This is a genomic window from Hymenobacter telluris (genome assembly GCF_017313265.1).
GTDB classification, from domain to species: Bacteria; Bacteroidota; Bacteroidia; order Cytophagales; family Hymenobacteraceae; genus Hymenobacter; species Hymenobacter telluris.
Genome location: NZ_JAFLQZ010000005.1, coordinates 115,343 through 173,013, shown reverse-complemented (window position 1 = coordinate 173,013; position 57,671 = coordinate 115,343). Strand labels below are relative to the sequence as shown.

The following is a 57,671-nucleotide window of genomic DNA, read 5'->3' as shown; positions in this document are numbered from 1 at the left end:
GCGTCGGCCAGGCGCTTTTTCACGGCCGGGTCTACGGTTTCGAGCAGGCGCAGCGGGTCCACTTCCACGCCATTGCCGAAACCCGGAATACTGGGTAGTAACAGAGCCCCCGAAGCCAGGCCGGTCAGCCCCACAAAATCACGTCTTTTCATATATGTCAGGAAGGAAGCGGCAGAACTGTCATTCCGACGCAGGAGGAATCTGGGTGAAACCGTTGAAAAGCTTGACTCAGATTCCTCCTGCGCTGGAACAACAAAAACGGTATATTTCTATTCAAATCAGGAAGCCATGCGTCAGCATCACTATTGCGTTTATCTCATTACCAATCCCAAGCGTACTGTGCTATACATCGGTGTTACCAATGATTTAGCACGGCGGTTGGAGCAGCACATCGAAAACGAAGGTCGTCAGCGGACATTTGCCGGTCGATACTTTTGCAATCTTCTCATGCACTGGGAAGCTTTCAGTGATATCAAGCAAGCCATTGCCCGGGAGAAAGAAATCAAAGGGTGGCGCCGCGAGAAAAAGGATGCGCTGATAGCCTTAAACAATCCGGAATGGCGGGACTTGCATCCCGATATTTTAGGATAATTGTCATTCCGGCCAGAGGGAGGAATCTGAGTGAAACTGTTCAACGATGATACCCAGATTCCTCCCTGCGGTCGGAATGACAATTCGTTTACACGGCGTCGGAGAGGCTGGTGAAGGTGAAATCCCGAATCTTGAGCGGCGGCACGAGGTTGCCGTTCACGCGTACCGGCTTGCCAATGGCTTCCAGGTTGTTGAGCATGATAATCGGCGACTCGTTGAAGCGGAAATTCTTCACCGGGTGCTTGATTTTGCCGTTCTCGATGTAGAAGGTTCCGTCGCGGGTGAGGCCGGTGTACAGCAGCGTTTGGGGGTCTACGGGGCGGATATACCACAGGCGCGTCACCAGGATGCCTTTGGCCGTGCCCTTAATCATGTCCTGCACACTCTGGGTGCCGCCTTCCATAATCCAGCCGCCGGGCCGCGGAATGTCCGGGATGCCCGCTTTCTGCGCCCAGAAGCGCGAGGTGTACAGGTTCTTCACCACGCCTTTTTCAATCCAGGTCATCTTCTTTTGCGGCCGACCGTCGCCGGCGAAGGTGAGGCTGGCAATTTCGGCGTTGGTGGGGTCGGAGTAGATGGTTACCCGCTCGTCGAACAGCTTTTCGCCTTTGCGGTTGCCACCGCCCTTTTTGCTCAGGAAGCTGCGGCCTTCGTCGGCGTTGCGCGCATCCAGGGCACCCATTAGCGCGGCCATCAATGAGGCATCGGAGTTGGCTACCAAGGCGGCCGGCTCCAGAATAACGGTGTACTTACCGGGCTCGATGGCCTTGGCATTACGCGAGTTAGCGGCTTTTTCGGCGGCGGTTAAGGTCAGCTTGCCCGCGTCGAAGGCCGAGGCATCAATGAAGTCGGCGGTGGCGTAGCCCGAGCCCGTACCATCAGGCGTGCGCACCGTAATGCTGAACTCTACGTTGGAATACTGCTGGTAAGCTTCCAGGCCCTTGTTGTTGCGCTTGGCCACAAAACCGGCTTCGTCGTTGAGAAACGCCGCCGACGTCACCTTTTTCTCGTCGCAGATTTTCATGGTTTTGCCAATCTGGGTGGCCCGAAAATCGGGGGTAATGCCCGCCGTAGCAGCGGCAAACGACTTAGGGGCGGCTACGTAGGTTTGCGGGCCCAGCAGCGGCATGTACTCGGGGCTTTCAGGCGCGAGCCGGGCAATTTCTTCGGCTCGTTGCACACAACGGCGCAACGTGGCATCGTCGAACTCGTTGCAGGTGGCCACGCCCGAGCGTTTGCCGAAGCGGGCTTCCACGCCCAAACTCACGTTATCCACGGCGCCGCTGGTGCTGATGGCGTTGCGGGCCGAGCGCACGTTGCCGCCGTTGCTGCCACTCAGCGTGGCTTCGCACTCATCGGCAGTGCTGAAACTAAGAACTTTCTTAAGAATGGCTTGGGACTCGTCTTTGGAAAGGATGGCCATGGGGTGATGTGCTGATTTTCGATGAGTTAATTTGTTGATTGAGAAGGTGGTTTTTGATGTGCCTATCAGGCCAGCACATCAGAAATCATCACATCAGCCATCAACCTATTTTACGAGCGGTATTGATGACGTTGACGCCGTTGAAGCGGGTGGTGGCCGAGCCGTGGCTCACGGCCGATACCTGGCTGGGCTGGCCCTTGCCGTCGAAGAAAGAGCCGAACAAGCGGTAGTCGGACTGGTCACAGATGGCCGAGCACGAATTCCAGAACTCCTGGGTGTTGGCCTGATAGGCCACGTCTTCGAGCATGCCGGTAATCTTGCCTTTCTCGATGGCGTAGAACACCTGCCCGCCGAACTGGAAGTTGTAGCGCTGCTGGTCAATCGAGAACGAGCCGCGGCCGGCAATATAAATGCCCTTGTCCACCTTGCTCACCATTTCATCCACGCTCATTTTCTCCTTACCCGGCTGCAAGCTCACGTTGGGCATGCGCTGAAACTGCACGGTATTCCAGGAGTCGGCGTAGCAGCAGCCATCCGATTCTTTCTGCCCCACAATAGCCGCCTGGTCCCGAATCTTCTGGTAATCGATGAGTTTACCGTCCTTAATCAGGTCCCACTGGCGGGTTTTCACGCCTTCATCGTCGTAGCCCACCGCACCCAAGGAGCCAGGTTGCAGCTTGTCGGCCACGATGTTGACCAGCTTGGAGCCGTAGGGAATGTTCTTGGCTTTCCACTCCAGCGTCGCGAAGCTGGTACCGGCGTAGTTGGCTTCGTAGCCCAGCACCCGGTCTAGCTCCGTGGCGTGGCCTACGCTTTCGTGTATGGTCAGGCCCAGGTGGTTGGGGTCAAGCACCAAATCATACTTGCCGGGCACTACACTTTTGGCCGTGAGTTTGGAGCGGGCCTGCTTGGCTGCGGTTGCCGCGTCTTCCAGAATATCGAAGCTGTTTTTGTAGCCGATAATGTCGGAGCCCGCCGGACCCGGAATCTTGTCGGCGGCTTTCGGCGTGAGGTACTCGTAGCCTAGCCCCATGGGCGCACTCATGGCGTCGCGGGAGCGGAACTTGCCAGTGGCTTTATCAATGGCCGTAACGGTGAATGTAGGCCAGATGCGGTGCACGTCCTGGTCGATGTAGGAGCCGTCGGTGCTGGCAAAGTATTTCTGCTCGTTTATTTGAAACAGTGAGGAATTCACGAACGAGGCACCGTTTTCCAAGGCCTTGGCATTAGCCGCCAACAGCAGGTCGGCTTTTTGCTTCACTGGCACCTCGAAGGCGTTTTGCTGAATGGGCGTTTTCCAACTGACCTCGCCGTAGCCGTTTTGCGGAGCCAGCTGCACGGGCTGTTTCTGCACTTTGGCATTGGCTTTGGCAATCTGCACGGCCAGTTGGGCGGCTTTGGCCAAGCCGGCCTCAGTTACGGTATTGGTGGCCGCAAAGCCCCAGGTACCATTGGCAATAACCCGCACGCCCGCGCCGTAACTCTCACCGCTCACAATGTTCTGCACCTGCTTTTCACGGGTGAAAATACTCTGGTTGAGGTAGCGCCCAATGCGCACATCGGCGTAGGAGGCCCCGGCGCCTTTGGCCGCATTTAGGGCGGCGTCGGCCAAGCGTTTCTTCACGGCTGGGTCCACCGTTTCCAGCAGCCGGGCTGGGTCTACAAGGTCGCCGCCCAAGCTGGGGAAAGAGGGCAAAAACAGCGCCCCGCTCGCCAAGCCCGTCAGGCCTACAAAGTCACGTCTTTTCAAAGAGAAGAAAGGTTTGGTTGGAAAGGAAGGAGAAGAACGGGCAGTTTAGGCAGAGTATTCGCAATCTGCAACCCAAGGACGCAAGCCGCAGAAAGGGGCTGCATAATGGAAGAGTGTTGGTAGGGAGAGTATAGCTCCCGCTGCTTAGGCTTCATTCAGTAAGTCTGCGATAGTAGTAAAAGAGGCTTCCTATTTGTATAGGAAGCCTCTTTCGTGTCAGATTAACAAGGTGCTAATAACCGTCATTTTGTGTTATCAGCCCGTTGGTTTGAAGCTCCGCATTTGGAATGGGCCACACATAGCGGGGGTCAGAAGTAGGAATGGCCGGAACCGAGCTTTTGCCCGGAATGGTCTGGTTAAGCCGCATAATGTCGATGTTGCGGATACCTTCTCCAATAAACTCAATCCGGCGCTCCAGTAAAATAGCATTGATTAAGTCCTGCTGAGAGATGGTAGCCGGGTAGAGGCTGCCGTTGGAGCGGCCCCGTACGGCATTCAGCAAATCCAGGGCGCGTGGAATATTCGTCGCACTGGTCCGTGCCAGCCCTTCGGCCAGGTTGAGCAGTACTTCGGCGTAGCGAATTACCGGTGATTTATCCAGATAGGGGGTGCCGCTGGCATATTTGCGCAGGTAAGAAGCGCCACCCGAAACAAACACGAAGCTTGTTCTGCGAGCATCGGTGGCCGACCAGGCCGAATTGCCTAGAATGCCGCTGGTATTCAGGAAAAACTCGCCGTTGCCCACGGGGGTTGGCGTGAAATACCCCGCCAGTTGGTTTTGAGTGCCGGGCGCGTTCTGCGCCGTAAAGGGGAAGCTGAATATGCTTTCCGACGTTTCCTGTGGCGAAGCAAATACGGCGGCTATAGACGAATTCAGGGCATGTGGCACCCCAGTGGTGGCCGTAAACGGAGCCGACGTGGAAACTATCTTGTTGGCTTCCGTTATCACGTCAGCGTAGCGCTGCATGCTAAGCAACACCCGCGTTTTGAGAGCAATGGCAGTGTTCCGATGGGCCCGCGTGATGTTGGGTGCGGCGGCGGCGTTTCCAGTATACGTGAGTGGCAGGTTGTTCTCGGCAAATTGCAGATCCGCCAGAATCTGGGTGTATACGTCGGCTACCGTGCTGCGGGCCAAGTCGTTGCCTGCCAGCGTGTTTTCGGCCTGCAAGCGGAGCGGCACCCCTGGCTTGGTGCCCGCACCGTCGGCATAAGGCCGGGCGTAGAGCTGCAGCAACGAGTAGTAGCTCAGGGCGCGCAACAGCCGCGCCTCCGCCTTGTACTGCTCGGCAGTGGTAGCGAAGGTGGCCGGGAATGTAGGCGCCACAAACTTGGCCGCGTTGGCATCCATACCGGCCAGAAATACATTGGCCTGGTTGATGGCTTGGTAAGCTGCCGCCCACAGGTTCACTACATCGTTTTGCGATGTTGGCGTTAAAGCGTGGGCCCACACGCCAAAGGCTGTTACGCTGTTAGTGGTCCGGTTAATGAAGTCATCGGCCCGCACATCACCGTACACAGTGTAGCGTCCGCCATAGAAAGCCCCAGTTTTAACATAAGCGTACAGGTTGTTTACCTGAAGTTCAATGCGGGTAGGAGTGTCAAATACAACCTGATCGGAGATAAGAGTTTCGGGAATGGGGTTCAGGTTGTCATCATTGCAGGCCCCTGTTCCGAGGCCCAGCAGTGCTGTGCAAAAAGCAACCGCCAACTTGTTTCTGAGTGTGCTATTCATCGAAGATTACGCTTTTTAGAAACCAATATTGAGCCCTACGGTGTAGGTGCGGGCCTGCCCTACGGAGTTGCGGTCAACGCCGGCTCCGCTGTTGCTGCCACCATTGGTGGAGATTTCCGGGTCGATGCCCGAGTAGTTGGTAATCAAAGCAGCGTTTTGCACCTGTACGTAGAACCGGGCGCTGCTCATGCTGAAGCGCGTAATGAGGTCCTTGTTCAGCGTATAGCCCAGCGACACATTACGTAGCCGCACAAAGTCTCCCTTCTCCACGTTCGACGACATGATCAGGGCTGAGCCGTTCGATACGTTGTCGTTGAAAACCACACGGGGCCATTTGCCGTTGGGGTTGTCGGGTGTCCAGCGGTCCAGAATGTCCACGTCGTTGTTCCAGAAGCGCTGGTCGTGCAACCCGGCTTTAGTGCCGTTGTAGATGTAGTTGCCGCCTGAGTATTGCAAGAAAACACCCAAGTCGAAGTTTTTGAATCGGAAGCTGTTGTCTAAACCACCGTACCATTTAGGTATTGTTGGACCGTAGTACTCACCATCAACCTGCTGATTGGGAGCAGCGTAAGGACTGCCCTCCAGCGTAGTCCAGCCTGTGCCCGCCCCTTGGTGATTGTACTGCACGGTAATAGTTACGGGTCTACCATTGGCATCTAATGCTTGTCTGCCGGTAGCTGGATCTATTACTTTCTTGGTGAACATCCGCTGGCCGTTTTCCGGATTGATGCCTATCGTCGGTACTGCTAGTATGCGCCCGATAGAACCACCTACTTCAGTGAAGTTTACTGTTTCGAGCCCCGACGTAGCCGTGCCGATACGTTGCCCTTGCGTTACCAGAGTGAGTACCTCGTTTTTCTGAGTGGTGAGATTGCCGCTTACCGTCCAGGAGAAATTGGTGGTTTGAATGGGGCTATACCGCAGGTTGAGCTCAATGCCGGTATTGCGCATCGAGCCGATGTTGGCGGCAATGGAATTGATGGATGTCAGGTCACCGGGACCCGTTGAGCCGGCCGGAATACCACGCGAAGGTGCGGTGGGAGCATCCAGAATCAGGCCGTCAACCAGGTTGCGGTAGTAGGAGAAATCGCCCGTAATTTTATCCTCCAGTAAGCCAAAGGTCATGCCTACGTCGGTTTTCTTGCTAGTTTCCCACGTCAGGTTACGGTTGCCGGGCCGCGAGAAATACAGCGTAGGGGAGGCCGCATACAGACCCGAGCCATAGGTAGCCAACGATACGAAGTCAGAAATGCCTTGCGCGTTACCTACTTCGCCGTAGCTACCCGTGAACTTCAGAAAACTAACAACGGCAGAGAACGGCGCATTCTTCCAGAAATCCTCTTCCGAGATAATGTAGCCAGCTGAGGCGCCATAGAAAGTGCCTCGCTTTTTGGCCCAGGCAGAATATTCGTCGCTACGTACGTTAAGCGAAACCAGGTATTTTTTCGAGAAGTCGTACGTGAAACGTCCGAAGTAAGAATTCAAAAAGTTCTCACCCTGAAAGTTGCCCGAAGCCGTAATGTTGGTGTAGTTGCCTTGGAACGTGTTGAAGAATATGTCGGCTACCTGGGTTCGGTTAGCGCCCCAGCGCTGAATATCCGTTTTCTGCTGTTCCGAACCGATAAGCAGGCCAAAGTTGTGTTTCTCACCCAGGGTCCGGTCGTATTGTAGCGTATTCTGCCAGTTCCAGCGCTTGTTGGTGCGGAAGAAGTTGGAGGCCGAGCCGCCGGTAGAGAAACCGTCGCCGGCCAGAGGCGTGTTAAACGACTTGTCTTCGAAAGCCAGATTGTTGATACCGTAGTTGGTCCGCAGGTTCAACCCACTAAGGATTTCCCAGTTGGCATACACACTGCCCTGGATTTCGTTGCCCTCGGAAGTGAAATAGTTGTTTTCTATGTCTACAATGGGGTTGTAGTAGCCAGGAATCAGTGGGGAATAGGCTAGGGGGCTGGTGCTGGATGGCAATGGGTTCAGGTTGGCTCCTGCCCCTACGTTAGCGGTTTGCGGCGTCAGGTTGGGCGTACCATCCGGGTTGCGGGCCGGAATGTTGGGCGGCAAAACGAGTGGCGCGCGGCCTAGGCCCGCTACGCTAAAAGCAGCGTCACCGATTGAGCCCGAGTTAGGCGAAGCATTCCGGGTATTGGAATAGCTGACGCGCGAACCTATCGTAAAATTCTTATATACACGATGGTCGATATTCAAACGAGCCGAAATACGCTTGAACTCGTTTTTCTCCAGCATTCCCTGCTGCCCGGTATAGCCAACCGAAGAGTAGAAAGTGGTTTTTTCGGTGCCGCCAGAAAAGCCAACGTTGTTGGAATGCGAGAAGCCGGTCCGATATACCTCATCGTACCAGCGGGTGTCTATAACGTTGCCATTGGCATCCAACGAGGGCCGGAAGGCGCCTTCCAGGTTGTTGGCAACGCCACCGGCTGCCCGTCGGTTTTCGTTCAGGTTGCGGACGGCCTCGTTCTTGATTTCAATGTACTGCTCGGCGTTCATCAGGTCGTAGAGCCGTACCGGGTTTGATACACCCACCCACGAATCGAGCGTTACTTTGCTTTGGCCGCGCCGACCCTTCTTGGTGGTTATCTGGATAACGCCGCCCGCTGCTCGTGAGCCGTAAATGGCACTGGCTGCGGCATCTTTCAGTACCTCTACACTCTCAATGTCATTGGGATTGAGGTTGCTAAGTGGGTTGTTGGCCACGTTAGCTACTGCTGATTGGTTGCCACTGTATGCCGGAATGCCGTCAATTACATAAAGTGGGTCTGAACTCAAGTTGATGGAGTTCACCCCACGGATGCGCACTACCGGTGGGTTGTTCAGTACTCCGTTCGGTGTAGTAATATTGAGGCCTGGTGCTTGGCCCTGCAAAGCTTGCTCAAAGCTCTGTACTGGCTTTTGAGCTATTACTCCGCCTTTGATAGAAGAAATAGAACCAGTTAGCTCACGCCGATTTTGGCCGCTTCCGTAGCCTACTACTACCACTTCATCAAGGCCAGTAGTGGTGGTAGCTAAAGTGACGTTGATGGCCGATTGAGAACCAATAGCCACTTCCTTGGAGTCAAATCCAACGGATGAGAACACTAGGGTAGAAGCGCCAGCCGGAACCGATAAGCTGTAACGGCCTTCGCCGTCGGTGGCGGTTCCTTGGGAGGTGCCTTTGGCTACAACCGTAACACCCGGCAGGCCGGCGCCGTCGGTGCCAAGCACCCGGCCGGTAACGGTCCGTGCCTGAGCCAGCACATCATGGCTGGCTAGGGCAAGAACGGCAATAGGTAATGAGAGTAAGGTTCTTCTCATGTGGTGAGTGATGGATTAAAAGAGTTTTAATATTTTTTCAAAAAAGCCACTGCACTGGCAACCTCAGCAAGTATATGTTATTGTTCTGTTAATAAAAAGTATGAATGGCGAATAAAATTATCAATCACTATAAATAGTGCCTGTGAGTAATTAAATACTTACTATATAAATAATCATAAATTCTAAGTGACAATGTAACGGTCTGGCACTATGGAATATGGCTGCCAATGCAAGTGGTTTTACTTGCTGACAGCCCATTACCTATGTATTCTTTAGAACGACTTCAGGGGCAGGGTACAGGTTGAACGAGGAAGGGGCGGGGCTTACCCCCGCCCCTGCGCCATTTCACCAATTCCGTTCGACGACGGGCGGGGGCAAGCCCCGCCCCTACCGCCAAAACTGCTCTGATAGCTCAACAGGAGGCTAAGTGAAGAGTATGTATCTTGAAATCAGCCTATCAGCCCCAATAAATCAGCCATGATATCTTGCCAAGGCTGGGCTAAATTGATGGTGACGATGCGCACGGGGTGGCCGCCGAGGGTGTAGCGTACGTCGAGGGTTTGAGTGGCGGCGGGGTAAAGTAGGATGCCTTCCAGGTGTTGGCCGGGCGCGGCGGGCTGGTTCTGGAGGTAGGCGTACAGCTGGTAGAGGTGGGGCGAAATCAGCTTTTGCTGGTCGTAGCGCGGGCGCAGGGCCGCAGCGTAATACTTGGTATCAAGGATGATTTTGCGGTCTGGGGCCTCCAGCGTGGTGTCGGTAATCATGGCCGGGAGCAGGTCGAAGGCTTCCGGAGATTCGGCCTCGGCTTGCCAACGGATGGTTTCCGACAATACCCGGAAATGGCGCTGCTCTAACTTGTAGAAGTTGCGCACGAACTGCTCGAAGAGGCGCGCCATTAGGGGCTCGTCGCGGCGGAAGTCGCGGAAGCGGGGGCGCCCGGCGGCAGTGGGGGCGGGCAGGGCGCTGTGGTACACCAACTCGCACACGTTCAGCAAAAACCCTGGTAGCCCGGTGGGCCGTAACCGGTGCACTAAGCGGAGGGAAGTAGCGGAAAGGGCCAAGGGTTCCATTCCTGCCGGAAACCGGCGTTGCGTTAGTTTCAGCTCGTGGCGTAGGGCAGCGGGTAGTGCGCGGGTATGAGCAAGCTGCTGCAACGTACCAAGTAAGAGTTGATTGAGCGGAGTGTTGGCGCTTAGCTCATCGTAGCTGCAAATGGCCCGGCCCTGCCCAAGCAGGTTACGAGCGACGCTGGGAGCCAGCAAGATACGGCCGCGCAGCTCTGGCAATTCCTCTTCCCGCTCGGCATAGGCCACTGGCAACCCCTGGCGCAGCAACCGGCGCGTGCCGGTCAGGAGTACGTGGGCCAGCAGCTCCTGCGGCCGGTGAAACGTATCCGCCTGCACCGCCAACAGCTCCGCCTGTTCCGGTAGCCGGTTCCAGGCGTAGCACAGCAGGTAGTACAGGTTTTGAATCGGAATCATGAGTGAATGGATGATTGGATGAATGGATATGTGGTGTAGTGTATCCAGTCACCCACTCATCCGCTCATCCATTCATTGGAAGCTCCTTAGCGCAGCAGCCGTTTCTTTTGGGCGGCGGCTTTGGCGGGCTGGTCCAGCCAATAGTCGTCGAGCAGGGGCGCTATTTCCTGCTCCAGGATCAGGCGTAGCCACTCTGGGGCGGCGGCGGGGTTGGTGGGCGGCTGGCAGAAGTAGCTATGGCCGATGCGGTAGTCGGGGCCAAGCTCCGGGTCGTCGGCAATAACCTGGTTCAACTCAATGAGGCGCGCCGTCAGGAGTTCAATAACCGAGGCGGGTACATTTTGCGCCCTGAGAAATTCCTGTAATGGCACCCCAAACTCCGGGGCCAGCTCCACAAAGGCAAAGCGGCGGCGCAACGCATAGTCCAGCGGGGCCAAGCTTCGGTCGGCCAGGTTCATAGTGCCGATGATAAACACGTTGGCCGGCACGAAAAACCTTGGCGCCTCGGTGGGGGCGTAGGGCAGGCGCACGGCGTGGGCGGGGCCGCGCTTGTCGGCTTCCAGCAGCAGCAGCAGCTCCCCGAAGATGCGGCTTAGGTTGCCCCGGTTTAGCTCGTCAATCAGCAGGAAGTACGGCCGCTCTGGGTCCTGCGCGGCCCGTTGGCAAAACGCCAGTAGCACCCCATCCTGCAACTGAAATACGCCTTTGGCATCAGGCCGAAAACCCTGCACAAAATCCTCATAGCTGTAGCTCGGGTGAAACTGCACCAGCTCCACGCGGGCGGCATCGGTGGCGCCCAGCTCCAGCCAGGCCAGCCGCCGCGCCAGAAACGTTTTGCCGGTGCCGGGCGGGCCTTGCAGAATCAGGTTGCGGCGGCGGTGCAGGGCGGCCAGGGTGGCATCCAGCTGCGCTTCCGAAACAAACAGCTCTTCCAGCGCCACGGCCCGATTGTAGGGCTGGGCCGGCGGCGCGTTGTACGAAGCAGTGGGTTCCTGCACGGTGGTTGCCTCGGGCGTAGCCGGTTCCGGCGGAGTAGGGTCGGGCGTATGAGGGCGCCTGGCTTTGGCGCGGGTGATGCCGGTGTGCAGCTCCTGCATGGCGTCCTGGGCCGCCACGTCGCCATCCATAGTGGAGTTTTCGAGGGTGGGGCGCTTGGTGGCAATGGTGAAATCGAGCTGCTCCAGCACCCGGTTGGTAGGGGCTCCGGCGGGCAAAGGCCAGGTGGCTTTGGGCTGCTTGGTGGCCAACCGATACGCCAGCTGCGCCACCGCCCGCGGGGCATAGCGCCGGCCCTGATACACCAGGTCGTACACGGTGCTCAGCGGCATGCGGGGGCCTTCGTGGTCCAGCTGTTGCAGCGCCCGCAGCACCTGCTCGCGGGTCAGTAAACTTGGGTCGGGTTCAGGTTTGGGCATCCGTTTAAAAGTACGAGCAAAACCTATTCAAGGCGTAATTAGGTCCCGAAACCGTCAATTTCAAGCGCTAAAAAAGCCCGGCTGCGGGTGGCAACCGGGCTTTTTCCAGGGCAGGCAGGCTACGAGCCTTTCTGGGTGGTTTTCTTTTTGCCGTCGGGCTTGTCGGCTTTGGTTTCTTCGTTCTTTTTCTCGTCGCGCTTGGTAGCCGGATCGGTATGCTGGGGCGTGGTGGTGGGCTGGGCCATGATAGTCTGGTTAAGAGGATGGATACTATCCGCAGCTATACGAGTGCCAGCCAATTACCGCCGGGCTTTGCTGAAATCCTGTTAGTCGGCCACACCCACCGTGCGCTGAATACCCAGCTTTTTCATGCGGGCTTCCAGGGTTTTGGGGTTGATATCGAGCAGCACGGCCGCGCCGTTGGGGCCGCTTACCCGGCCGCCGGTGCGGTGCAGCGCCGCCAGAATATGGTCGCGCTCCTGCTCTTTCAGGGTTTTGAGGGGGCCGCCGGTTTCAGTGGGAGCCACAGTAGGCCGGGTGGCCGAAAAGCCCGCGAATTCCAGGAATGGCCCCTCGCTCACAATTACGGCCTGCTCCAGCACGTGCTCCAACTCGCGCACGTTGCCGGGCCAGCCGTATTGGCGCAAGCCCCGTAAGTCCCGCTCCCGCAGGCCGCGCACCGGCTTGCCCATCTGCTTGGTGAAACGCTCCAAAAAGTGGCGCATCAGCGGCTCAATGTCGTCGGGACGCTCGCGCAGGGCGGGCAGCCGGATGGGAAACACGTTGAGGCGGTAGTACAAGTCGGCGCGGAAACGGCCGGCGGCTACCTCGTCTTCGAGGATGCGGTTGGTGGCCGCAATTACCCGGGCGTCGCTCTTGATGACGCGCCGCCCGCCAATCCGCTCGAACTCTTTTTCCTGTAACACCCGCAGCAGCTTGGCCTGCAAGTCCAGCGGCAGCTCGCCTACTTCGTCCAGGAAAATAGTGCCCCCATCGGCCATTTCAAACTTGCCGATGCGCCGGTCGTGGGCGCCCGTAAACGCGCCTTTCTCGTGCCCGAATAGCTCACTCTCTATCAGCTGAGCAGGCAGAGCGGCGCAGTTCAGCTTGATAAGGGCCCGTTCCCGGCGCGGCGACAAATTGTGCAGCGCCCGCGCCGCCAGCTCCTTGCCGGTGCCGGTTTCGCCCTGAATCAGCACGGTGGTATCGGTGGGGGCTACCTGCCGGATGCGGGTCTGTACTTGCTGCATCACGCCGCTGGGCCCCACAAAATCCTCGAACTTGGCCGTGGTGTTGATTTCGTCGATGAGGTAGGTTTTCTCCTGCTCTAGCTGGGCACGCAAGGCCTCAATCTGCTCGAAAGCAAAGAGGTTTTGCATGGCCAGCGTGAACTGGGGCGCTAGGCTTTTCACTAGTTCCAGGTCGGCGGGCGTGAAGTTGTGGGGGTTGCGGCTGGCTAGCACCAGCACGGCCATGTGGTCTTGCTTCACCCACAGCGGTACCCCCAGCATCGAGCGGGTGCCGTGCTGCTCGGCGGCGTGGCGCAACATCCGGTAGCGGGCCGTGAGGGCAATGAAATCCTCGCCGGTATGAATGCCCGGCTCGGCAAACAGCCCGAACGTTTCCACCTGCATGGCTTCCCGGCCTTGCAGCCCTTCCCACCGGTCCTCGCTCAAGGCCTGAAAGGTGGTGCCCCCGAGCTTAGCGAATTCGGCGAAGCTCTCGGTGGCAGCGCCCCGCCGCTGAATGCGCAGCCCAAAATAGTCGCAGGGCACGAGGCGGTCCAGTTCGGTAGCCACGGTATGGAACAGCTGCTCCCGGTTTTTGCTGCTGAGCAGGGCATTGTTGATGGACAACTGCACCGATTTCTCCTGCTCCCGGCGGGCCACTTCCTCGAAAGCCAGCGCATTGCTGACGGCTACGGCAATCACACTACCAATCTTTTCCAGCAGCGTCAGGTCGTCGGGCGCGAAAGTGGGGCGGCGGCGGGCTGCCATAACCAGCAGGCCCACTAGCTGGCCGCTGGTGCGGAGCGGCGAAATAGTGAGGTTAGGCATTTCCCGTTTGTACATGCGCTTGAACGGCAGGTAGTCTGGGTATTGGATCAGCAGATCGGCAATATCAACCTGCTGCACGCGCGGTTCGCGCAGGAACAGCTCGATGGGCGAGCCGGCTATGGGCGTAGCATCGGGCTGGTCGGACATTATGGGCGGCGCCCCGTCGAGCAGGTCGCGCAGGAAAATGCGCTTCTGTTGGAGGGTACTGTCGAAGGTGATAATGGCAATGCTGTCGAAGGGGAAAATCAGCCGCAGCTTCTCGGTCACTATTTTAAACAGCTTCTCCTTGGTGCGGGTGGTAGCAATAGCTTCGTTGAGATAAAGCAGCAACGATTCGTCCTGATTATTCATGGTTGAGCTATATGATTTAGGGAGTAAAATTCCTTAAATATCAGGATTATTATTGAGTAATTTCTGATATGTGAGGAAATAAAAACTGCTTGAATTGGGTGGGATAAGTCTGTGATAAAAAAATAAAGTGCGTTTAAATGCAATGAAGCCAGGTTTTGCTGTGGATTAAATAGTTTTTAATGCTTTGGCACATGATTGGGTAAGAGGCTGGCACCAACAAGTGGAATTTATGATGCTTTCCCGATCAACCTTAGCTGCTCCAATACTTACAACCCTCGGGTTGCTGGTAGGCACCGCGGCTTATGCCCAAGTACCTATTGCCACGGCTACCGCCGGCGACTCCCTGACGCTGGAAACCACCGTGCGCACGGTGCTGGATGCCAACCCTGCTATCAATGCCTTGCAAGAGGAAGTAAATCAGGCGCAAAGCCGCCTCAACGAAACCCGCACCTACCTGAAGCCAGTAGTAGATGGTACTGCCAGCTACACCCGCATCGACCCGGTAGTGAAAATTCCGCTGGGGGATGCTACGTTTCAGCTGGCGCCGGCCAACAACTACGACACCCACGTAACGGCCCGGTATACGCTGCTGGACTTCGGGCGGGCCAACGCGGCTATTGACGTTGCCAAAAACCGCGCCCTCACCGCTACCGACCAAATCAACGTAACCCGCCGCGACCTGGCGTATGCTGCCGCGCAGAGCTACTACAGCATTCTGTTTGCCCGCGAAGCCATCCGGGTGCAGGACGCTCAGATTGCCTCGCTCCGCCAGCACCAGCGCGAAATGGAAAAGCGGGTGCAAGGCGGTGTCAGTACCAACTTCGACGTGACGACCACCCAGGTACGCATTGCCCAGGCCCAGGACCGCAAGATTGACTTGCAGAACCAGCTCCGCAACCAGGAAATTCAGCTGGCCCGCTTGCTGCACCGCCCCGAAAACGAGGTAACGCCGGTGCGCGGTCGGTTCGAGTACAACCCACAAGCGGTAGACGTAAACGCGGCCCTGGCGAAAGGCTCGGAAAACCGGCCCGAAGTGAAGCTGGCTAAAGATGCCGAGCAGGCCGCCGCTGCGCAGCTGCGGGTGGCCGAAACCAACAACAAGCCCACGCTGAACGTGCTGGCCCAAGCGGGTGGCAAAAACGGTTACATCGTGCCTAATCTGGAGCGGTTCCGCTTCAACACGGTAGCCGGCGCCCAGCTGTCCATCCCGATTTACGATGGCAACAAAAACAAGTACCAGCGTATCACGGCGCAGTCGGCTATTAAAGGCGCGCAGGCCCGCACCCAGGACACCCAGGAGCAAGTACGCGCCGACGTGTTGCAGGCCGTGAACAACATGCAAACCAGCACCGCCCGCTACGACAACTCCGAGGTGCAGATTGGGCAAGCCACCGACGCCCTCACCCGTGCCAAGTCGCGCTACCGCTACGGCGTGGGCAACAACCTCGACGTGCTCGACGCCGAAACCCAGCTGGCCCAGTCGCGCCTCTCGCGCCTCCAGGCCATCTACAACTACACCCTCGGCCAGTACCAGCTCCGCCGCGCCACGGGTGAGCAGATATGGTGAGATGGTGAAGTGGTGAACTAGTGAGTTTGATGTTCTGACCGTGCAATCTGCGCGAGAGGTACCGATAGAACGCCAAACTCCTTACCCACCACCACCTCAACTCACCATTTCACCACTTCACCATTTCACCTTCCATGACCCTTACATCCATTCTTTGTCCGATTGATTTTTCGGAGGCGACGGGGCCATTGGTGGCGTACGCGGCGGCTTTGGCGGCCGGCACCGGCGCCAGGCTGCTGCTGCTGCACGTGCTGGAGCAACAGCCCATGCTGGCCGGCCCTACCGACCTGAACCTGGCCCAGCAGCTAGCCGGCTACCACGCCAGCGCCGAGAAAACCGGCGCCCAGGTGAGCACCGCCATTGTGCCCGGTACCGATGCCGCTACGGAAATAGTAGCTGCCGCCCAGCGCCACGCCGCCGACATGATTGTGATTGGGGCGCACGGCCGCACCGGCCTCACGCGCTTCCTGATGGGCAGCACCGCCGAAGGAGTGGTCCGCACGGCGGCGTGCGTCACGCTGCTGGTGAAGTCGCCTACCGAATCGGGGGCGTACCGCAAATCGGCTTAAGCGTTTAGCAGGCTTCGGGGTTGATAACCAAGCAGCCAGCCGCCGAAAAACGACAGTAAATACCTCTTCGTCTTCGTAGAAGAAAAAGTAACCAACAACCAGAAACCAGCAATTCTTACCATATGGCAACCTCCGTTCAACAAAATCCAGCTGTAGCTCCCAACCCTTACGCGGAGCCCGTGGAAGAGCAACCAGAGGGCCGCTCGAAGCGCCCGATTATCTTTATTGTCCTGGCGCTGGTGCTACTGGTGGGCGGCTATTTCGGGTGGCAGCGCTACCAGTTCAGCCAGGCCCACGAGGAAACCGACGATGCCCAGGTGGAAGGCGACGTGTACCCCATCATCCCCCGCGTAGGCGGACCCGTGCTGGAAGTGAAAGTGCAGGACAACCAGCAGGTGAAAAAAGGCGACGTACTGGTGATTCTGGATGCCGCCGACTACCAGCAGCGCGTAAATGCCGCTGAAGCCGGCCTGGCCGCTGCCAAAGCCAACGTAGTAGCTGCCCAGGCCGCCGTGGGTACGGCCCAGGCCAACGTGCGCACCGCCCAGGCTACCATCGGGGTGAGTGCCGCCACCCGCTCCCGCCTCCAGAAAGATTTGAAGCGCAGCGAGTTTCTGCGCAAAGAAGACATCATCCCGCAGAGCGACCTGGACGCGGTGCAGGCCAACCTGCAATCCACTTCGGCGCAGGCTACCACCGCGCAGCAGCAGGTGGCCGTGGCCCGGCAGCAGGTAGCTGCCGCGCAGCAGCAAGTAGCCGTGGCGCAGGCCGTAGTGAAGCAGCGCCAGTCGGACCTCGACAACGCCAAGCTGCAACTCAGCTACACCACCATTGTAGCGCCCGGCAACGGCATTGTGAGCAAGAAAAACGTGCAGCCCGGCCAGGTAGTAGGCCCCGGCCAGCAACTGATGGGCCTGGTAGCCAGCGGCCAGACCTGGGTTATTGCCAACTTCAAGGAAACCCAGCTTGGTGAGATGCGCGAAGGCCAGCCCGTGAAAGTAGAAGTGGATGCCTACCCCGGCCGCGAGTTTGAAGGTAAGATTCAGTCGTTGTCGGCGGCTACCGGTGCCCGTTTCGCTTTGCTCCCCCCCGATAACGCCAGCGGTAACTTCGTGAAAGTAACCCAGCGCGTACCCGTCAAAATCGTGCTCGACAAAGTAGACCCCGAGCACCCCCTGCGCGCCGGCATGAGCGTGGTGGCTACGGTGAAGGTGAAATAGTGAGATAGTGAGATGGTGAACTGGTGAGTTTGATGTTCTAACCGCGCAATCTGCGCAAGCGGCGCAAACCGAACATCAAACTCACCAGTTCACCATCTCACTATCTCACCATCTCATTACCGCGGCTTGGCTTTCTTGCGAGCAGTAGCTAATACAGATAGAATTTCTGTGTATTCCTTCTCCAAGCCGAGTAGTCGGTCTTTGGGCAAGATACCAGCGTCGCCGATGAGTTCGAGCCAAAACAGTGTTTCATCAGCTTCTTCTACGCAGATGCACAGCTTGGCATACCATTCGGCGGCCGAACGGCCCCGGCAAGCAGCTCGAAAATTAGCAGCTACTGAGGTAGCAGATCGTAATAATTGTTTGCCCAATATGTTCGCCTCGCCAGTGCGGGGCAGGTGCTGAAACAATCGGATTACTCGCAACGAGGCTTCTTTAGTTCTCTTTCGGTAAGTATCGTTGAATGGCACATTGGGTATAACTACCTCTTCCATAAAGTGAATAAGTAAGGATGATGTATTGCAAGTAAGAACATCAGACTCACCATCTCACTATCTCACCATCTCACCATTCATGGAAACCGGATTTACCAAGTGGATCATCGTCGTTACGGTGGTGATGTGCTGCTTGCTGGAGCTTATTGATACCAGCATTGTAAACGTGGCCCTGACCCAGATGATGGGTAACCTCTCGGCCACGCAACAGGAGGTAACCTGGGTAATTGCCTCGTATGGCATTGCCAACGTAATCGTCATTCCGATGACGGGCTTCCTGGCCGAGCAGTTCGGCCGCAAAAACTACTACCTCGTCTCGGTTATCATCTTCACGCTGGCCTCCATTGCCTGTGGCCAAAGCACCAACATCTGGGAGCTGGTAGCCTTCCGCTTCATCCAGGGCATTGGCGGCGGCGCCCTTATGGCTACTTCGCAGGCTATCCTCGTGGATACCTTCCCGCCCAAGCAGCTGCCTTTGGGGCAGGCCTTGTTTGGCATGGGTGTCATCATCGGCCCCACCATCGGCCCGACGTTGGGTGGCTACATTGTGGATAACTACGACTGGCCCTGGATTTTCTACGTGAACGTGCCCGTTGGTATTCTGGCGTCCATCTTCACCATGCTGTTTATCCGGGACCCTGAGCGTATCAAGAATGCCATTCCGCGGCCCCTGCGCGAAATCGACTGGGCCGGGGTGTTTCTGCTGATTCTGGGTGTCGGCTCGTTGCAGCTGGTGCTGGAGCAGGGCGAAACCGAGGACTGGTTTGAAAGCCTGTACATCAACAGCTTTGCGCTGCTGGCTGCCATTGGCCTGATTGGCTTTGTATGGCGCGAGCTTACGGCCCGGCAGCCCATTGTGGATTTGCGCATTCTGGGCCGCAGCCGCAACCTGGCGGTGGGCGCGGTGCTGTCGTTTGTGCTGGGTTTTGGCATGTTTGCGTCGGTGTTCATCTTCCCCATCTTCACTCAGCGTATCCTGGGCTTCACGGCGGCCCAAACCGGCCTGATACTGCTGCCGGGCGCATTGGCCTCGGGCTTTATGATGCCGGTAATTGGGAAGATGCTGCAAGCCGGCGTACCGCAGAAATACATGATTCCGACCGGCTTCCTCATCTTCTTCGTCTTCACGTTCTGGATGGCCCGCATCATTTCGCCAACGGCTGGTGAGGAAGACTTCTTCTGGCCCCTGATGGTGCGCGGTTTGGGCATGGGCCTGATTTTCCTGCCCATCACCACGATGAGCCTGGCCGGCCTGAGCGGCAAAGACGCCGGGCAGGCGGCCGGCCTCACCGGCATGATTCGGCAGCTGGGCGGCTCGTTCGGGGTGGCCATCGTGGGCACGTATCTGGAGCGCAGTATTGCCCAAAACCGCATCGGTCCGCTGGCTAACATCTCGCTCTACGACACCAACACCGTGGAGCGGATTCAGGCTTTCACCCAAAACTTTGTGTCGCGCGGTTTCCCCCTGGAGCAAGCCCGGCAGCAAGCCTACGCCGCCCTCGAAGGCATCCTGATGAAGCAGGTGTCCATCATCACCTATTCCCAGGTGTTCACCATGATTGGCCTCTTCTTCGTCGTCTGCCTGCCGCTGGTGCTGCTCATCAAGCGCGCCCGCCGCGGTGAAGCCATCGACCTGAACGCCGCGCACTAGGCGGTGAAATGGTGAACTAGTGAGATGGTGAGTTTGATATTCTCACTACCACCCTTCACTTCTGTGTGATGACAGGTGTAGTAAAGCAAAACGCCCCGGTAGCATACTGCCGGGGCGTTTTGCTTTATACTCTGGTTGGTCTGGTGCTGACTCCAGAACGTCAACTCACCATCTCACTAGTTCACCATTTCACCACTATTGATACTGAATGTACAGCGGCTTGGGGTTGAGCTCGGCTAGCACTTCTTTGGGGGTCATGATGTGGTGCGGAGCGGGGCGGGCGTCGTACTCGTAGAACAGCTTGAAGCCGGTGTACTGCACGGGCTGCTTCTCGATGTAGGCTTTGTAGGAATCCTTTTTCAGGATGGGGTTGCCCCAGCCGTCCATGTGCATTACCACCTGCACGCGCGGGTCGAGCTTGATGTTTTTATAGTTGGTAATCATGCCCTGCGTGAAGCGGTGCACCGTCAGCACTTTCGGCGGGAGCTTGTTTTCGGCTACAATACGGGCCAGGAAGTTGATGGTGTAGTTCACGTCCTTGGCATCGTAGGTCCCGATTTTCTTGCCGGGGCGCACGCCCTTGGTAGCCATGGCAAACTCCGGGTCGATGCCGAGGTGAATGATGGGGTCTTTCAGGTATTTTTCCAGCTTCGGCAACTCGTGCTCCAGGTCGCTGAGGCCCACCTGCACGTCCAGGAACAGGATGCAGTTGTGCTCCTTGGCCCAGGCTATTACCTCTTCAATGGTGGCGCTGGAGTTCATGAGGCGGTACTTGCCATCCTTGCCGGCCGCGCCCTGCGCCGTAATGGTTACGTTGTGCAAGGCCGGCTGAATCGGTAGCGACGGGTCGGCTTCCTGCCATTCCTTCTGCACTTTCTCGAACTTGCGGAACATCTGGTCTTTCGGCTCGCGGCCCAGAATACCCATGCCTTTCGCCCGAATGTTGCCGTAGAACGCCACAATGCGGTGGCCCGGCAGAATGGCGCCCGGCAGTTGCCCGCTTTTTTTCACAATAGAATCGGCCTTGAGCGAGTCGCGGCGCATGGCCGCCCGTTTCAGGGCCAGGGTATCTACCACCGCGGGCTTGGTGGTGTCGGCAGTGGTGGCAGAATCGGCAGATTCGGTGCCGGAGCGGGAGCCGCAGCCTGATAAAGTGGTCAGGGATAAGGCAATGCCCAAGCTGGACAGTGCAAGGCTAAGCGAAGAGATATACCGCACTACAGGGAGCTGAAAGTAGGAAGGGAAAGTGCTGGAAAGTTACACTTTTATTCCCTAGGCAGTAACTGGATGATTGGGGGAACGGATGATGGGATGTGTTGTTTGCGTGTGGTACGCCGCCAGCACATCCCATCATCCGTTCCCCCAATCATCCAGTTACTGATACTGAATGTAGAGCGGCGAAGGCGTAAGGGCGGCCACTTCTTCGGAAGTCATCAGGCGGGAATTGGCGCGCAAGTCGTTTTTCAGGAAGATTTTGAAGCCGGTATACTCTACGGGCTCCTGCCTGATAAACTTACGGTAGGAGCTGCGCTTCACCTTGGGCGTACCCCAGCCGTCCATGTGCATCACAATCTGCACGCGCGGGTCGAGCCGGATATTCTGGTAGTTGGTCACCATATCCTGCCGGAAACGGTGCACCACCAGCACCTTGGGCGGCAGCTGGTTTTCGCTCACGATGCGCGCCAGAAACTGCCGGGCGTAGTTGATGTCGGCGGCGTCGAACTCGCCCACCTCGGTGCCCGGCCGCCGCCCCGATTTCATCGAGAATTCCGGGTCGATGCCCAGGTGCACGAAGGGCAGTTGCAGATACTTTTTCAGCTGCGGTAGCTCGTGCTGCAAGTCGCTCAGGCCCACCTGCACGTCCAGAAACACCAGCATGTTGCGCTCCTGTGCCACGGCCACCATCCGCCGAATGGTGCTGTCGGGAAGGGCCAGGCGGTACTTACCATCGGCTCCGGAGTCGCGCTGGGCAATAACGGCCGTCATGTGCAAGGCGGGCCGCACCGGCAGCGAGTCGGTTTGCTGCCATACGGCCACCCGCCTATCCAGGCGGCGCAGCATTTCGTCTTTGGGGTACTGCCCCAGAATGCCCATGGCCTTGTGCAGCGGGTTGCCATAAAACGCCACAATACGGGCATCGGGCAGAATAGCACCCGGCAGCTGCCCACCCGCCCGCGCCACGGAGTCGGCCCGCAATGAGTCGTAGCGCACGACTTCCCGCTTGCGTTTGGCCAGGGCCGCTGCGCTGATTTTGGTAGGAGCAGATTCGCAGCCTACGAGGCCAAGCGAAAGAACGGCGCAACCCGCTACGGCAAGTAGCAGGCTGGCAAAGCGGTAAACAAAGGGAAATACTGACACCAGAGCAAGCGGATTGGAAGACGAACTACAGCAACAACCAGTGGGCTTTTTAGGGTCGGAAGCGCGCGGGATAAAATTCGGGCTTGGCATCTAAGGTACAATCCAACCAACGAAAAAGCCAGTCCCAGGCCTTACGGCGCAGGTACTGGCTACGGTTTCGGAAAATGATAAGAAGTAGCTTATTGCTGTTGCGCCGGGTAGGTAACCGACACTATTTTCTGGTTTGGCAGTTTCACCTGTGCTTGGTTTAAGGTGAAGGCAATAGGTACGGTGTACGAAACGGCCACCTGTTTACCGTCCTGGCTGCCCGGCGTCCAGGTGCCCGGTAGGTTGCGCACAGCATCCAGGGCGGCTTCGTTCATGGCCTGGGCCGCCGGCGCCATATTGGCTGGGGCGCTTATTCCCTTTTTGAGGCTAACTGCCTGCATACTTCCATCCGAGGCTATAATAAAGTCAACGAATACTTTGCCCTCCAATTCGGCCTTCAGCGCCGCCGCGGGGTAGCGTAGCTGCTGCGTTATATCGGTTAGTAGTTTAGTCATACCACCTGCATACTCGGGCATATGCTCTGCGAAGGCATAAACGGCCGGCGGGGGCGGCGGTGGAGGCATTGAGTGGCTGTCTGAGGAGGTTGCAGTGGGCGCAGTGGGTTCAGCGGCCTTCTCGCAGGAAATGGTAACGAGCAGCACCGCGCTAACGGGCAGGATAAGCCACTGTTTCCAGCGGCGCACACGGGGGGATGATTGAAGCATGGCAATACGGGTTAGAATGGGAGAATGGGTGAAAGAATGCGGTAGAGGTAGGTTCGGGTATAGCCGCCGAAGCGCCAGGCGGGCCAGCAGCGCCACGTAAGTAGCCGGGGTAGTAGAAGGAGCAGCAGCAGCAAGCACGGCGGCATCGGCGAGGTACTCGTGGGTGAGGGCCAGGGCACGCGGATAGCCATGCACAAAGGGGTTGAACCAGAGCACCACTTGCAGTACTCGCAGGTGGAGCTGCTCCCAGGTATGGCCCTGCTGCACGTGCACTAGTTCATGGCAGAGCACCTGCTGCGCTTCGGTGGGCGCCAGGTCGGCGGTTTCATCCCAGAACACAAAGCGGCCGAATGAGCTGATAGGCAGCTGCCCGCTGGTTGACACCAGGGTGTACCCGGCGCGTGGTTGGCGCGGTAGCCGCCGGGTGGTTTGCCACAGGCGGAATACCTGCCAGCCTAAGCGGGCCACCCCCAGCCCGACACCGGCCACATACACCAGCGGCAACCACCCCCAGTAAGTAGGAGAAATGCCAGTGGTACTGACCACTGCGGTGGGCAACACAAAGGCCGGAGCAAGCAACGCGGAGGGAGCCGCCTGACTTGGTAGCCAGCTACCCAACTTGGGCGCAAGCACAGTCAGGATTGGAGGCAGTAGCAAAGCCAACCACGGCGTGTAGCGCAGAAACTGCCGGTTATAGTGAAAGTGGGTTTCCCGGCGCAAAGCCAGCCAGTAAAGCAGCCAGCAGGCCCCCAGGCACAGCGTACTTTGCCACATCCAGTTGAGTAGGGCGGGAGTTGTCATCGGGAAAGGATAACGGTGGTGAGGAATGTGGCTGAGTGAGCCGGACCACTCAAGAACTGCTGTGAGTTGGTAGAGGTACTACACGCTCTATCTTAGTTGAGCTGGATACTTACAGCTGGAAGGTGATGGGCACGGTATACGACACGGCCACTTCTTTCCCGCGCTGCATGCCGGGTTTCCAGGAGCGGGGCAGGTTGTAAAGAGTGGCCACAGCAGCTTGGTCCATTTCTTTGGCTACTGCCTCCAGGCCTTTTGGCGCAAGCACACCCTTTTGCAGCCCAATGTTCTGCATGCTACCATCGGCAGCCACCACAAACTTGACGAAGGCCACGCCATCAAGCTTAGCGGCCTTGGCGGCTGCCGGATACCGCAGCCGCCGGAGTAATTCGGCTAGTAGCTGGCCCTGACCGCCGGGGTATTCGGGCATTTCCTCTACCTGCGCGTACACATTATGGCTATCGGGGGCAGGACGGGGCGGATTACGGAAGACATCTTTGTCATTAAAAGCGTACCTAGCCCCACCAGCAGCAGTTGAATCAGGAGCCATGATGTTGTAGCCAGGCGCGGCAACTGTTCCTTTTGCCAGGTAAAACGCAATGGGTACTGTATAGCTGACGGCTACCGGAGTACCGTCCTGAGTGCCGGGAGTCCAGCGGCCCGGCAGGTCTTGCACAACCTTGACGGCTAGTTGCTCTAAGCCCCGCGCAGCGGCTTGCTGCTGGAGTGAATTTGTTGGGATTCCCTTCTGTACCTGCACCGCTTGCACTGTACCATCGGTAGCCACCGTGAATTTCACAAACACTTGGCCTTCCACTTTTTCCTGAATAGCCATTTTGGCTATAGCGGGATACTCGTAGTGCATATTAAAAGAAATATCCTTCACCAGCCGCGACATACCGCCTTGGTAGACAGGTATCTGCTCGGCGCGGGTGTAAGTTGAATCTACAGTGGTAATGGGCGGTGCTAGCTCCGTTCTTTTCTCGCAGGCAACCGTAACGAGCAGCCCAAAACTAACCGGCAACAACAGCCACTGCTTCCAGCGGCGGGCATAACGAGGAGTGTGTAGCATGGCAATGCGGGCTAATAGTTGAGACTGACTAAACGAATGCATGGGCGGCAACTGGAAGCGCAGCCGCTGCAACGCAAGGCGCGCGAGTAGCGCCGCGTATTTAGTGGGCGCAGCTGGGGCAGGTAGGGTTTCAAGCACCGCCGCGTCGGCAATGTATTCGTGGGTTAAATCGAGGGAGCGGGAATAGCAGTGCACGAAGGGGTTGAACCAGAGCACTGCCCGCGCCAGCTCTAACAGCAGCCGTTCTTGGGTGTGGCCTTGCTGCACGTGTATTAGTTCGTGTGCTAATATCTGGTTGGCTTCGGTGGGCGTGATTTCCGCGGCTTCGTCCCAGAAAATCAGACGTCCGAAAGAGCTAATGGGTAGCTGGCCGCTGGTTAAGACTAATGTAAAGTCCTCGTGCTTTTCGCGGGGCAACTGACGCACTTGTCGCCATAGTGCTAGTAGCTGCCAGCCCAGTTGCATTAACCACGCTAGCACGCCGGCCGCATACAGTAGGGGCAGCCACGTCCACCAAGAGAATGGCGCCGAAGCAACTTCCGTAACCGGCCCGCTGACTACTATAGCCGGAACCACTGCAATTGCTGGAACTGCTAGCACCACAGGGGCCGACTTCGAAGGCAGCCAGTCGCGCAGCCAAGGTGTTGCCGCGGTTAGTAGGAGTGGCAGTAGCAACGCCAGCCAGGGAGTGAGCAGCAGATATCGGCGGTTGTAGTGGAAGTAGGGCTCTTGGCGCAGGAATTGGTACAGCAGCCAACACACGCCTAGGCACAGCGTGCTTTGCCACATCCAGCTAAGCAGGGCGGCTGTCGTTGGCAGGAGCATCATCGTCGGGGCTAAGGTCTTGCTGCGCGTGGCGGAGCAGTTCTTCCAGCTGCTTGGCGTCGAGGTCTTCTTCTTTGGCGAAGAAGGAAAGCAACCGGCTGAACGACCCCCCAAAGTGTCCGCCGAGCAGCTTGCGCAGCGAGAAACGCCGGTAGTCGTCTTGGGCTACCAGAGCGTGGTAGCGGTGAGTGCGCCCGAAAGCCTCATGGCCCACAAATCCCTTCTGTTCCAGAATCCGGATGATGGTGGACACGGTGTTGTAGGCGGGCGGCGGGGCGGGCATATCGGCCAGCACGTCCTTCACGAAAGAAGGGCCGCGCTGCCAGAGCACCTGCATCACCTGTTCTTCGGCGCGGGTGAGTTCGGGGAAGGTTTGCATAGACAATCAGGGGTTGAATCGAATGTATAACTAAATTTTTAGTTATACAACTATTTATTTAGGTGATGGCAGGAAAGTCGATTCTTTGGATTGCACTGGCCGCTTGTTGGAATAGTTCTTTATTAAGCAGATTCGCAGGAAATCTTTTCGCGCAGGCGGTGTTATTACCTTGATAATCACTCACGTTCTTGCCTGTGTTCTTCCGAAAATTTGATATCCGTCGGCTGCGTCTCACCTTCTTGCTATGGGCCGGCTTGGGCGTAGCAGCAGGCAGCGGCTGCTCCAAAGACAACACCTTACCTGCGGAAGCCCCGGCTGCCGCCGAAACGCACCTCGTCAACAGCACCCTAATCGGTGAGTACAGCACCACGGCGCTGGCTGGCCGGGTCTCTAACATTCCGATAGCTGGTGCGCTGGTACGCTACCCCATCCGGGTGTACAAGCTGACCTACACCACCCGCAACACCGATGGCCAGCCGGTGACGGCCTCGGGGGCGCTGCTGGTGCCGGTAACCACTACGGCGCTGCCGCTGCTCAGCTACCAGCACGGCACCATCCGGCCCGATGACGAAGACCGCGCCCCCTCGTACTACAGTGCCAGCAGTGAGGTGTACTCGGCGGTATTAGTGCTGGCCTCCACCGGTTACATCGTGTCGGCGCCCGACTATATTGGGTATGGGGCCAGCAAGGCGCTGCCGCACCCGTATGAGCACGGCGAGTCGTTGGCCTCGGCGTCGTTGGACATGCTGCGGGCCACTAAGGAGTTCTGCGAGAAAGAAAAGGTGACGCTCAACAAAAAGAACTTCCTGCTGGGCTACTCTGAAGGCGGTTACGCCACCATGGCGCTGCACAAGCTGATAGAGGAGAAGTACCCCACCGAATTCATGGTTACGGCCAGCGCGCCGGGGGCCGGGGCCTACCACAAATCGGCCTTTGCTGATTACATCCTGGCTTCCACGCAGCCGCTGAATTTCCTGAGCACCTACGTGTGGGTACTCGACACCTACAACCGGGTGTACGGCATCAACCGGCCCCTGACCTATTATTACAACCCGCCCTACGCCGCGCAGCTGCAAGCCAACCCGTTCAGTGCCGTGCCCGACCGCGCCAACGAGCTGTTCACGACTGGTTTCCGCACCGGCATCCTCAATAAGACCGATGCCGCCATGGCCGCCGCTTTCCGCGCCAACGACCTCCACGACTGGCAGCCCAAAGCGCCCCTGGCCCTTTTCCACGGCACCGCCGACGACTACGTGCCCTACTTCAACTCCGAGGATGCCTACCGCGCCATGCGCGCCCGCGGGGCCACGCAGGTATCGTTGCACCCTATTCAGGGCGGCAACCACTTCACTTCGGTAGCGCAATACACGCTGGAGGCGCTGGGCTTCATTACCCAGTACTACTAAGGTGAGGTGTCGGGCAGTTATTGCAATGCTCTGCCCTGTACCAAGCAAGAAGCCGGATTCCGCAAGCAAACGTTGCGAAATCCGGCTTCTTGCTTTCCGGTAACTAGTCAGTTGAAATCTTACCGCTCCAGCAGCATAGCCCCGTAAGAGTAGCCGCCACCAAACACGGTAATAACCACTCGGTTGCCCTCCACCAGCTGGTTCCAGGTGTCGCCGAGGCCGATGGCGGCGCCGGCGCAACCGGTGTTGCCGAGCTGCTCGATGTTGGATACGGCCCGCTCAGGAGCCATGCCCAGCTGCTTCACCACGTTTTTGGTGATGCGTAGGTTGGCCTGGTGCGGAATCAGGTAGGTTACGTCAGCTACGGCCAGGTGCTGGCGCTCCAGCAATTGCTCGGTTACGCGGGCCATGTAGGTGCAGGCATGCGTGAATACGTCGCGGCCGTGGGGCATCACAATGCCTTTTTCCACGGGCTTCAGCGTTACGGCTTCGTCGGCTTTGCCTACCACGGCGGCGCCGCCGGTTATCACCTCCACAATGCGCAGGTCACTAGGCGAAATTCGCTCTTTGCTGATGAGTAGGGTGGAAGCGCCGTCGCCCCAGAGGTGGCCGGCCATGGTGTCCTGCTCGTTGTTGTAGGCGGTGTTGTGCTCACTCACTACCACCACCGCCCGCGAGGCTTTGCCGGTAGCAAAATAGCCTTCCACAATTTCCACCGCGTTCAGCAGCGACGAGCAGGCCGAAGAAATACTCACCACCGGAATTTCATTGACCCCCAGCTCGCGCTGCACGGCGTGGGCCAGCGTGTAAATGGTGTCGTGGGGGGTGTAAGTGGCACCAACAATCAGGTCCACGGAGCTGGCGGGGAAGGTGGGAGCCTGCGCCAACGCGCGCCGGGTGGCCTCAATGGCCATGGTGTTGGTGTTTTCGCCGGGGCCGGCTTTGCGCCGCTCCCGAATGCCGGTGCGCTCAATTATCCAGTCGGAAGCTAGGCCGTTGAGGCGCGTGAAATGCTCGTTGGTTACTACGTAATCGGGCAGATAAGCTGCCACCTGGTGAATATACACGGAGAAGAAACGGTCGGGTTGGAGCGAAAACAGCTGTAAAGGTACGAGGCTGTAACCGGACCGTAAGGACTGATTAGCAGCGGGGCTCGTACTTTGCAAGGCGCTTTTGCGTTCAAACGCCGAAATAGGAGCCTAGTTCCCTTCCGTTGGTTACAAGATTATGATGTTTCACCGTTCTGTTTTCTTCCGCTTCTCGTTGCTGCTTGTGGTAGTGCTGCTGCTGAGTGCCACCCTGCCGGCGCAGGCTCAGAAATACCGCACCGCCGCCGGGCTCCGGCTCAGCTCCGGCATGTACGGCCTCACGGTGCAGCAAAAAATCCTGCCCAAAACCACGCTGGAAGGCCTGGCCCTGGCTGGTTCGCGCGAAGTAACCGCCACGGTACTGGCCGAGCAGCACTTCGGCTTGCTCGGGCCCAGCCTGAATTATTACCTCGGGGCCGGCGGGCACGTGGGCAACCACAAAGACACGGGGGCTTTCGGCGGGGTTGACTTCATTGTGGGGGCCGAATACAAGATTGCGCTCAGCCGCTTCGTTATTGCCGCCGACTTCAAGCCCAGCATCGAGTTCAACTCCAACGATTGGGCCCGGTTCCCCACCGCCTTTTCGGTGCGCTACATCCTCATCAAGGAAAAGAAGAGCGGTTTCCTCAACGACATTTTTGGCGGCGACAAAGACAGCAAAAACAACAAAAAAAAGGCCCCAAGCCAGCGCCGGGGCCTCTTTGATTGGTGAGGTGGTGAGATAGTGAAATGGTGAGTTTGCTGTTCCGATGGCGCAAGTGGCGCAGGTAGAACAGCAAACTCACCATCTCACCACCTCACCACCTCACCATCTCACCTATTCCTGCCGAACCCGGCCGCTGCCGGCGGTGGAGCTGCTGACTTTGGCGCCGCCCGTCACGTACACGTTGCCCGAGCCGGAAATGCTGGCCTCTAGGGTTTCGGTGGCGTTTATGCGGCAGTTGCCGGAGCCACTGATGCGCACTTCGCACTTTTGCGTCCGGAGCTTAGAGGCCTGCACGTTGCCGGAACCACTGATGCGGGTAGCTTGCCGGGAAGCCGACCCGCCGCTGATACTAATGTCGCCGGAACCCGACACGGTAGTTTTCAGGTCGTCGGCCTGCACTGGGCCAAGCTCCATCGTACCCGAGCCGCTGACGTTGAGGTCCAGTTCTTTGGCTTTCACGCCGTCGGCAGCCTTCATTCTGCCCGAGCCGCTTACGGTGAGGGCGTTGATGCTGGGTACGGTTACGTACACCGTCACGGGGCCTTTGAACTTGTAGTTCGACCAGCTCATGCCTTTCTCCTGCTTGGTGCCGATGCGCAGCCGGCTGCTGCTGACAGTGGTTTCGATGTGAGTAAGATCTTCGTCATTTGCATCGACCACCACTTTCTGAGGGCTGCCCTGCACCAGGATTACCGTGGCCGAACCCGCCAGCGTAACTTGGCTGAAGGCCGCAACTTCGCGGGTTTCGCGGCCGGCCGTAGCGGCAAAGCCCGACAGCAGTATGGCGCCGGTAAGAAGCGAGGAAAAGAGGCTGCGCAACGTTTTCATGGCAAATGGTTGGTTGAAGTGAGGAATCGTACTGGAAGATGCAGCCTTCTGCTCAACCGTTGCCCGGCTTCCTGCGCCCAAAGAAGTAAACCTCACGCACCGGCTGGCACGTGTCCTGCCTCTGGTTGGGAAAACACACCCTGAAGAAATCCGCGCTGAAAAGTAAAGCCATTGGGCGCGGTTTTTTGTGCAGCTTTAGGTTTCTGATTGGGCCGTGCTTCGGCCGCTTTAAAGTAGCCTTGCCATGCACCCCCACGACCAGCTTCTGCACCGTTTCTACCAGGCTTTCCAGCGCCGCGACCATGCCGGTATGGCGGCTTGCTACCATCCCGAAGCTACGTTTGAAGATGCCATTTTCCGGTTGCAGGGCCCGGCTATTGGCAAGATGTGGCGCATGCTTTGTGAGCGGGGGCAGGATATGCGCTTAGCCTACAACGACATCCGGGCCGATGCGCAGCAAGGCAGTGCCACCTGGGACGCGCACTACACGTTTTCGCAAACCCGCCGCCCGGTGCACAACCACGTGCAAGCCCGCTTCACGTTTCAGGATGGCCTGATTCGTACTCACCACGACGAGTTCAGCTTTTGGCGTTGGTCGCGGCAGGCGCTGGGGCCTACCGGCTGGCTGCTGGGCTGGTCGGGCTGGCTGCAAAACAAGGTGCGCAAGTCGGCCGCCGAAGGACTGGCAAACTACCGGGCCTCTTCCGACAAAGCCGCCGCCGGTTCCGGGAGTGCCAGGCGGCTGCCTGTAGATAGGGCTTAGTAGTGCGTGTGGTTGACGACGGTGCTTTTCAGGTAGTCGCGGTTTTTCTTGAGGTCGGGGCGGCGGGCTTGGGCGGTGCGGCTACCGTACACCGCAAGCCGGCCGCGGGCCAGCGTAATCACCTGCTCGGCCCCGGTGCCCATAAAATCGAACATGTGAAACACCGGGTCGGGAAAGTACAGCTCGCCCGTACCGGCATCGTTGAGGCGGAACTTAAACCAGAACAGCGCCGTGGAACCGTCGCCGAGCCAGTTGCCGCGCACGAAGTCGGGGTTGCCGTTGAGGGGGTTGCCGGGCCACTTTTTCAGCAGCGTACCCTGGTTGTCGAACCAGTAAAGCTGGCTGGACAGGTACGGCTCCCCAATGGCGCGGTTGCCGTAGGTGCGCCCGCCAATCACCACCTGCGGGCCCGGCACACCCCGCAGAAAGTCACCTACGGCCAGCTGTTGGCTGTGCTCGGCGGTGTTCTGCCAAATGATTTTGCCGGTCAGGGCTTCGTACACAAACACGCCGGTTTCACTGTTGGCCGTCACGATGTCGAGCTTGCCGTCGTGGTTTACGTCCGCAAATTTGTAGCTGTCGGCGTGGTCGTGGTTGTCGGGCAGCAAATCAAACCGGTTCCAGATTTCCTGGCCGTTGTGGTCGAGCAGCAGCGTGCCCACCAGCACCTCATCCAGGCCGTCGTGGTTGAGGTCAACGGGGTAGATATAGTGGCCGAGGTTGTCTTTCTTGCGGGTTTCGGTGTGTTGCCAGAGCTGTTTGAGGGCCGGTGAATAGGCGGTGATGGTGATGGTGCCGCCCATATCCGTAAACACCACCACATCGTTGGGGCCATCAGCATGCAGCTTGGCCACGGCCAGCCGAAAGTTGTTGTAGGCGTGGGGCAGCGGCCGGGTCGGCCACGGCGTTTTGCGCTTTATTTTGCCGGTCCGGCCATCGGCTACCACCAAGTACTCCTGGCCTTCCAGCTGCCGCCAATGCACCACCTCGGCTTTCCCGTCTTGGTCGAAGTCCCAGACCACGCCGGGCGCTTCAAACTCCGAGCGTTCCTTGGTGTATTCGGTGGGGGCCTGGTAGCTCCACAGCTGGCGGCCGTCGTGGTCGAAAACGTGGGCCGAAAAGTCGGGCTCCAGCACCAGAAAGTCGGTTTTGCCGTCGCCGGTTACGTCGCCGAACTTCACGGCGTTGGAGGCCGGAATCGAGTAGCTTTTCAGGAGCTGCACATCTTCGAGCAGTTGGTACGGGCGCACGTCGTCTTCGCGCAGGGCGGGGTTCTTACTGAGCGCCAGCACATCAAACGCCGGCCCACTGTCAATGCGGGTTATCTTGATGCTGACGGTACCCGCCGGCAATTCAAACGTGCCCCCGGCCTGCCAGCTCAGCGGTGCCTGTCCAAACGTGGCGGTAGTTACCTTGTCGTTGAGAGCTACTTTGAAGCCGGTCTTCCGCTCGCCCTGGCTGCGCACGTACAGGTGGTACGTACCGGCCTCGGGCACCGTCACTTTGGTCATGAGGTTGGTTTCCGACTTCAGCACCAAGGCCGTGTTGTTGAACACCCAGGGCGCTTTCAGGGCGTCGGCATCGGCAATGAGGTTGCCCTTGGGAATCTCCTGCAAGAAGTCGGATGCGGGAATGAGCACGGTAGCCGGCAGCGGGGCCGGGCGGCTGGTAGCGGCAGGTGTTTGCTGAGCCCAGGCGGATAGCCCATGGGCAAGCGCCAGCAGGCAAATAAGGAAGCGGGTGGTCATGGTGGCAGGGGCAGGAGTAGAGTGGTAAACCAATACTATCGGTTTGCGCAGGGCAAAGTGTCCTGTACTTGCCTGTCAGGGCTGGCGAATAGCAATACCATCTGCCACGCTGGTTACGGTGTCACCAAAAAGCCCTTGTGCCGGCCGGCACAAGGGCTTTTCTGTTCTCCACAAAAACTAGCTTACTAGCTCTCGTTGCCCGACCTACCAAATCGTTACGCGGGCTGAGTCGGGGCGGTAGAGCTTGTCGGTGGGCTTTACGTTGAAGGCTTCGTAGAACGCGGGCACGTCGGCGAAGGGGCCGTTTACGCGGTAGCTGGCGGGGGAATGTACGTCGGTGAGGATGCGCTGGGCCAGGGTTTCATCACGCTGGTGGCTTTGCCAGCCGAGGGCGTACCCCAGAAAGTAGCGCTGCGTGGGCGTGATGCCGCCTATTTTCTCACCCTTCTTGTACTGCTCGGTTTTCTTGAAGGCATCGAAGGCAATGACGATGCCGCCCAGGTCGGCAATGTTTTCGCCGGCCGTGGCCTTGCCATTGATGTGTAAGGAGTCGAGCACGGTGTAGCCGTTGAACTGGCGCACGATGCCATTCACGCGCTGCTGGAAAGCGGCCCGGTCTTTCTTGCTCCACCAGTTGCGCAGGTTGCCTTTCTCGTCGAACTGGCTGCCTTCGTCGTCAAAGCCGTGGGTTAGCTCGTGCCCGATGGTGCTGGCCCCCGCGTAGCCGTAGATAATGGCGTCGTCGGCGTCGGCATCCTTGAGGCCCGGAATAGCGAAAATGGCGGCCGGCAACACAATTTCGTTGTTGCTTGGGTTGTAGTAGGCGTTGTACGTCTGCGGGCTCATGCCCCACTCGGTGCGGTCAACGGGCTTGCCCAGCTTGTTGAGGTTGAAGCGGTAGTTCCACTGGTTGGCGCGCATCATGTTGGCGGCATAGGAGTCGCGCTTGATGTCCAGGGCCGAGTAGTCTTTCCAGTTGTCGGGGTAGCCTACTTTCGGGGTGATGCGGGTGAGCTTCACCAGGGCCTTTTGCTTGGTGGAGTCGCTCATCCAGGTCAGGGCCTGAATATGCTCCCGGAAGGCGGCCACCACGTTTTCAGTGAGCTTGGCGTAGCGGGCCTTGGTTTCGGGCGCGAAATACTCTTTCACGAATAGCTGGCCCAGCGCCTCACCCATGGCGTTTTCTTCGTCGTCGAGCACCCGTTTCCAGCGGGCGCGCTGCTCTTTGCGGCCTTGCAGCACGGTGCCGTAAAAGCGGAAGTTTTCGTTGTCGAAGGGCGTGCTGAGGCGCTCGGCGTAGGTGTGCAGCAGCTGCCATTGCAGGTAGGCGCGCCAGTCTTCTACGGGGGTGGTGCGCAGCAGGCGGCCGGCTTCGCGGTAGAACTCTGGCTGGCCCACAATAACGGTATCAACCTTACCCAGGTCCAGCTGCGTGAGCCAGGCTTTCCAGTCGAGGCCGGGCGTGAGCTTGCTCAGGTCCGCCACGGCCATCTTGTTGTAGTTGGCGTACGGGTCGCGCAAGTCTTCCAGCTTGCGCGACGAGCCCGCCAGTGCCGTTTCCAGCTTTACAACCTGGGCGCTATGGCGCTGCGCCGTGGCGGCGTCTTCGCCTAGCAGCGTCAGCATCTTGGTGATGTGGCCGCCGTACTCGTTGCGGATGTTGGTGGTGCGCTTGTCTTTATTGAAGTAGTAGTCCCGGTTGGGGAGGCCCAGGCCCGCCTGGTACAGGTACAGCGCCATCTTCTCGCTGTTTTTGGCGTCTTGGTCGATTTCTACCCCTAGCAGCGCATTCACGTTCAGCGGCAGCAAGCGGGCAATGGCGGCCTGCACATCGGCGGGGGTGCGCAAGGCAGCCAGGCGGTCCAGTTCGGGTTTCAGCGGAGCCAAACCCTGCTTGTCAACCGCCACCGAATCCATGCCGGTGGCCCAAAAATCCCCGATTTTCTGCTGAGTTGACCCCGCCGCGGCGTTGGCGCTGGCCGCTTCTTTGTTGAGCGCCAGCAGGCGGGCGTACACTTCGTCCTGCACTTCCTTGCCGATGCTCCAGCTGCTTTCCGAGGTCGGAATGGGGTGTTTCTTCAGCCACGCACCGTTGGCGTACTGGAAAAAATCGTCGCCGGGGCGGACGGTGGTATCGAGGTTGGCTTGCAGCAAATCGGGTTGGCCGGCGCCGGACTTCCCGCCCGATTGGCAGCCACCCAAAGCCAGTGCTACGGCCGGCGCGGCCAGCAGCCACCGCCGAGAAAACAAGAAATTCATTGTGCGGGAGAAAGAAAAGTGAACGATGCGCAAGCGTGAAAGTACTGGTTCCGAAGTGATGAAAGAAGCACGGTAAACGGAACAGGTTGCAAGGCCGTGTCATGGAGTTCGGGTGGAAAGGCCGCGCCAGCTCAAGCCGGGCTAAAGTCTAGTTCCCCTCCTTGGGTAAGGAGGGGCCAGGAGTAGTTGACCGGCCGTTGAACGACTGACTAGCTTTAGTTTCTACTTCTGGTTTGCAACCACCCCTATCCCGCCGCCGCTGCTTGATGCGCGGAATCATCTGAGGGGAGCTGGAGTTGCAGCTCAATTTGAATTGGCCAGGAAGAAGCAAGGATGAAATGCTGCTTGGCCCGTATGAAGCTAAAGGCTGCCATTGCTTCCTGATTCGCATTTTATCTACTGCCTATGTCGCTCAAGCTGTTAGTGCTGCTCAACTTCACGCTGGCCGTATACCTCACCGGCGTTATCTGGACGGTGCAGCTGGTGCATTACCCTGGTTTCGCGCAAGTAGCACCCGACAGGTTTGTGGCGTTTCATCAGCAGCATTCCAGCCGAATTAGTTGGGTGGTGATGGGCCCGATGGTGCTGGAACTGGCGCTGGCGGCGTGGCTGGCGTGGCAGGGGCGCGAGCTGGGCGTGGGCGTATGGTGGGCGCTGGCGCTGGTGCTGCTGGTGTGGGCGGCCACGTTCTTCGTGTCGGTACCGTTCCACAACCGCCTGGCCCACGGCTACGACTACGTGGTCATTGATGGGCTGGTGCGCACCAACTGGCTCCGGACCCTGGCCTGGACGGTGCGCAGCGGCCTGCTGGGGTGGCTGCTGTGGCGGCTGTAAGCTGGGTTGACTATCTTTCGCCCGCTATTCAACTTGCCTGGTATGCTACCCCCCGCCGCCGACTTTCTGCCCGAACTAGAGTTTCAAACCAGCCGCAGCAGCGGGCCGGGCGGCCAGAACGTGAACAAGGTGGAATCTAGAGTGGAGCTACGGTTCCGGCTGCCCGAGTCGCAGCTGCTCACCGACGAACAGAAGCAGGTGCTGCAAGTGAAGCTGGCTTCCAAGCTTACCACCGACGGCGAACTGCTGGTAGTGGCCCAGGAAGACCGAAGCCAGTTGCGCAACAAGGAAACGGCCCTGCGCAAATTCCACGAAATGCTAACCAAAGCCCTGCACAAGCCCAAAGCCCGCAAAGCCACCAAGCCCAGCAAAGGAGCCGTGCGCCAGCGCCTGGAATCCAAGAAAAAGCAAGGCGACAAAAAAGCCAACCGCGGCCGGGTGGATTATTGACTGGATGAGTGGGTGAGTGGATGAAAGGATGATTGGGTGAGTGGATGAATGCACGATGAGCTATTTAATAATCATCCAATCATTTCTTCACCCACTCACCCAAGCACTCATTCCCCCTCAATTCAGATCCAACCCGAATAGCACCCCAAACCACGGTTTGCGCTGGTACAGCCAGTGGCGGCCGTCGGGGCCCAGCAGCTGGTCGAAGCCAATAGCCAGACCCAGGTTGAAGATGCGGGCATCGTAGATGGTGGCTGCGCCGGCGTGCACTACAAAGCCCTCGTACTCGGCCACGCGGGTTTGCTGGTTGGTTACATCGGGGTTGATGATGGTGGAACCCAGGCCCGTAAACAAGCCGTAGCCTAAGCCCACCGTCCGGATTTGCGGCTCCTGGCGCCCGTTTAAATGCTGCCGGCTATTGACGTGGTAGAAATCGAGTCGCCGCCCAAAGTACAGGGCCGCGTTGAAGTTGGTGTTGAGCTGCACCGGCACCGGGCCCTGCGGCGGACGGGCCTTGAAGGGAATCGTGAAAACGTCGAGGTCGAACTTGCGGTCCAGCAGAATCACGTGCTTGCCCCGGCGCACCGCGTAGCTGAACTGCCGCGCCGCGCCGCCTGCCGGCTGCGCCAAGAACGTCAGCGAATCGTGCTTTTGCTCCACGTACAAAGCCCGGTCCCGGCCTACCGTAGCCGCTAAAGCAGGGTCGTTGGTGCGGAAAAACTGGTAGTCGCCGGGCTCCAGCGTGGGTAGGCGCCCCACCGCCGCGCAGCCCGTTAGCAACGTGCTGGCCGCCACCGGCAGCAAGCCAGGCCAGCCGGAAACGCAGCGCAGAAAGTTGAAGTGCGGCATAGGCTTCATTCAATCACTCAATCATTCAGTCACCCATTCTTTTAAATCCAGCCTTTGCGCTTGAACCAGATGTAGATACCCACCGATATGACCACCATACTCACCATGGCAATGGGGTAGCCCAGCCGCCAGGTAAGCTCCGGCATGTGCTGGAAATTCATGCCGTAGATACCGGCAATGAAGGTAAGCGGCAGGAAAAACGCCGAAAACACCGTGAGTACCCGCATGGCCTCGTTGGTCCGCTGCGACGACAACGACAGGTACAGGTTCATGAGGTTGGTAGCGCCGCCATCCAGCTGCTGGTACATGGTTTCCACTTTCACCTGCAAATCCTGGGTGTCTTGCAGCAGCGTGCTGTCGTTGGTGTTGGCCGCCGTTTGCCGCCGCAGCATGATCAGAATGTCGCGGGTGAGGAGCAGCAGCTGCTTGGCGGCCGAGGCTTTGCGTTTCAGAAAGTACAAACCCTGCAAGGCGTTGGGCACTTCCTGCTTCAGAAAGATTTCAGCCTCGTAATCATCCAGTTCCTTGGTGAGCGTCAGGGCGGGCTGCACGTAGCTATTGAGGGCGTAGCGCACGATATGAATGGCCACTTCCACTGGCGAGTCGCACTCTTCGCCGGGGGCCCGCGCTATATTCTTGAGGGCGCTCAACACCGGGTGCGGCCGCCGATGCACCGTAATCAGGTACTTCGAGGAGTAGAAGATGGCAATCTTGGTGCTCAACTCCTGAATGGTATCGGCCTGGGTGCTTTCGGGCATGCTGAACACGCGCAGAATCACGAAGTTCAAGCCGTTAGTCGATTCGAACTTGGGCAGGTGGGTTGGCTCCAGGCAGTCCAGCACCAAAGAGTCGGGCAAGTCGTATTCTTCGGCTACGGCTTGCAGCTCAGCGGCGGTAGGGCCGGTAATATCAAGCCAAGCAAAATCGGCTTCCTGGCGCGTGAGAAGGGTTTCAGTCATTGCTGTTAGCTGCTAGCTATTGGCTAGTAGCTGTTGGCTTACGTTCAACAGAAGGCTAACGGCTAGCTTACGGGAAGAGAAAGCCACTCGCTAACAGCCAGCAGCTAACAGCCAAAATAACTACAGTAGCGTGCCGCGCAGCACCATAGTAGCCACCGAGAAGTAGATAATCAGGCCGGTTACGTCCACCAGCGTAGCCACGAAGGGGGCCGAAGCCGTGGCCGGGTCGAGGCCCAGGCGCTTGAGCAGCATGGGCAGCATGGCCCCGGCCAGCGCGCCCCACAGCACAATGCCCAGCAGCGAGAAACCCACCGTAATAGCAATCAGCTGCCAGTATTGACCGAAATAACCAGGGTCAACTACAGTGGCCCACAGCACGATGCGGAACGACCCCACTACGCCCAGAATCAAGCCCAGCAGCAAGCCCGACTGAATTTCGCGGCGCAGTACCAGCCACCAGTCGCTGAGTGTAAACTCGCCCAAACTCATAGCCCGGATAATGAGCGAAGTGGCCTGGGAACCCGCATTGCCACCCGCCGAAATAATAAGCGGAATAAACAAGCCCAGCACGGCGGCCTTCTGCAAGTCGTCCTCGAAGTGGTGCATGGCCGAGGTGGTCAGCATTTCGCCGATGAGCAGAATCACCAGCCAGCCGGCCCGCTTTTTCACCATGCTCCAGATGGACGTGGCCAAATACGGCTCGTCGAGCGCCTCCGAGCCCCCGAGCTTCTGAATGTCCTCGGTGTCTTCTTCTTCCCGGATATCCAGAATGTCGTCAATCGTCACGATGCCGAACAGTACGCCTTCGTCGTTCACCACGGGCAGGGCGCCCCGGTCGTTGCGCCGGAACACGTCGATGGCCTCTTCCTGGTCCTGCATGGCCCTGAGCGACACGTAGCGGTGGTCCATCAGCTCGCGCACCTGTTTCTGCGGGTCGGCCAGCAGCAGTTCCCGAATTCGGATGTCGTCGATGAGTACGCCTCGCCCATCCGTCACGTAGAGCATGCTCAGCGTTTCCGACTGGCCGCCGTGCCGCCGGATGTAGTCGAACACCTGCTGCACCGTCCAGTTTTCCCGAATGGCAATGTAGTCGGGCGTCATTAGGCGGCCCACCGAGTACTCGGGGTAGCCCAGCAGCTCCAGCGTCACCTTGCGCTCCGACTCCGACAGCGTCTGAATCAGCTCCCGCACCAGCTCGTCGGGCAGAAATTCCAGCAGCGCCGTCCGGTCGTCGGGCGACATTTCGTTGAGGATGTTGGTGATTTTCTCCTGCGTCAGGTTGGTCAGGAAGTGTTTTTGCACTTCCAGGTCCAGATACTCGAATACCTGCGTGGCCAGCCGCAGCGGCAGCAGCCGAAAAATAATTAGTTGCTCCCGTTCTTCTTCTTCCTCAATCAGCTCCACCAACTCGGCCGGTTCATAAAGCTTGAGGAGTTCTTTGAGTTTGAAAAACTCGCCCTCCTGAATCAGGGACGTGATGTGGTCGGTGGTCGGATGCTGATTCATGTAAGTAGAAGGGCAGTGTCTCGCTAGGCAAGGGGAATTGGTGATTGAAACGGCGCGCAAAAATAGCCGGATTCCATGGCTCAACCGCACTGTACTAGAAAAATAGCTGTTCTGTTTCGTGCGGTTGCCAAGGCCGAAGCTGCACCGTGCAAAATGGATAACACGTGAGTAAAGTTGGCGTAACATGCCAAGCCACCGTTCTTCGCTAGGCTTACCAGCGCGCTGCCGCCAACCGGTTTACAGGGCTTTTAGGGTCGAAGTGCAGACAGGACTGTTTTTGTACCAGCCAAAAATTGCGGCGGCCCGTACATTTGAGCGTCCTCTTCGCGCTACTCATGCCCCAACCAACGCCTGCTGCTTTGCCCCTCGGCACTCTTGTTGCCCTCGGTGGCGGCGACGACGATGCCCTGCTCGCCCTGCTCTGCGACATGCTGCCCACGCTGGATACGCCGGTCGAAATCCTGACTACGGCCTCCAGCAACCCCTCCCGCACCGCCGGGGCCTACGAAAAAGCCTTCCACGATTTGGGCTGCACCGCCGTCCGGCACTTACCCGTGAACGAGCACCACCCCGCCGACGCGCCGGCCACCCTGCGCCGGCTAAGCCGGGCCGGCCTGGTATTTTTCACCGGCGGCGACCAGGAGCGAATTGCGGAATACCTGCGCGGCACCGAGTTTCTCAAGCAGCTCCAGCACCGCTTTCAAACCGAGGCCAGCTTCATCATATCGGGTACCAGTGCCGGCGCGGCCGCCTTGCCCGGCCACATGCTGGTGGAAGGCTACGGCTGGCGGGCCATGCGCAAAGGCGGCATCCAAACGATGCGCGGCCTGGGGCTGCTACCCAACCTGTTCATCGACCAGCATTTTGTGGAGCGGGGCCGTTTCGGGCGCCTGATGCACGCCCTGCTGGCGCATCCTAGTTACCTGGGCCTGGGGCTGTCCGAGGAAACCGGCATCATTGTGCGGGGCGGGGCCGTGGCCGAAGTATTTGGCGACGGCCTCATGATAGTGGTGGATGGCAACCACTTGCAAAGCAACAACATCGGGCGGGCCGGCCGCGGCGAGCCGGTAAGCGGCCAAGATTTGCGTGTGCACTTGCTGGTAGCCGGCCAGCAGCTGGATTTGCATACACGGCAGATTGTAAAGGTGTGAAATAACAATATAACTTGCACTATACTGCGGCAAAATGCTGTTAATTAAGTACTTACTCACTTGGTAATTGTAGTGCCTAAAATCTTGTCGAAATTTGTTAGGCAAGCCTACTAATTATTGCTTTTTTCGCATACATTTAATCCCTCAGTCCCCAATTCTCACCCATTTCTTGTTTTTATGGACTCTAAAATTTTACTCCTTGCGGGAGGCGCGTTGCTGTCCGCAACGGTAGCCTCAGCAGGTGGTTATCAGGTGACGCTGGCCGGGCAAAAAAACAACGGCATGGGCGGCGTCGGGGTGGGTCTGTCGCTCGACCAGGCCGCCATGTTTTACAATCCTGGAGCCCTGGCCATGGTGCGCGACCGGGGCGTGCAAGTGGGCGTCAATTTCACGCTGGCCCGCAATGCGTATGTGGCCGAAGGTGGTAGCCAGCAGCGGGAGTTGCGCAACAGCACCGTTACGCCGTTCAACTTATACGCTGGGTTTGGTCCGGCCGAAGGCAAGTTCCGGGCTGGTATTGCAGTGTATACGCCGTTCGGTAGCAAGCTGCAATACGCCAATGGCTGGGAAGGCCGCACTTCTCTAACGGATATTACGCTGGAGTCCATTTACGTACAGCCTACCTTCAGCTACGCCATTACCGATAAGCTGAGCATCGGGGCGGGCCTGATGATTCTGGCGTATGGCGCAGTGAACCTGCAACGCGACATTGCGCTGCCCGATTCGTTTGGCCACATCGAGCTGGATGGCAAAGCCGAAAAAAAGCTGGGCTATAATGCTGGTATTTTCTTCAAGCCGTCGGAGAAGCTGAGCGTTGGTATCAGTCACCGCTCCAAGATTGATGCACAGGTGAAAGGTGGCGACGTAACCTTCTCCAATATATCGTCCAGTTTTGCCTCGCGCTTCGAAGCAACCAAATTTGATGCCTCCCTGCCGCTACCAGCTACCACCAGCCTCGGTATCGGCGTTATGCCCAACGAGAACCTGACTATTGGGTTGGATGTAAACTTTGTACAGTGGAGTGCATACCGCGTGTTGCGTTTCGACTTCGATAAGCAAGTGAACGGCAACACCTTCAGCGAGTCGAAGCGCTACTATCAGGATGCGCTGACGTTCCGCGTAGGGGGCCAGTACAAGCTCACCAGCGGCCTGACCGTGCGGGCCGGTGGCAGCTATGATGCCACGCCCGTGAAAGACGGCTATGTAACGCCCGAAACGCCCGATAACGACCGGGTTAGTGGTACGCTGGGAGCCTCCTACTCATTCGGTAAGTTCGGCCTGGATATATCGGGGCAGTACATTTCCATCAAGAAGCGCACCCAAACCGCGCAGGAATTGCTCAATAACGGCACCACCGACCGGATTGCCGGTACCTACAAAACCAATATTGTGATTCCAGGCCTGGGCCTGAACTACAACTTCTAACCGCGCCGCGTCTCCACCCCATGAACACATTTCTATTTCGCAAGTCTGCGCCGCTAGTGGCGCTGCTGGGCTTGGGCCTTAGCGCCTGCCAGCCCGACCTGGAAACCGACGTGAAGCCCAGCGCCGGCTCCGCCGATTTCTCCCGCTACATTGCCGTAGGCAACTCCCTCACGGCGGGCTTTTCGGATGGTGGCCTATATCTGAGCGGCCAGCAGACTTCATATCCTAACTTGTTGGCCGGGCAGTTTCGGCAGGCTGGCGGCGGCGAGTTTGTGCAGCCGTTGTTTCAGGCCGGGCAGGAAAATGGCTCGGGTTATTTGCGCCTGACGGGTTTTACCAGCACTGGCTCGCCTATTACGGCCAACGTAACTACCAGTCTGGCCTTAAGAGCCGGAGCCACCGCTGCCCGTCCGCTTTACACCAAGTACACGGACCCCGTAAACAACCTGGGAGTGCCAGGCATCCGGCTTTCAGATATTGAAACGGTTGGTTACGGCAGTACGGCCGGCAACCCGTATTTCGAGCGTATCACGCCCGATGCGCAGGCAACTCAAACGTATTTGGCCCGAGTAGCCGCCTCAAACCCCACGTTCTTCACCAACTGGCTGGGCAACAATGATGTGCTGGGCTATGCCACGGCTGGGGCGGCCGCCAGCTTCCTGACGCCAATAGCCGACTTCACTGACAAGAACACCAAGGTTATCAATGCTCTGACCGCAAACGGTGCGAAAGGCTTGGTAGCAACTATTCCGGATGTGACCAACATTCCGTTCTTCACCACCGTTGGGCCAGCTTTCAGAGCTACGCTTACCACCAACAACGTGCCCGGCGTGGTTATCACCACCGGTGGCTTTAATACGTCGCTTACGGGCACACCGCCTACCCGGCGCACTATTGCCACTACCACCATCCGCGACGCCAGCGGCAACGGCAACCAGTTGTTTACCCTGACGGCCTCACCTTATCTGGCGCTGTTCGGGCGGCCCAATAATGGCAAAGCATGGCGCGATGTATACAATCAGGCTCGTCCTTCGTTGCCAGCTGTGGTTACGTTGAGTGTATTTCTGCAACTACAAGGTATAGATACCACCCAGGCATTCGGGGCAAGCAACGGCAACCCAATTCCAAGTACGCTGGTACTCGATGACACAGAGCAAGCCACGGTCCGCTCGGCCACTACTGCTTTCAACAACGTAATTACGGCAAAGGCCAACGAGAAAGGACTGGCCATCTTTGATGCCAACGCTTTCTTCACGCGAGTAGCTGCGGCCGGCATCATCACAAATGGGGTGAATAACACGGCCAACTTCATCAGCGGCAACCTGTTTTCGTTGGATGGTGTGCACCCTACGCCTCGTGGATATGCAGTGGTAGCCAATGAGATGATTAAGGCCATCAATGCCAAATACGGCGCCAGAATTGCGGAGGTGAACCCGAACGACTATTTCGGAGTCCGATTCCCGTAATTAGCGAATGCTAGCTTTTCTAAAACCCCTCATCTGGCTACCGGATGAGGGGTTTTGCTTTTAGTGATTCTTACGACTGCGGCGTGAGCTGCACGGGCTGCAATACTTCGGGTAAAGTGGGTGCCGCCTCACCCGCTAGCCGGGCGGCAATTACCTGGGCATGGTAGCGGCCATTCTCGATAAACCAGCGGCTGGTGTTCAGGCCGCCGCACACGGTGCCCGCCAGGTACACACCGGGCCGGTTGGTTTCCAGCGTGTCGGCGTCGTGAGTGGGGGTTTGGGCAGCGTCGGTTTGGCAGGTGATGCCGAGGGCTGCTAGCAACGAAAAGTCGGGGTGGTAGCCGGTGAGGGCATACACGTAGTCGGCTGGCACCGTGAGTGGGCCATCGGGTGTGTCGAGCTTGACAGAATCGGTGAGGATACGCTGGATTGTAGCATTGAAGTGCACCTTAATGCGGCCTTCCTTGATGCGGTTCAGCAGGTCGGGCCGAATCCAGTACTTCACCGAGTTGCTGATTTCCGGACCCCGTACCACCATCGTTACGCGGGCTCCGGCGCGCAGCAGCTGCAAAGCCGCCTTGGCCGAGGAATTCTTGGCCCCTACCACCACCACATCTTGGTCGACGTGGGCGTAGGGCTCTTTATAATAATGGTTGACGTGGGGCAGATCTTCACCTGGTGCGTTCAGGTAGTTCGGTACGTCGTAAAAGCCGGTGGCAATAATGACGCTGGCGCAGGCTATTCGGTCTTTTTCGGTTACCACTTCGTAGTTTCCTGCTTCACCTTCCAGGCCCGTCACCCGCTCGTAGAGGCGTAGTTTCAGGTTTTCGGTCTGGGCTACGCGGCGGTAATAGTCGAGGCCGTCTTCGCGCAGGGGCTTGTAGCTGCTGGTCGGGAAGGGGTGCCCGCCAATTTCCAGCAGCTCAGGCGTAGAAAAGAACTCCATATTGGTGGGATACCCGATGATAGAATTCACCAAAGCGCCTTTGTCTACTACTACTGCCGTCAGTCCGTGCCGCTGCACTTCCAGCGCGCACGCCAGCCCTACCGGACCAGCTCCAATTACAACTACGTCAACCATATATCAACCTTTTAGAATCCAGTGAAAATGCTGCCCAACAAAGCAGCAAACGCCCTTAACACGGCAAGTACGGCGGAAAGCTGCCGCCGCTGTTACGCTGGCTAACTCAGGCCATAGTATAATGCCGCGCTGCCAGCTAGTTAAACAGTGAAAGCCCACCTACGGGTTTCGGGGATAAGTGCGAACTTGCTTCCTGATTTGATTTCGAGCACTATGCGCACTTGTGATTTATGCGGGCATACCGAATTTCGGCCGCGCCCTTTCTACTACACCCTGGAAGGACAGCGCCTACAAGGCGTGCAGTGTCAACAGTGTGAGCTGGTGTTCCTGGACCCGCAACCCACGCCCGCGCAGCTGGAGCGGCTCTACGGCAAAGAGTATTTCACGGAGCGCCCCAACTACGACCGGACTATTCAGGACCAGAAGTTTATCGATGAAGGAGCCGCGCTGGATTTGAGCAAGCCCCGCGCCGATAAGTTCACCGACTATATGCTGCGCCACTACCCCGGCCGACACTTTCGCTACCTGGAAGTGGGCTGCGGACCGGGCTACACGCTCAAGAGCCTGCAAAGCCTGGGCTGGGAAACGCACGGCCTTGAAATATCAGCCCACGCCGCCGAGTTTGCCCGTACGCAGCTCGGCTTGCCCGTGGTAACCGGCAACATCGAAACCGCCGAGGATTTCCACGAAAGTCAGTTCGACCTGGCCTACCTCGGCGACGTGCTTGAACACCTGTTGTCACCCTCGGCCACCATTGCCAAGTTCCGGCACATTCTGGCGCCCGGCGGGTTGCTGGTGCTGGCCCTGCCCAGCGTGCTCAACCTGCCCAGCATGCGGGCCGGTTTTGCGCTCTACAGCTTGCTGGGCCGGCAGCGCCGCATGGATTTGCCGCCCTATCACCTCTACGAATTCACGCCGACCACCATCCGGAAGATGCTGGCCAAGCACGGCTTTGAGGTGGTGGATTTGTTGAACCCCGTGAAGAAGCCCCAGCAGATTCGGTTGGGTGGCAACCCCGTGGAGCAAGCCGGCAAGCTGCTGGGCCAATACCCCACCTACCTGCTCAACCAAGCCACCGGCCGCTTCGGCGACCGAATGTTTGTGGTAGCCAAAAACGGGAAGTTGAGCTAAGCGTTTTAATTCGAGCTTCCGCCTTTTCTTTGGTCGTCAGTGCCTATCCAAGCAGGTTCTGTCATTCCGACGAAGGAGGAATCTGAGTTAAAGTCGGTTAACGATTATACCCAGATTCCTCCTTCGTCGGAATGACAGAACCTGCTTGGATGGACTTTTAATGCGCCTGCAACCAGTTGCGGCCGGTGCCTACTTCCACTTCCAGGGGCACGCCGTGCGGTAGTAGTAAGGCAGTAGCCATCAGCTCCTTGATTTTGGGCGTGATGTACTCGATTTCCTCTCGCACAGCGTCGAATACCAGTTCGTCATGTACTTGCAGGATCATTTTGGTGCCGAGCTTTTCCTGGAGCAGCCAGTCATGAATGTTGATCATGGCCTTCTTGATGATGTCGGCCGCCGTGCCCTGGATGGGGGCGTTGATGGCGTTGCGCTCGGTGTAGCCGCGTAGCGTGGCGTTGCGCGAGTTGATGTCGCGCAGGTAGCGGCGGCGGCCCAGCAGCGTGGTGGCGTATTCCAGCTCCCGCGCCTTGTTGATGCTGTCGTCCATGAACTGCTTCACCGACGAAAACTCCTGGAAATAGGTATCGATGATTTCGGTGGCCTCTTTGCGGCTGATGCCGATGCGCTGCGCCAGCCCGAAGGCCGAAATGCCGTAGATGATGCCAAAGTTCACGGTTTTGGCTTTGCGCCGCATCTCGCCGTCCACTTCCGCCAGTGGCACGTGAAATACTTTGCTAGCCGTGCTGGTGTGAATATCGAGGCCCTGGCGGAAGGCTTCAATCATGGTTTTGTCGCCCGAGAAGTCGGCCATGATGCGCAGCTCCACTTGTGAGTAGTCAGCGGCGAGCAGCACATGGTTCTCGTCGCGGGGCACGAAGGCTTTGCGGATTTCGCGGCCTTTTTCGGTGCGGATGGGGATGTTTTGGAGGTTGGGGTTGGTGCTACTCAGGCGGCCGGTGGCGGTTACGGCCTGGTTGAAGCTGGTGTGTACGCGGCCGTCCAGCTCACACACCAGCTGGGGCAGGGCTTCCACGTAGGTACTGCGCAGCTTGGTGAGCTGGCGGTGTTCCAGAATCAGGCCGGCCACGGGGTTATCGGCGGCTAGCACGCTCAGCACTTCCTCGCCGGTGGCGTACTGGCCGGTTTTGGTTTTCTTGATTTTGCCGCCGCCCAAACCTAGCTTGTCGAACAGAATTTCGCCCAGCTGCTTGGGTGAGCCAATGTTGAACTCCTGACCCGCCGCCGTGAAAATCTGCTGCTCGATTTCTTGGATGTAGCCTTGCAACTCGGCGGAATATTCGCCCATTGCTCCGGAATCAATCTTCACGCCCTCGTACTCAATAGCCGATAGTACCGGTACCAGCGGGTTTTCCACCTCGTTCAGCAAGTCCAGCAAGCCTACCTCCTTCAACAGCGGCTCGAATACGTGCTTGAGCTGCAACGTTACGTCGGCGTCCTCGCAGGCGTAGTCCGACACCTCCGCGGGGGGGAGGTCAGCCATGGTTTTCTGGTTTTTGCCTTTCGGGCCGATGAGCGAGATAATGCTGACGGGCGTGTAGTGCAGGTAGGTTTCGGCCAGCACGTCCATGTTGTGGCGCATGTCGGGCTCCAGCAGGTAGTGGGCCAGCATGGTATCAAAGAGCGGCCCTTCCACCTCCACCTGGTAGTGGCGCAGAATGGTGAGGTCATACTTGATGTTCTGCCCGATTTTAAGGGTGCCTTTGGCGTCGAAAAACGGCCGGAATTCATCTATCAGGGCCTGCGCGGCGGCGTGGTCGTCGTGCGGGACCGGCACGTAGTAGGCCTCGCCGGGCAGCCAGCAGAAGGAGAGGCCCACCAGCCGGGCCGTCATGGTATCTAGGCCGGTGGTTTCGGTGTCGAAGCTGACTTCGGTTTGCTGCAACAGAAACTCCAGCAACGACTTGCGCAGCTCGGGCGAGTCGATGAGGTGGTACTGGTGCGGCACGTCGGCGAGGGTGAGGCGCGGCCCGGCGGGAGCCCCGAAACTGCCCGTTTCGCCTTCTTCGGCGCCACTGGCCACGGCGGCATCAGAGCTGCTGCCGAACAGGCTGCCCTGGCCTTCCGTGACCTTAGGCCGGCGGGCCCCGCGCGGGGTAGGGGCAGCGGTGCTGCTCACGCCGGCTGCGCTGCCCCCGCCCAACACGCGGGCGGCCAGCTGCCGAAACTCCAGGTCGTCGAATAGCTGGCGCAGTTCGTCTTCGTTGGGCTTGTCGAGCACCAACTTGTCGGCCTCGAACTCAATGGGCACATCCAGGTGAATGGTGGCCAGCTCCTTGCTCATCAAACCCTGCTCGGCGAAATTGCGCACGTTTTCCTGCTGCTTGCCTTTCAGCTCGTCCACGTTGGCAATCAGGTTTTCGACGGAGCCGTACTTCTGAATCAGCGTTTTGGCGGTCTTCTCGCCAATGCCAGGAATGCCGGGAATGTTGTCGGAGGCGTCACCCTGGAGGCCCAGAATGTCGATAACCTGCTCGGGCCGCTCAATCTCGAAGCGTTGCAGCACGTGCGCCACGTCGAGCACTTCGGCGGCATTGCCCATAAAGGCCGGCCGGTAGATTTTCACGCAGTCGGTTACCAATTGGCAGTAGTCTTTGTCGGGCGTCATCATGAACACCTCGCCAAAGCCCTGGGCCTCGGCCCGGCGCGCCAACGTGCCAATTACGTCGTCGGCCTCGAACCCATCTACCACCAGAATTGGGATGTTGAAGGCCTTGATAATCTTTTTGATATACGGAATGGCCAGCCCAATATCCTCGGGCATGGCCTGGCGCTGGGCCTTGTAGTCGGCAAACTGCTCGTGGCGGAAGGTCTTTTTCTGAGCATCGAAGGCTACCCCGATATGCGTGGGCTTTTCCTTCTGCAACACCTCCACCAGCGTGTTGGTGAAGCCCAGAATGGCCCCGGTGTTGAGGCCCTTGGAGTTGACACGCGGGTTCTTGCTGAACGCAAAATGGGCGCGGTAGATGAGAGCAAAAGCGTCGAGCAGGAAAAGCTTGTGGGGCTGGTTGGCGGCGGTATCGGTCATGGAGGCGAAGGTACGGAGGCAGGTACAATAGACTTGATTACTCCTCTACGGGTATAGACAACAAACAACAAGCAAGAAGAGTGGCAAAATGCAGCTGACGTACAAAAGCCGTTGCTGAATTGCTTCGGCAACGGCTTATGAGTGCTATATGGACACAGTAGTTACAGGGCCTGCTTGACCTCGAACGTGAAACTGCTGCTGCCGGCCAGCCCAGTTTGGGAGAGGCCTTGAAGTACCACTATATAACGTCCCGCCTGGTCGCCGGTATAGAAATCCAGCGTAGCCGGTACGGTGCTGGTGGTCGTTACGTTGGGGTTCCAGTAGAGCAGGTTGCGCAGGTCGGGGAGGCGGCTTTGGCGGGCTTCGGGCGTGTCGTAGCGGGGGGCGTAAAACTCGCGGTGCTCTTGCAGGCCTTCGTAACGCTGCACCAGCACCCGTGGGTCGAGTGGGAAGCCTTCCAGGTCGCCTTTGTAGGTGGTGTAACTTACCAAGCCCTCGTACATCATCCAGCCATGGAAGTAGCGGCTGTCAATCACCTCCAGCTTCTGGATTTTCAGCGGGTCCATGGCCATCATCTTATTGAGGTTGAACACGGGTACGCCATCCAGCAGCACCATGGGATTTTCGGTGAGTATGGTTTTGTTGGTTTTATCAACCACCAGAAAATGAAAGCCGTCCTTCCGGATGCGGACCACCACGCCAGGCACGTACTCGCGCATCACTTCTTCTAATACCTTGAAGCGGGTGTATTTATCCAGAAAATACGTTTCGTCGGGCTTGCCGTAAAATGCCGAGCTGTCGACGGCAACTGCCTTGGGCAGCGGTGGCGCCTTGAAGCTACGGGCATACGTGGCTTGTACCTGGGTCTGGAAATGGCGTTTGGCGTAGTCAGCCTGAAACCGGGGATTTGTTGAGAATAGCGTGGGCTTGAACGTACCGAATTGGTTGGTAAAAGGCGAGAGGATTTCAAATCGGCTGGTGCTGTCTTGCCGCGGGTTGGTTTGAAGCACCACATCCTGCGCGCCATAAAAATTATCCAACTCGAACTGCGCTAGGCCGGTGGCATCAGTGCGGGCGTTGTTCAACCGGATAATGCGGCTCGGAGCCGATAGATAAGCAATAACGCCACCTGCTGGTTTCTTGGATTCGGGGGCCATCAGCCGCGCCCGTAGCAACGGCGCGTTCAGTTCGGGCAGATACGCGAAGGTGGTAGCGGAATCGGTTAGGATATTTTCCCACCGGAACCGACTCCAGCCCTGGGTCAGCATCAGGTTGTCGGCGGCGGCTTCAGCATCCGGGGCATTGGCCGTAAAATAATATTCCGGATTCTCAATCCGGCCGCGTAAATCCGACGTCAGCCATAGGTAGCTGTTGATATCAGCTGCCGCGCTGGAAGTCAGAGAATCCAGCCGGTACACGGCCATCGACAGGTTGGCGCCTAGCGGCTGAGCACCCAAACCCGTTGTGGCTACTTGCACGCTCACTTTGTTGCGGCTAGCGTACTGGCCTTTATCGGGGCGGGCGGCAATGGCAAGCTGGCCGGTGGGTTGTTGGAAATACAGCCGCTCACATAACGGCTTGTGGTCGGCACTAAACAGGGTGAAATGCGAAATACCATCAAGCAGCTGTTTCTTGCTGACAGTGAAGCTGGCGCGGCCGTTGGTGGTTTGGGTGCGGGCGGTTACCAATACCTGCTGCCGGGCATGGCCTAGCAGGTATAAGGTTTCCGACTGCGCTTTCGTGGTGCTGACGGTGAACGTAAGGGTATCGGGGCTGCTGTTTTCCAAGCGCATCACATAGCCCTGCTCGAACACCCGTGGTAACGAACGTTTGATGGTCGGCGCTTTGGCGGGTGTAATTACCGCGGTATACGTCTGGCCAGCTTCCGGCGTGAAGCTGAAGCTTCCCATGCCTAGGCGTAGCGTTTTGAAGCTGGCTACTACCGCCCCGCTTTGGGTTAGCAACTTGCCCTCGGCCGCTACACCTTTACCAGTGCGGCTCGTAACCTTGAAAGCTACTTTGCTGGCAAGGCTTTGCACCAAATTGCCGCCCTCCGGAAAAAACTGCACCTCGTATGTTGCCGAGTCCTTGCCAGCCACTGTGCCTGAGGCGGTGAAGGTGTTGAGCACCGTTATGGAACTGTGGAAGAAATAATCCGGGCCGAAGTTTTTCATCCAGTTGGTGTAAGCCCGCACCGTGTAAGCGCCGGAGGCCAGCGTAGCAGGCAACGCGAAAGAGCCCTGCCCAGTGGCATCTTTCAACGGTACTTTTGCCTGCAAAACCGCTCGGTTCTCTTTGTCGAGCACTTCCACGTACGCTACCTTGCTCAGCGCCAATGGCTGGGCGTGAGTGCCTTCCACAGCGTACACCTTAAACCACATAGTTTCGCCACTGGTGTACAAAGGCCGGTCGAGGTGCAGAAACAGCTTCTCGGGCAGGGCTGCCCGCTGGTAGCGGCCAAATCGGCTGGCCAGCCCACCTAGCGAATCAGAAGGTGCCTGCGCTGCCACTTGGGTGGTGGCTCCCAGTGTGAGAAGCAGCCCCAGGCAGGCAGCACGGCCGGTAGTTTTGGCTGTAAATGAGGCCATATGAGTGCAATAGATATAGTTCACGTAAGACAATTAGGGCCAGAAGCTGGGCTTCACGGCCGTGCCCCGCGTGCGGCAGTCAATACAGTCATTGGATTTAGCTAAATACCCTGATACACGTCCCGTGGGTAAATAAAGTACATCAATAGGTAGATAAAGAGGAGAGCTGAAATTGCTTTGTAAGAGTGCGGCTATTCCGTCGAGGCGGGTGTTTTTCAGAAAAACGGTGTCGGGTGGAACGCAGTTTTCGTAACCATTAGTAACACGCCAATTTCTTGGGAGCTCTGTGCGCGAAATGAAAATCCGTTTCTGCTCCGTGGAATGAGCTCCAACATAGCCTAAAGCAAGCTCGGCGGCATTATTCAGGCATTGCACATTACCAGTAAGTTGTGTAGGTAAGGGGTCGAACAAAGTGCCGATATTTTCGGTGTTCCTTTTAAGTAAATCCCAGTGTATATACTCTTCCGCAGTCTGAGCATACTGTTTCACCAGAATACTGTATCGATAAGCTAGCCGGTCGGAAGTAATAGGAAGGGCACGGAGCGGAAAATCCGCCACTACATCCTGCGTCAGGCGGGTGGTGTTGCTGATTTTAATTTCGGATGAGTTGCTATTACCCCAGCAAATAGTAGGAAACGGTACCGTTATATCCTGCATTTGCCCGTTTTTGTATTCAATCTGAGGGTAATAAGGAGGCTTGATTTCCCACGTTTCCTCGTATTCCCAACGGTAATATTTTGTTGTGTTGGTATCGTCATGAGTATTTATATAGATAGTTAAGCCATTTTCTGAAGGTCGCCAAGTTACAGCGTCAATAGGCGGTGTGGTTTTTACTGGCACGAAGGTCGAGGCGTACTCCAAGCCTGCCGATGTACGAATGGAGAGGCGGTAGTTCTTGGCTGGATTCAGCGTCAGGCTCGCCGAAGTGTAGGTGCCCTTCACGCTAGTTTCCGGCACGGCATACCGCGTACCTCCCTCTTCCTCAATAAATAGTGTAGCCCGTGTTTCAATAGGTGGGGCTGTTTTGGCATCAATATCAAACGTGCGCGACAGTTTAATGCTGGTACTGCCGCGGCTGTTGATGAAGCCGTCAACTACCAAATAGCTCTTGGTGGTACTGATGGCATCGGGCATGTAGGGGTCGATGCAGCCGGGCAAGGCTAGCGCTAAGCACCACAGCACAGCCAGCCGGAAAGAAAGGGATAATGCGCGCATCTAGAATTTGAAGTTATAGGTGATAGTAGGAATAGGCTGGCCGAAAATGGAGAGCTTGTAGCCTTTGATCTGCCCGTTTTCCGACTTGAAATAGATGGAATAGGGGTTGCGGCGGCCTGTGAGATTATACACGCCCACCGTCCAGGAACTGTGCGCCAACTTCTTCACCTTGTGGTTGCCTTCGATATTAACCGCAAAATCGGCGCGGTAGTAGTCGGGTACGCGGTAGGCGTTGCGGTCGGAGTAGTACACGCGCAGCGAGTTGGCTACGTAGTACTTGGCTAGCGGCAGCGTAATGGGGCGGCCGGTGCTGTAGTTGAAGTTCAGGGAGGTGCTGAAGCGGCGGCTGAAACGGTAGTTGCCAATCAGCGTCACATCATGGGGCTTGTCGAAGTTGCTGGGGTAGTAGCGGCCCCTGTTGATTTGCTCGGCCGTGGTACCCGTGTTTACCTGCACCAATGAACGGGAATAGGTGTAACTAACCCAACCGTTGATTTTGCCGGTCAATTTCTTCACCATCACCTCCACGCCGTAGGCCTTGCCTTCGGCATTTACAATGTCGGTTTCAATGTGGTGGTTGAGAATGAGCGTAGCGCCGCTTTTGTAGTCCACAAAGTCGCGCAACGACTTGTAATAAGTTTCCACCGACGTTTCGATGGTGTTGGACTTGAAGTTGCGGTAGTAGCCGATGGAGTACTGGTCGGCGAGCTGCGGCCGGATGTTGGCGTCGCTGAGCTTCCAGATGTCGGCCGGCGACACCGAGGCGGTGTTGGTGAGCTGGTGAATATACTGGCGCGTACGGTTGTAGCTGGCCTTCACCGACGAGTTGTCGGACACCGCATACCGGGCCGATACCCGGTACTCGGGGCCGTGGTAGGTGGCCAGTACTTTGCCTGAACTGTAGCGCACGGTGTCGGTGATGGTGCTTTCGCTCCGGGATACGCCCGGCGCGTACCGATACACGTCGCGCGGCCCCAGCGCATTGAACAAGGAGTAGCGCAGCCCCACCGATACCGACAACCGCTGGCTGATGTCGATCCGGTCGGAGGCATAGAGGGCGCTTTCCAGGGCTTGTTCCCGCTCCAGTACATCCCGGCTTATCAACGATTCGGCCCCATTTGGGGTCAGGCTGCCCGGCGAGATGTCGTAGCGCAGCGTGCTGACCCCGAAGTCGATAGTATGTTTGGAATTAGGAAAGTAGCTGAAGTCAAGCTGGGCGTTGGTTTGGTTGATGCCGTATTTCAGACTGGAGGCGTTTACCGGGTTTTTCTCGCTGGTAATGTCGTAAGCGTAGCGGCTGTAGGCACCCGTAAGCACGCCGTAGAGCTTGTTGTTGAAGTTGTGCTGCCACTTCAAGCTGGCGTTCTGGTTTACGTACTTATACGAGGTGTCACTGGCCAGCCGGAACTTATCGGCGCTGAGGTAGCCGGTGGCGTACAGCGTGTTCTTGTCGTCGAGCTGGCTGCTGACGTGGGCGCTGACGTCGTAGAACGAGGCCGAGCTGTTGCGGAACGAGCTGTTGTCGAGGCGCTTCAAAATCCAGTCGGAGTAGCTGGTGCGGCCACTCACGATGAAGGCGGTTTTGTCTTTCACAATGGGGCCTTCCAACGTGAGGCGGCTGGTTAGCGGCCCGATGCCGCCCGAGCCCGAAAACTTCTTTTTATTGCCTTCCCGGGTCTTGATTTCCAGCACCGACGATAACCGGCCGCCGTACTTGGCCGGGATGGCGCTTTTGTACAGCTCCACAGTTTGCAGAATATCGGGGTTGAACGCCGAGAAGAAGCCGAACAAGTGCGAGGGGTTGTAGATGGTAGTCCCGTTGAACAGAATCAGGTTCTGGTCGGTGGCGCCGCCGCGCACGTTCAGGCCGGTGCTGCCTTCGCCCACCGATTTCACGCCGGGCAGCGTGAGCACCACCCGCAGGATATCAGTTTCGCCGAAAGCAGTAGGTACCTGGCGCATGGTTTTGATGTCCAGCTTCTCCAGGCCCATCTGCATGCCGGTTACGTTCTTGTCTTTCTCGGCCTCAATCACCACTTCTTTCAGCGGTGTAATGTCTTCTTCCACCTCGATTTCCAGCTTACCATCGGCCCGTAGCACCACCTGGCGCTTGGTGTTTTTGATGCCGATACCCCGGATTTTGATGTCGTGGCGGCCCACCGGCAGCGTGAGCGAGTAGTACCCAAACTGGTCGGTGCTGGTGCCCACGGCGGGCGCTTCGGTGTAGATAGTGGCCCCAATCACCGGCTCGCCTGATTTCAACTCCCGAATATGACCCGCCAGCGTGGCTTTGCCGCTACCAGAACCGCCGTTACCAATTTCGTACACCTTATACTCGGCCTCGCGCACGTACCGCGACCGGCCCGGCGCCGTGGTAGGCACGGCTTCGGCTGGGCGCGGTGCGGCGGCTACGTCGCTGCTGCCTGCGGGCCGGAAAAAGCGGGGCGGTAACACCGGGTCCAGCTCAACGCCCGCCGTAACGAACACCCGCCGCTCGTCGTCGATGGCGAAGCGGTAGGGCGTATTCTGGAAGGCACGCTCCAACACGCTCCGCACGGGCTGGTCTTGCACCAGCAGCGTAACGTAGAGGCTGTCAACGGCTTGCGGATCGAAGTAGAAGCGGTACTCGGAGCGGGCTTCCAGCAGCGCCACAAACTGCCCGAACGGTACGTGCTGAAAGTCGCCACTAATAGTTTTTTCGGCGGTTTGCTGCGCTTGGGAGGGTAGTCCTAACGAGCTGAATAAAAGCGTAATAAGCAAAAAGTAAGCGTGCCTCATATAGGATAACAGGGTGTGGCAACAGATGATAGAGAACGAGGCAATGCGGAAGCAAACTACTGCGGGCGCAGGCCAGCGTAATAACGGGTCAGCTGCACGATGTCGGCTTCGCGCGAGGCTTTCCTGAACCTCAGCTTGTTGTCTTGAATATACTTCTGTACTTCCTTGCTATGATCAGCAAAGAGGCGCGTCAACGAGCCTTTCGACTTGACGGGATAATAGGTGCTGTTCTTTCTAAGAAATAGCCTGTCGATAGAAGAAAATTCAATATCCACATACCGTTGGTTCAGCTTTTCCTGCCGCCTTTTGGCGCGTTTGGCCAGCAGTTGCACCGCGCTGTCTACGAGCACCTCGTAATATCCGGTGCGGAAAGCAGTGGAAGCGGTACTATCCGTCTCGATGCGAAGGAAACGGTGCTGGTCGATAGTGAAGGAACGCACATCCTTATCGATAAAGCGTAATAACAGCGGGCTAGTCACGTGCTGGATAACTAGTTGATCGAGCACAACATCGTAGCTCAGCAATAAGTCTGAGAAGTAGTGGTTGTTGTAGTACACACTGCCCGGTTGCTGCTTGTCAGTAAGGAAGTACTGGTGGCCGATGCGGGCGTGGTAGCGCTTGGCATAATCCACATACTCGGGGCCGTTGTACAGCTGCGGATGTGCCGCAAACGCCTGTGCATACCGCTTTTCAAGCACAGCCACCGACGCGGAAACCGAGCGGCTGGTATCAGGCCTGGTTTGCCCACGTACCTGCTGGCTACCGAATAAAATGCATAGTAAATGCAGGATATATACTATCCGCTTAAACAAGGAACTGATAGCAGGCACCTGTAACAACTGGTAGTTTTGGGGCATGAGGTACTATACTGCAAATGGGATAAGTAAGAAAAGTCTAGCACTGAATACCTGAAAAGTAACAATTAAAATTGTTCAATAACTAAATTTGTTCAAAGCCCGTAGCGCAACCTCAACAGTAGCTTGCAGGATAGGTGACTGAGCATACCAAGGGCCCAATAGTCTTGGATCTGGCAACAAAAGTTGCAACGCAGGAAAGCCGTGGTAAATGACAAGCGGCTGGTGCTGCCCAATTCCGTAGGGGTTGCTTTCTTTGAGGTATGAAACAACCTTATTTAGTTGCGTGCTTGCTATGGGTATGCAGCGTTTGTGCCCAAGCGCAAGCCATGCTGCCAATTCCTCTTTCAAAGGCGGAACACAACAAGCAGGTAGCTGATTTTCAAGCGGAGCTGAACGCCGAATATCGGGATGCTGCCCGTTCGCCGCTGCCGCCTGCTACCCGGCGTAACTTCACGAGCCTGCCGTTCTTTCCGGTGCGCTACGAAGCCTGCGTACTGGCCCGTTTCGTGCGTGATTCGTTGCAGGCGCCATTTGCCATGCCTACCAGCACCGACCGCAAAGCCATGTACCGCAAGTACGGCGAGCTGCATTTCTCGCTTGAGGGCCAACCCCAGCACCTAACCGTGTACCAAAGCCAAGACCTGCTGCGCCGCAAGGGCTACGAAGACTACCTGTTCGTGCCCTTCACCGACCTCACCAACGGGCGCAGCAGCTACGGCGGGGGCCGCTACCTCGACTTACGGATGGGCCAGATTCAGAACGGGCAGGTGGTGCTGGATTTCAACCGGGCTTATAACCCGTTTTGTGCCTATAGCAGCGCGTATTCGTGCCCGGTGCCACCTCCCGAAAACCGCCTGCCAGTAGCCGTTGAGGCCGGCGTCATGAGTGACCATTAAGTAGTGAGTGGTCGAAATCCTGATTCCAACTACTTATGACCTGCTATCCACGTAAATATTGCGCCTTGGGCAATAAACTGCCCAAGGCGCCCGGCATACCGTTTGAGTGCTGTAGTTTTATTGTTTGAATAAGTCCGGGTAATCGGTAATGATGCCGTCCACGTGGAGCTGGGTGAGGCGCTCGATGTCGATGGCGGAATTGACAGTCCAGGGAATAATCTGTAGGCCGGTTTTGTGGCAGTCGTCTACTAAGGCTGGGGTAACCAGCTTGTAGTGAGGGCTGTAGATGGTTGGCTGGAAGCTGAGGCGCTGCAGATTTGCCGCTAAGCCTTGCAGGTTATCCACCAGCAACGCTGTGCGCCAGGTAGGCTCGGCACGGTGCACCAGCTCTAGGGTGCGTGGGTCGAAGGATTGGATGGTGACGCGGCTGGCAATGCCTTTGGCGCGCACCACGGCTAGCAGCAGCTCCACAAATTGCGCCGGGGCCGGGTGTAGCGTACCGTCGCCGGCCGGGGTGGTTTTGGTTTCGATGTTGTAGCGCGGCGCGGGCAACTTTTTCAAGCGGGCGTAAGCTTCTGCCGAGTCAATGACTTCGGTAAGTAGGGGCTTGTAGGTGCGTAGCTTTTGTTGGCGCGGGAACTTGGCATTGCCGCTGCTGCCCACGTCGTAGCGCCGGATGGTGGCGTAGGGCAGGTGGTAGAGGCGGTGCTTGGGCTCGTCGGCTTTAGCAATTAACTGGCCCTCGGGCGTTAGCACAAAGTCAGCATTCATAAACGGGTCGTGCGAAAGAAGCAGTTGGTTGTCTTCACTAACCAGCATGTCCATTTCGAGCGTAGTTACCCCCAAGTCC

General features: G+C 57.8%; 44 protein-coding genes (2 of these 44 running past the window's edge). 15 read left to right on the top strand and 29 right to left on the bottom strand.

Going from position 1 to position 57,671, the window contains the following annotated elements:
- Positions 1–152, bottom strand: the 5' end (the start) of a protein-coding gene (locus J0X19_RS10305; RefSeq protein WP_206984274.1) for a TldD/PmbA family protein. It extends 1,501 nt beyond the left edge of the window; only the first 152 of its 1,653 coding nucleotides appear in the window; its start codon is at positions 150–152; the stop codon falls past the left edge of the window.
- A 136-nt stretch (positions 153–288) separates the two neighbouring features.
- On the opposite strand from J0X19_RS10305, the gene J0X19_RS10300 reads away from it, so the two are divergent.
- Positions 289–591 (top strand): GIY-YIG nuclease family protein, encoded by a 303-nt coding sequence (locus tag J0X19_RS10300; RefSeq protein ID WP_206984273.1) that lies wholly within the window; start codon positions 289–291, stop codon positions 589–591.
- Positions 592–679: 88 nt separating this feature from the next.
- Here the strand turns inward: J0X19_RS10300 and J0X19_RS10295 are convergent, their stop codons facing one another.
- From J0X19_RS10295 to J0X19_RS10265, 8 genes are all read right to left on the bottom strand, one after another.
- Positions 680–2,014, bottom strand: a complete 1,335-nt coding sequence (locus J0X19_RS10295; protein WP_206984272.1) for a TldD/PmbA family protein — start codon at positions 2,012–2,014, stop codon at positions 680–682.
- A 100-nt stretch (positions 2,015–2,114) separates the two neighbouring features.
- A complete protein-coding gene (locus J0X19_RS10290) occupies positions 2,115–3,764 on the bottom strand; it encodes a TldD/PmbA family protein (protein WP_206984271.1) in 1,650 nt (549 codons plus the stop codon).
- 232 nt (positions 3,765–3,996) lie between these two features.
- On the bottom strand, positions 3,997–5,472 hold the full coding sequence (locus tag J0X19_RS10285) for a RagB/SusD family nutrient uptake outer membrane protein (protein WP_242582414.1): 1,476 nt from the start codon (positions 5,470–5,472) through the stop codon (positions 3,997–3,999).
- A 39-nt stretch (positions 5,473–5,511) separates the two neighbouring features.
- Positions 5,512–8,802: a SusC/RagA family TonB-linked outer membrane protein gene (locus tag J0X19_RS10280; protein ID WP_206984269.1), complete on the bottom strand. Its 3,291-nt coding sequence runs from the start codon at positions 8,800–8,802 to the stop codon at positions 5,512–5,514.
- Positions 8,803–9,251: 449 nt separating this feature from the next.
- The gene (locus tag J0X19_RS10275; protein WP_394369109.1) at positions 9,252–10,295 is read right to left on the bottom strand and encodes a 5-methylcytosine restriction system specificity protein McrC; all 1,044 of its coding nucleotides are present in this window, start codon (positions 10,293–10,295) and stop codon (positions 9,252–9,254) included.
- Positions 10,296–10,369: 74 nt separating this feature from the next.
- A complete protein-coding gene (locus J0X19_RS10270; protein WP_206984267.1) occupies positions 10,370–11,698 on the bottom strand; it encodes an AAA family ATPase in 1,329 nt (442 codons plus the stop codon).
- A gap of 119 nt (positions 11,699–11,817) precedes the next feature.
- Entirely contained in the window at positions 11,818–11,943 is a 126-nt protein-coding gene (locus J0X19_RS24995) for a hypothetical protein (RefSeq protein WP_257573119.1), read from the bottom strand.
- An 81-nt stretch (positions 11,944–12,024) separates the two neighbouring features.
- Positions 12,025–14,106: a sigma 54-interacting transcriptional regulator gene (locus J0X19_RS10265; protein WP_206984266.1), complete on the bottom strand. Its 2,082-nt coding sequence runs from the start codon at positions 14,104–14,106 to the stop codon at positions 12,025–12,027.
- 229 nt (positions 14,107–14,335) lie between these two features.
- On the opposite strand from J0X19_RS10265, the gene J0X19_RS10260 reads away from it, so the two are divergent.
- The 3 genes from J0X19_RS10260 to J0X19_RS10250 all read left to right on the top strand — a co-directional run bounded on the left by J0X19_RS10260 (position 14,336) and on the right by J0X19_RS10250 (position 17,462).
- Entirely contained in the window at positions 14,336–15,673 is a 1,338-nt protein-coding gene (locus J0X19_RS10260; RefSeq protein ID WP_206984265.1) for a TolC family protein, read from the top strand.
- Between the two features lie 134 nt (positions 15,674–15,807).
- Entirely contained in the window at positions 15,808–16,242 is a 435-nt protein-coding gene (locus J0X19_RS10255; RefSeq protein ID WP_206984264.1) for a universal stress protein, read from the top strand.
- A 122-nt stretch (positions 16,243–16,364) separates the two neighbouring features.
- The gene (locus J0X19_RS10250) at positions 16,365–17,462 is read left to right on the top strand and encodes an HlyD family secretion protein (protein WP_206984263.1); all 1,098 of its coding nucleotides are present in this window, start codon (positions 16,365–16,367) and stop codon (positions 17,460–17,462) included.
- Between the two features lie 116 nt (positions 17,463–17,578).
- On the opposite strand, the gene J0X19_RS10245 is transcribed toward J0X19_RS10250, so the two are convergent.
- Positions 17,579–17,956, bottom strand: coding sequence for a four helix bundle protein (locus tag J0X19_RS10245; RefSeq protein ID WP_206984262.1), 378 nt, complete (start codon positions 17,954–17,956; stop codon positions 17,579–17,581).
- A gap of 79 nt (positions 17,957–18,035) precedes the next feature.
- On the opposite strand from J0X19_RS10245, the gene J0X19_RS10240 reads away from it, so the two are divergent.
- Positions 18,036–19,607, top strand: a complete 1,572-nt coding sequence (locus tag J0X19_RS10240) for a DHA2 family efflux MFS transporter permease subunit (protein ID WP_206984261.1) — start codon at positions 18,036–18,038, stop codon at positions 19,605–19,607.
- A gap of 195 nt (positions 19,608–19,802) precedes the next feature.
- Here J0X19_RS10240 and J0X19_RS10235 read toward each other — a convergent pair whose 3' ends face one another.
- The 5 genes from J0X19_RS10235 to J0X19_RS10215 form a co-directional block, all read right to left on the bottom strand.
- Positions 19,803–20,825 (bottom strand): hypothetical protein, encoded by a 1,023-nt coding sequence (locus tag J0X19_RS10235; RefSeq protein ID WP_206984260.1) that lies wholly within the window; start codon positions 20,823–20,825, stop codon positions 19,803–19,805.
- Positions 20,826–20,981: 156 nt separating this feature from the next.
- A complete protein-coding gene (locus J0X19_RS10230) occupies positions 20,982–21,965 on the bottom strand; it encodes a hypothetical protein (protein WP_206984259.1) in 984 nt (327 codons plus the stop codon).
- Positions 21,966–22,144: 179 nt separating this feature from the next.
- Positions 22,145–23,518 carry a M56 family metallopeptidase gene (locus J0X19_RS10225; protein ID WP_206984258.1) on the bottom strand — a complete coding sequence of 458 codons (1,374 nt, stop codon included), beginning with the start codon at positions 23,516–23,518 and terminating at the stop codon, positions 22,145–22,147.
- Positions 23,519–23,627: 109 nt separating this feature from the next.
- Complete coding sequence (locus tag J0X19_RS10220; RefSeq protein ID WP_206984257.1) at positions 23,628–25,415, bottom strand: TonB family protein; 1,788 nt, start codon at positions 25,413–25,415, stop codon at positions 23,628–23,630.
- The gene (locus J0X19_RS10215) at positions 25,381–25,791 is read right to left on the bottom strand and encodes a BlaI/MecI/CopY family transcriptional regulator (protein ID WP_206984256.1); all 411 of its coding nucleotides are present in this window, start codon (positions 25,789–25,791) and stop codon (positions 25,381–25,383) included. The genes J0X19_RS10220 and J0X19_RS10215 overlap by 35 nt, the downstream gene beginning before the upstream one ends.
- A gap of 194 nt (positions 25,792–25,985) precedes the next feature.
- On the opposite strand from J0X19_RS10215, the gene J0X19_RS10210 reads away from it, so the two are divergent.
- Complete coding sequence (locus tag J0X19_RS10210; RefSeq protein ID WP_317194766.1) at positions 25,986–27,197, top strand: alpha/beta hydrolase family protein; 1,212 nt, start codon at positions 25,986–25,988, stop codon at positions 27,195–27,197.
- 119 nt (positions 27,198–27,316) lie between these two features.
- On the opposite strand, the gene J0X19_RS10205 is transcribed toward J0X19_RS10210, so the two are convergent.
- Positions 27,317–28,264, bottom strand: a complete 948-nt coding sequence (locus J0X19_RS10205; protein WP_206984255.1) for a 3-oxoacyl-ACP synthase III family protein — start codon at positions 28,262–28,264, stop codon at positions 27,317–27,319.
- 160 nt (positions 28,265–28,424) lie between these two features.
- Between J0X19_RS10205 and J0X19_RS10200 the strand changes: the two genes are divergently transcribed.
- On the top strand, positions 28,425–28,997 hold the full coding sequence (locus tag J0X19_RS10200; protein ID WP_206984254.1) for a hypothetical protein: 573 nt from the start codon (positions 28,425–28,427) through the stop codon (positions 28,995–28,997).
- A gap of 105 nt (positions 28,998–29,102) precedes the next feature.
- Here the strand turns inward: J0X19_RS10200 and J0X19_RS10195 are convergent, their stop codons facing one another.
- Positions 29,103–29,819, bottom strand: coding sequence for a head GIN domain-containing protein (locus J0X19_RS10195; protein WP_206984253.1), 717 nt, complete (start codon positions 29,817–29,819; stop codon positions 29,103–29,105).
- A 244-nt stretch (positions 29,820–30,063) separates the two neighbouring features.
- Here J0X19_RS10195 and J0X19_RS10190 point away from each other — a divergent pair, with 244 nt between their 5' ends.
- On the top strand, positions 30,064–30,582 hold the full coding sequence (locus J0X19_RS10190; RefSeq protein ID WP_206984252.1) for a nuclear transport factor 2 family protein: 519 nt from the start codon (positions 30,064–30,066) through the stop codon (positions 30,580–30,582).
- Here J0X19_RS10190 and J0X19_RS10185 read toward each other — a convergent pair.
- Both J0X19_RS10185 and J0X19_RS10180 read right to left on the bottom strand, forming a co-directional pair.
- Positions 30,579–32,330: a rhamnogalacturonan lyase family protein gene (locus J0X19_RS10185; protein ID WP_206984251.1), complete on the bottom strand. Its 1,752-nt coding sequence runs from the start codon at positions 32,328–32,330 to the stop codon at positions 30,579–30,581. The genes J0X19_RS10190 and J0X19_RS10185 overlap by 4 nt on opposite strands.
- Positions 32,331–32,534: 204 nt before the next feature.
- Positions 32,535–34,589 (bottom strand): M13 family metallopeptidase, encoded by a 2,055-nt coding sequence (locus J0X19_RS10180; RefSeq protein ID WP_206984250.1) that lies wholly within the window; start codon positions 34,587–34,589, stop codon positions 32,535–32,537.
- A 405-nt stretch (positions 34,590–34,994) separates the two neighbouring features.
- On the opposite strand from J0X19_RS10180, the gene J0X19_RS10175 reads away from it, so the two are divergent.
- Complete coding sequence (locus J0X19_RS10175; protein ID WP_206984249.1) at positions 34,995–35,423, top strand: hypothetical protein; 429 nt, start codon at positions 34,995–34,997, stop codon at positions 35,421–35,423.
- A 42-nt stretch (positions 35,424–35,465) separates the two neighbouring features.
- Positions 35,466–35,873, top strand: coding sequence for an alternative ribosome rescue aminoacyl-tRNA hydrolase ArfB (gene arfB, locus J0X19_RS10170; RefSeq protein WP_206984248.1), 408 nt, complete (start codon positions 35,466–35,468; stop codon positions 35,871–35,873).
- A gap of 117 nt (positions 35,874–35,990) precedes the next feature.
- Here the strand turns inward: arfB and J0X19_RS10165 are convergent, their stop codons facing one another.
- From J0X19_RS10165 to mgtE, 3 genes are all read right to left on the bottom strand, one after another.
- Complete coding sequence (locus J0X19_RS10165; RefSeq protein ID WP_206984247.1) at positions 35,991–36,722, bottom strand: hypothetical protein; 732 nt, start codon at positions 36,720–36,722, stop codon at positions 35,991–35,993.
- A 41-nt stretch (positions 36,723–36,763) separates the two neighbouring features.
- Entirely contained in the window at positions 36,764–37,681 is a 918-nt protein-coding gene (locus J0X19_RS10160; RefSeq protein WP_206984246.1) for a magnesium transporter CorA family protein, read from the bottom strand.
- A 120-nt stretch (positions 37,682–37,801) separates the two neighbouring features.
- Positions 37,802–39,187, bottom strand: coding sequence for a magnesium transporter (gene mgtE / locus J0X19_RS10155; RefSeq protein ID WP_206984245.1), 1,386 nt, complete (start codon positions 39,185–39,187; stop codon positions 37,802–37,804).
- Positions 39,188–39,522: 335 nt separating this feature from the next.
- On the opposite strand from mgtE, the gene J0X19_RS10150 reads away from it, so the two are divergent.
- From J0X19_RS10150 to J0X19_RS10140, 3 genes are all read left to right on the top strand, one after another.
- Positions 39,523–40,338, top strand: a complete 816-nt coding sequence (locus J0X19_RS10150) for a cyanophycinase (RefSeq protein ID WP_206984244.1) — start codon at positions 39,523–39,525, stop codon at positions 40,336–40,338.
- A 177-nt stretch (positions 40,339–40,515) separates the two neighbouring features.
- The gene (locus J0X19_RS10145) at positions 40,516–41,763 is read left to right on the top strand and encodes an OmpP1/FadL family transporter (protein WP_206984243.1); all 1,248 of its coding nucleotides are present in this window, start codon (positions 40,516–40,518) and stop codon (positions 41,761–41,763) included.
- 20 nt (positions 41,764–41,783) lie between these two features.
- The gene (locus J0X19_RS10140; protein ID WP_206984242.1) at positions 41,784–43,229 is read left to right on the top strand and encodes an SGNH/GDSL hydrolase family protein; all 1,446 of its coding nucleotides are present in this window, start codon (positions 41,784–41,786) and stop codon (positions 43,227–43,229) included.
- Between the two features lie 70 nt (positions 43,230–43,299).
- Here the strand turns inward: J0X19_RS10140 and J0X19_RS10135 are convergent, their stop codons facing one another.
- A complete protein-coding gene (locus tag J0X19_RS10135) occupies positions 43,300–44,310 on the bottom strand; it encodes a YpdA family putative bacillithiol disulfide reductase (protein WP_206984241.1) in 1,011 nt (336 codons plus the stop codon).
- Between the two features lie 198 nt (positions 44,311–44,508).
- Here J0X19_RS10135 and J0X19_RS10130 point away from each other — a divergent pair, with 198 nt between their 5' ends.
- Positions 44,509–45,441: a class I SAM-dependent methyltransferase gene (locus J0X19_RS10130; protein WP_206984240.1), complete on the top strand. Its 933-nt coding sequence runs from the start codon at positions 44,509–44,511 to the stop codon at positions 45,439–45,441.
- Positions 45,442–45,598: 157 nt separating this feature from the next.
- Here the strand turns inward: J0X19_RS10130 and polA are convergent, their stop codons facing one another.
- The 5 genes from polA to J0X19_RS10105 all read right to left on the bottom strand — a co-directional run bounded on the left by polA (position 45,599) and on the right by J0X19_RS10105 (position 55,925).
- On the bottom strand, positions 45,599–48,487 hold the full coding sequence (gene polA / locus J0X19_RS10125) for a DNA polymerase I (protein WP_206984239.1): 2,889 nt from the start codon (positions 48,485–48,487) through the stop codon (positions 45,599–45,601).
- A gap of 161 nt (positions 48,488–48,648) precedes the next feature.
- Positions 48,649–51,075, bottom strand: a complete 2,427-nt coding sequence (locus tag J0X19_RS10120) for an MG2 domain-containing protein (protein ID WP_206984238.1) — start codon at positions 51,073–51,075, stop codon at positions 48,649–48,651.
- A 33-nt stretch (positions 51,076–51,108) separates the two neighbouring features.
- Positions 51,109–52,290: a DUF4249 domain-containing protein gene (locus J0X19_RS10115; RefSeq protein ID WP_206984237.1), complete on the bottom strand. Its 1,182-nt coding sequence runs from the start codon at positions 52,288–52,290 to the stop codon at positions 51,109–51,111.
- A complete protein-coding gene (locus J0X19_RS10110; RefSeq protein ID WP_206984236.1) occupies positions 52,291–55,068 on the bottom strand; it encodes a TonB-dependent receptor in 2,778 nt (925 codons plus the stop codon).
- Positions 55,069–55,124: 56 nt separating this feature from the next.
- Complete coding sequence (locus tag J0X19_RS10105) at positions 55,125–55,925, bottom strand: hypothetical protein (RefSeq protein WP_206984235.1); 801 nt, start codon at positions 55,923–55,925, stop codon at positions 55,125–55,127.
- A gap of 326 nt (positions 55,926–56,251) precedes the next feature.
- On the opposite strand from J0X19_RS10105, the gene J0X19_RS10100 reads away from it, so the two are divergent.
- A complete protein-coding gene (locus J0X19_RS10100) occupies positions 56,252–56,821 on the top strand; it encodes a DUF1684 domain-containing protein (protein WP_206984234.1) in 570 nt (189 codons plus the stop codon).
- Between the two features lie 117 nt (positions 56,822–56,938).
- On the opposite strand, the gene J0X19_RS10095 is transcribed toward J0X19_RS10100, so the two are convergent.
- A protein-coding gene (locus tag J0X19_RS10095; protein WP_206984233.1) for a glycerophosphodiester phosphodiesterase family protein crosses the window boundary here: on the bottom strand, positions 56,939–57,671 show its 3' portion. 143 nt of this gene lie beyond the right edge of the window; 733 of the gene's 876 nt are visible here — the last part of the coding sequence; its start codon lies beyond the right edge, outside the window; its stop codon occupies positions 56,939–56,941.

What these genes read in the sequence shown, in the direction of transcription:
- J0X19_RS10300 (WP_206984273.1), top strand. Translation starts at nt 289, where the DNA reads ATGCGTCAGCATCACTATTGCGTTTATCTCATTACCAATCCCAAGCGT.
- J0X19_RS10295 (WP_206984272.1), bottom strand. Translation starts at nt 2,014, where the DNA reads ATGGCCATCCTTTCCAAAGACGAGTCCCAAGCCATTCTTAAGAAAGTT.
- J0X19_RS10280 (WP_206984269.1), bottom strand. Translation starts at nt 8,802, where the DNA reads ATGAGAAGAACCTTACTCTCATTACCTATTGCCGTTCTTGCCCTAGCC.
- J0X19_RS10270 (WP_206984267.1), bottom strand. Translation starts at nt 11,698, where the DNA reads ATGCCCAAACCTGAACCCGACCCAAGTTTACTGACCCGCGAGCAGGTG.
- J0X19_RS24995 (WP_257573119.1), bottom strand. Translation starts at nt 11,943, where the DNA reads ATGGCCCAGCCCACCACCACGCCCCAGCATACCGATCCGGCTACCAAG.
- J0X19_RS10265 (WP_206984266.1), bottom strand. Translation starts at nt 14,106, where the DNA reads ATGAATAATCAGGACGAATCGTTGCTGCTTTATCTCAACGAAGCTATT.
- J0X19_RS10260 (WP_206984265.1), top strand. Translation starts at nt 14,336, where the DNA reads ATGATGCTTTCCCGATCAACCTTAGCTGCTCCAATACTTACAACCCTC.
- J0X19_RS10255 (WP_206984264.1), top strand. Translation starts at nt 15,808, where the DNA reads ATGACCCTTACATCCATTCTTTGTCCGATTGATTTTTCGGAGGCGACG.
- J0X19_RS10250 (WP_206984263.1), top strand. Translation starts at nt 16,365, where the DNA reads ATGGCAACCTCCGTTCAACAAAATCCAGCTGTAGCTCCCAACCCTTAC.
- J0X19_RS10245 (WP_206984262.1), bottom strand. Translation starts at nt 17,956, where the DNA reads ATGGAAGAGGTAGTTATACCCAATGTGCCATTCAACGATACTTACCGA.
- J0X19_RS10240 (WP_206984261.1), top strand. Translation starts at nt 18,036, where the DNA reads ATGGAAACCGGATTTACCAAGTGGATCATCGTCGTTACGGTGGTGATG.
- J0X19_RS10225 (WP_206984258.1), bottom strand. Translation starts at nt 23,518, where the DNA reads ATGACAACTCCCGCCCTACTCAACTGGATGTGGCAAAGTACGCTGTGC.
- J0X19_RS10220 (WP_206984257.1), bottom strand. Translation starts at nt 25,415, where the DNA reads ATGATGCTCCTGCCAACGACAGCCGCCCTGCTTAGCTGGATGTGGCAA.
- J0X19_RS10215 (WP_206984256.1), bottom strand. Translation starts at nt 25,791, where the DNA reads ATGCAAACCTTCCCCGAACTCACCCGCGCCGAAGAACAGGTGATGCAG.
- J0X19_RS10200 (WP_206984254.1), top strand. Translation starts at nt 28,425, where the DNA reads ATGATGTTTCACCGTTCTGTTTTCTTCCGCTTCTCGTTGCTGCTTGTG.
- J0X19_RS10195 (WP_206984253.1), bottom strand. Translation starts at nt 29,819, where the DNA reads ATGAAAACGTTGCGCAGCCTCTTTTCCTCGCTTCTTACCGGCGCCATA.
- J0X19_RS10190 (WP_206984252.1), top strand. Translation starts at nt 30,064, where the DNA reads ATGCACCCCCACGACCAGCTTCTGCACCGTTTCTACCAGGCTTTCCAG.
- J0X19_RS10185 (WP_206984251.1), bottom strand. Translation starts at nt 32,330, where the DNA reads ATGACCACCCGCTTCCTTATTTGCCTGCTGGCGCTTGCCCATGGGCTA.
- J0X19_RS10180 (WP_206984250.1), bottom strand. Translation starts at nt 34,589, where the DNA reads ATGAATTTCTTGTTTTCTCGGCGGTGGCTGCTGGCCGCGCCGGCCGTA.
- J0X19_RS10175 (WP_206984249.1), top strand. Translation starts at nt 34,995, where the DNA reads ATGTCGCTCAAGCTGTTAGTGCTGCTCAACTTCACGCTGGCCGTATAC.
- arfB (WP_206984248.1), top strand. Translation starts at nt 35,466, where the DNA reads ATGCTACCCCCCGCCGCCGACTTTCTGCCCGAACTAGAGTTTCAAACC.
- J0X19_RS10165 (WP_206984247.1), bottom strand. Translation starts at nt 36,722, where the DNA reads ATGCCGCACTTCAACTTTCTGCGCTGCGTTTCCGGCTGGCCTGGCTTG.
- J0X19_RS10160 (WP_206984246.1), bottom strand. Translation starts at nt 37,681, where the DNA reads ATGACTGAAACCCTTCTCACGCGCCAGGAAGCCGATTTTGCTTGGCTT.
- mgtE (WP_206984245.1), bottom strand. Translation starts at nt 39,187, where the DNA reads ATGAATCAGCATCCGACCACCGACCACATCACGTCCCTGATTCAGGAG.
- J0X19_RS10150 (WP_206984244.1), top strand. Translation starts at nt 39,523, where the DNA reads ATGCCCCAACCAACGCCTGCTGCTTTGCCCCTCGGCACTCTTGTTGCC.
- J0X19_RS10145 (WP_206984243.1), top strand. Translation starts at nt 40,516, where the DNA reads ATGGACTCTAAAATTTTACTCCTTGCGGGAGGCGCGTTGCTGTCCGCA.
- J0X19_RS10140 (WP_206984242.1), top strand. Translation starts at nt 41,784, where the DNA reads ATGAACACATTTCTATTTCGCAAGTCTGCGCCGCTAGTGGCGCTGCTG.
- J0X19_RS10135 (WP_206984241.1), bottom strand. Translation starts at nt 44,310, where the DNA reads ATGGTTGACGTAGTTGTAATTGGAGCTGGTCCGGTAGGGCTGGCGTGC.
- polA (WP_206984239.1), bottom strand. Translation starts at nt 48,487, where the DNA reads ATGACCGATACCGCCGCCAACCAGCCCCACAAGCTTTTCCTGCTCGAC.
- J0X19_RS10120 (WP_206984238.1), bottom strand. Translation starts at nt 51,075, where the DNA reads ATGGCCTCATTTACAGCCAAAACTACCGGCCGTGCTGCCTGCCTGGGG.
- J0X19_RS10115 (WP_206984237.1), bottom strand. Translation starts at nt 52,290, where the DNA reads ATGCGCGCATTATCCCTTTCTTTCCGGCTGGCTGTGCTGTGGTGCTTA.
- J0X19_RS10110 (WP_206984236.1), bottom strand. Translation starts at nt 55,068, where the DNA reads ATGAGGCACGCTTACTTTTTGCTTATTACGCTTTTATTCAGCTCGTTA.
- J0X19_RS10105 (WP_206984235.1), bottom strand. Translation starts at nt 55,925, where the DNA reads ATGCCCCAAAACTACCAGTTGTTACAGGTGCCTGCTATCAGTTCCTTG.
- J0X19_RS10100 (WP_206984234.1), top strand. Translation starts at nt 56,252, where the DNA reads ATGCTGCCAATTCCTCTTTCAAAGGCGGAACACAACAAGCAGGTAGCT.